This window comes from Occultella glacieicola (assembly GCF_004353825.1).
Classification (GTDB): domain Bacteria; phylum Actinomycetota; class Actinomycetes; order Actinomycetales; family Beutenbergiaceae; genus Occultella; species Occultella glacieicola.
This window is the reverse complement of the sequence record NZ_SMNA01000001.1, coordinates 513,338-568,377: the sequence shown is the minus strand read 5'-3', so window position 1 is coordinate 568,377 and position 55,040 is coordinate 513,338. Positions and strand designations below refer to the sequence as shown.

Annotated in this window: 57 protein-coding genes; 17 read left to right on the top strand and 40 right to left on the bottom strand. The window is 71.6% G+C overall.

All coding sequences use genetic code 11. The features are described from left to right. Positions 1-44: 44 nt before the first annotated feature. Complete coding sequence (locus EXU48_RS02635; RefSeq protein WP_207947587.1) at positions 45-902, bottom strand: helix-turn-helix transcriptional regulator; 858 nt, start codon at positions 900-902, stop codon at positions 45-47. 123 nt (positions 903-1,025) lie between these two features. Here EXU48_RS02635 and EXU48_RS02630 point away from each other — a divergent pair, with 123 nt between their 5' ends. Then, positions 1,026-1,622, top strand: a complete 597-nt coding sequence (locus EXU48_RS02630; protein WP_235856799.1) for an SDR family NAD(P)-dependent oxidoreductase — start codon at positions 1,026-1,028, stop codon at positions 1,620-1,622. A gap of 2 nt (positions 1,623-1,624) precedes the next feature. After that, on the top strand, positions 1,625-1,822 hold the full coding sequence (locus EXU48_RS24935; RefSeq protein WP_235856798.1) for a Rossmann-fold NAD(P)-binding domain-containing protein: 198 nt from the start codon (positions 1,625-1,627) through the stop codon (positions 1,820-1,822). Positions 1,823-1,849: 27 nt separating this feature from the next. Here the strand turns inward: EXU48_RS24935 and EXU48_RS02625 are convergent, their stop codons facing one another. From EXU48_RS02625 to EXU48_RS02610, 4 genes are read right to left on the bottom strand one after another with little or no spacing between them, the layout of a single operon-like run. Beyond that, on the bottom strand, positions 1,850-4,441 hold the full coding sequence (locus EXU48_RS02625; RefSeq protein ID WP_133105995.1) for a CHAT domain-containing protein: 2,592 nt from the start codon (positions 4,439-4,441) through the stop codon (positions 1,850-1,852). Positions 4,442-4,467: 26 nt separating this feature from the next. After that, a complete protein-coding gene (locus EXU48_RS02620; protein WP_133105994.1) occupies positions 4,468-4,971 on the bottom strand; it encodes a carboxypeptidase regulatory-like domain-containing protein in 504 nt (167 codons plus the stop codon). Further along, entirely contained in the window at positions 4,968-5,579 is a 612-nt protein-coding gene (locus EXU48_RS02615; RefSeq protein ID WP_133105993.1) for an RNA polymerase sigma factor, read from the bottom strand. Before EXU48_RS02615 ends, EXU48_RS02620 begins: the two co-directional genes overlap by 4 nt. Then, positions 5,576-7,225 carry a S8/S53 family peptidase gene (locus tag EXU48_RS02610; protein ID WP_133105992.1) on the bottom strand — a complete coding sequence of 550 codons (1,650 nt, stop codon included), beginning with the start codon at positions 7,223-7,225 and terminating at the stop codon, positions 5,576-5,578. The genes EXU48_RS02615 and EXU48_RS02610 overlap by 4 nt, the downstream gene beginning before the upstream one ends. Before the next feature lie 255 nt (positions 7,226-7,480). On the opposite strand from EXU48_RS02610, the gene EXU48_RS02605 reads away from it, so the two are divergent. From EXU48_RS02605 to EXU48_RS02590, 4 genes are all read left to right on the top strand, one after another. Continuing rightward, a complete protein-coding gene (locus EXU48_RS02605; protein WP_133105991.1) occupies positions 7,481-8,413 on the top strand; it encodes a T3SS effector HopA1 family protein in 933 nt (310 codons plus the stop codon). Next, positions 8,404-9,618 carry a lanthionine synthetase LanC family protein gene (locus tag EXU48_RS02600; protein ID WP_133105990.1) on the top strand — a complete coding sequence of 405 codons (1,215 nt, stop codon included), beginning with the start codon at positions 8,404-8,406 and terminating at the stop codon, positions 9,616-9,618. Before EXU48_RS02605 ends, EXU48_RS02600 begins: the two co-directional genes overlap by 10 nt. A 151-nt stretch (positions 9,619-9,769) precedes the next feature. Continuing rightward, on the top strand, positions 9,770-9,949 hold the full coding sequence (locus tag EXU48_RS02595) for an antitoxin (protein ID WP_133105989.1): 180 nt from the start codon (positions 9,770-9,772) through the stop codon (positions 9,947-9,949). A 100-nt stretch (positions 9,950-10,049) separates the two neighbouring features. After that, positions 10,050-10,460 (top strand): DUF1801 domain-containing protein, encoded by a 411-nt coding sequence (locus EXU48_RS02590; protein ID WP_133105988.1) that lies wholly within the window; start codon positions 10,050-10,052, stop codon positions 10,458-10,460. 10 nt (positions 10,461-10,470) lie between these two features. Here the strand turns inward: EXU48_RS02590 and EXU48_RS02585 are convergent, their stop codons facing one another. From EXU48_RS02585 to EXU48_RS02575, 3 genes are all read right to left on the bottom strand, one after another. Beyond that, the gene (locus tag EXU48_RS02585; protein ID WP_133105987.1) at positions 10,471-10,881 is read right to left on the bottom strand and encodes a DUF779 domain-containing protein; all 411 of its coding nucleotides are present in this window, start codon (positions 10,879-10,881) and stop codon (positions 10,471-10,473) included. Positions 10,882-10,964: 83 nt separating this feature from the next. Beyond that, a complete protein-coding gene (gene exaC, locus EXU48_RS02580; protein ID WP_133105986.1) occupies positions 10,965-12,491 on the bottom strand; it encodes an acetaldehyde dehydrogenase ExaC in 1,527 nt (508 codons plus the stop codon). 217 nt (positions 12,492-12,708) lie between these two features. Further along, entirely contained in the window at positions 12,709-13,974 is a 1,266-nt protein-coding gene (locus EXU48_RS02575; protein ID WP_235856797.1) for a GAF domain-containing protein, read from the bottom strand. 111 nt (positions 13,975-14,085) lie between these two features. On the opposite strand from EXU48_RS02575, the gene EXU48_RS02570 reads away from it, so the two are divergent. From EXU48_RS02570 to EXU48_RS02560, 3 genes are read left to right on the top strand one after another with little or no spacing between them, the layout of a single operon-like run. Further along, a complete protein-coding gene (locus EXU48_RS02570; RefSeq protein ID WP_165962660.1) occupies positions 14,086-14,862 on the top strand; it encodes an alpha/beta fold hydrolase in 777 nt (258 codons plus the stop codon). Positions 14,863-14,911: 49 nt separating this feature from the next. Further along, positions 14,912-15,484: a GNAT family N-acetyltransferase gene (locus EXU48_RS02565; protein ID WP_133105984.1), complete on the top strand. Its 573-nt coding sequence runs from the start codon at positions 14,912-14,914 to the stop codon at positions 15,482-15,484. Then, complete coding sequence (locus EXU48_RS02560) at positions 15,481-15,963, top strand: HIT family protein (RefSeq protein ID WP_235856796.1); 483 nt, start codon at positions 15,481-15,483, stop codon at positions 15,961-15,963. Before EXU48_RS02565 ends, EXU48_RS02560 begins: the two co-directional genes overlap by 4 nt. Before the next feature lie 159 nt (positions 15,964-16,122). Here the strand turns inward: EXU48_RS02560 and EXU48_RS25275 are convergent, their stop codons facing one another. Continuing rightward, positions 16,123-16,251, bottom strand: a complete 129-nt coding sequence (locus tag EXU48_RS25275; protein WP_268958136.1) for a hypothetical protein — start codon at positions 16,249-16,251, stop codon at positions 16,123-16,125. Between the two features lie 199 nt (positions 16,252-16,450). Here EXU48_RS25275 and EXU48_RS02555 point away from each other — a divergent pair, with 199 nt between their 5' ends. After that, positions 16,451-17,251 carry an LppM family (lipo)protein gene (locus EXU48_RS02555; protein WP_133105982.1) on the top strand — a complete coding sequence of 267 codons (801 nt, stop codon included), beginning with the start codon at positions 16,451-16,453 and terminating at the stop codon, positions 17,249-17,251. 71 nt (positions 17,252-17,322) lie between these two features. Here EXU48_RS02555 and EXU48_RS02550 read toward each other — a convergent pair whose 3' ends face one another. From EXU48_RS02550 to EXU48_RS02525, 6 genes are all read right to left on the bottom strand, one after another. Next, positions 17,323-18,888, bottom strand: a complete 1,566-nt coding sequence (locus EXU48_RS02550; RefSeq protein WP_133105981.1) for a flotillin family protein — start codon at positions 18,886-18,888, stop codon at positions 17,323-17,325. A gap of 96 nt (positions 18,889-18,984) precedes the next feature. Beyond that, positions 18,985-19,509: an NfeD family protein gene (locus EXU48_RS02545; protein WP_133105980.1), complete on the bottom strand. Its 525-nt coding sequence runs from the start codon at positions 19,507-19,509 to the stop codon at positions 18,985-18,987. 121 nt (positions 19,510-19,630) lie between these two features. Then, positions 19,631-21,082, bottom strand: a complete 1,452-nt coding sequence (locus EXU48_RS02540; protein WP_133105979.1) for an amidase — start codon at positions 21,080-21,082, stop codon at positions 19,631-19,633. A gap of 22 nt (positions 21,083-21,104) precedes the next feature. Next, positions 21,105-21,476, bottom strand: coding sequence for a hypothetical protein (locus EXU48_RS02535; protein ID WP_133105978.1), 372 nt, complete (start codon positions 21,474-21,476; stop codon positions 21,105-21,107). 95 nt (positions 21,477-21,571) lie between these two features. After that, a complete protein-coding gene (locus EXU48_RS02530; RefSeq protein WP_133105977.1) occupies positions 21,572-22,288 on the bottom strand; it encodes a hypothetical protein in 717 nt (238 codons plus the stop codon). Next, positions 22,285-22,959, bottom strand: coding sequence for a hypothetical protein (locus tag EXU48_RS02525; protein ID WP_133105976.1), 675 nt, complete (start codon positions 22,957-22,959; stop codon positions 22,285-22,287). The genes EXU48_RS02530 and EXU48_RS02525 overlap by 4 nt, the downstream gene beginning before the upstream one ends. 78 nt (positions 22,960-23,037) lie before the next feature. Between EXU48_RS02525 and tdh the strand changes: the two genes are divergently transcribed. Then, positions 23,038-24,090, top strand: a complete 1,053-nt coding sequence (gene tdh / locus EXU48_RS02520) for an L-threonine 3-dehydrogenase (protein ID WP_133105975.1) — start codon at positions 23,038-23,040, stop codon at positions 24,088-24,090. A 47-nt stretch (positions 24,091-24,137) separates the two neighbouring features. Further along, positions 24,138-25,352, top strand: coding sequence for a glycine C-acetyltransferase (locus EXU48_RS02515; protein ID WP_133105974.1), 1,215 nt, complete (start codon positions 24,138-24,140; stop codon positions 25,350-25,352). A 40-nt stretch (positions 25,353-25,392) separates the two neighbouring features. Here EXU48_RS02515 and EXU48_RS02510 read toward each other — a convergent pair whose 3' ends face one another. The 6 genes from EXU48_RS02510 to EXU48_RS02485 all read right to left on the bottom strand — a co-directional run bounded on the left by EXU48_RS02510 (position 25,393) and on the right by EXU48_RS02485 (position 29,430). After that, positions 25,393-26,697 (bottom strand): RNA polymerase sigma factor, encoded by a 1,305-nt coding sequence (locus EXU48_RS02510; protein WP_235856795.1) that lies wholly within the window; start codon positions 26,695-26,697, stop codon positions 25,393-25,395. Next, the gene (locus EXU48_RS02505) at positions 26,684-27,076 is read right to left on the bottom strand and encodes a YciI family protein (protein WP_133105973.1); all 393 of its coding nucleotides are present in this window, start codon (positions 27,074-27,076) and stop codon (positions 26,684-26,686) included. The genes EXU48_RS02510 and EXU48_RS02505 overlap by 14 nt, the downstream gene beginning before the upstream one ends. Before the next feature lie 70 nt (positions 27,077-27,146). Beyond that, a complete protein-coding gene (gene thpD, locus EXU48_RS02500; protein ID WP_133105972.1) occupies positions 27,147-28,055 on the bottom strand; it encodes an ectoine hydroxylase in 909 nt (302 codons plus the stop codon). A 157-nt stretch (positions 28,056-28,212) separates the two neighbouring features. Continuing rightward, a complete protein-coding gene (locus EXU48_RS02495; RefSeq protein ID WP_133105971.1) occupies positions 28,213-28,632 on the bottom strand; it encodes a VOC family protein in 420 nt (139 codons plus the stop codon). A gap of 93 nt (positions 28,633-28,725) precedes the next feature. Further along, the gene (locus EXU48_RS02490; protein WP_133105970.1) at positions 28,726-28,935 is read right to left on the bottom strand and encodes a dodecin family protein; all 210 of its coding nucleotides are present in this window, start codon (positions 28,933-28,935) and stop codon (positions 28,726-28,728) included. A gap of 87 nt (positions 28,936-29,022) precedes the next feature. Then, positions 29,023-29,430 carry a VOC family protein gene (locus tag EXU48_RS02485; RefSeq protein ID WP_133105969.1) on the bottom strand — a complete coding sequence of 136 codons (408 nt, stop codon included), beginning with the start codon at positions 29,428-29,430 and terminating at the stop codon, positions 29,023-29,025. A 73-nt stretch (positions 29,431-29,503) separates the two neighbouring features. On the opposite strand from EXU48_RS02485, the gene EXU48_RS02480 reads away from it, so the two are divergent. Continuing rightward, the gene (locus tag EXU48_RS02480; protein ID WP_235856794.1) at positions 29,504-31,549 is read left to right on the top strand and encodes a prolyl oligopeptidase family serine peptidase; all 2,046 of its coding nucleotides are present in this window, start codon (positions 29,504-29,506) and stop codon (positions 31,547-31,549) included. Between the two features lie 3 nt (positions 31,550-31,552). Beyond that, positions 31,553-32,458: an aminoglycoside phosphotransferase family protein gene (locus EXU48_RS02475; RefSeq protein ID WP_235856793.1), complete on the top strand. Its 906-nt coding sequence runs from the start codon at positions 31,553-31,555 to the stop codon at positions 32,456-32,458. Between the two features lie 7 nt (positions 32,459-32,465). On the opposite strand, the gene EXU48_RS02470 is transcribed toward EXU48_RS02475, so the two are convergent. Next, positions 32,466-33,377, bottom strand: a complete 912-nt coding sequence (locus tag EXU48_RS02470) for a sigma-70 family RNA polymerase sigma factor (RefSeq protein ID WP_133105968.1) — start codon at positions 33,375-33,377, stop codon at positions 32,466-32,468. Between the two features lie 110 nt (positions 33,378-33,487). Between EXU48_RS02470 and EXU48_RS02465 the strand changes: the two genes are divergently transcribed. Next, positions 33,488-34,807 carry an FAD-binding oxidoreductase gene (locus EXU48_RS02465; protein WP_133105967.1) on the top strand — a complete coding sequence of 440 codons (1,320 nt, stop codon included), beginning with the start codon at positions 33,488-33,490 and terminating at the stop codon, positions 34,805-34,807. Between the two features lie 52 nt (positions 34,808-34,859). On the opposite strand, the gene EXU48_RS02460 is transcribed toward EXU48_RS02465, so the two are convergent. Both EXU48_RS02460 and EXU48_RS02455 read right to left on the bottom strand, forming a co-directional pair. Then, a complete protein-coding gene (locus EXU48_RS02460; protein WP_133105966.1) occupies positions 34,860-35,420 on the bottom strand; it encodes a hypothetical protein in 561 nt (186 codons plus the stop codon). A gap of 30 nt (positions 35,421-35,450) precedes the next feature. Next, positions 35,451-35,873 carry an MmcQ/YjbR family DNA-binding protein gene (locus EXU48_RS02455; RefSeq protein WP_133105965.1) on the bottom strand — a complete coding sequence of 141 codons (423 nt, stop codon included), beginning with the start codon at positions 35,871-35,873 and terminating at the stop codon, positions 35,451-35,453. A 122-nt stretch (positions 35,874-35,995) separates the two neighbouring features. On the opposite strand from EXU48_RS02455, the gene EXU48_RS02450 reads away from it, so the two are divergent. Then, positions 35,996-36,580 (top strand): TIGR03086 family metal-binding protein, encoded by a 585-nt coding sequence (locus tag EXU48_RS02450; RefSeq protein WP_207947586.1) that lies wholly within the window; start codon positions 35,996-35,998, stop codon positions 36,578-36,580. A 29-nt stretch (positions 36,581-36,609) separates the two neighbouring features. Here the strand turns inward: EXU48_RS02450 and EXU48_RS02445 are convergent, their stop codons facing one another. The 4 genes from EXU48_RS02445 to EXU48_RS02430 form a co-directional block, all read right to left on the bottom strand. Then, a complete protein-coding gene (locus tag EXU48_RS02445; RefSeq protein ID WP_133105964.1) occupies positions 36,610-37,278 on the bottom strand; it encodes a pyridoxine/pyridoxamine 5'-phosphate oxidase in 669 nt (222 codons plus the stop codon). After that, on the bottom strand, positions 37,275-37,844 hold the full coding sequence (locus tag EXU48_RS02440; RefSeq protein ID WP_165962658.1) for a TetR/AcrR family transcriptional regulator: 570 nt from the start codon (positions 37,842-37,844) through the stop codon (positions 37,275-37,277). Before EXU48_RS02440 ends, EXU48_RS02445 begins: the two co-directional genes overlap by 4 nt. A 38-nt stretch (positions 37,845-37,882) precedes the next feature. Continuing rightward, on the bottom strand, positions 37,883-38,413 hold the full coding sequence (locus EXU48_RS02435; RefSeq protein ID WP_133105962.1) for a DUF1269 domain-containing protein: 531 nt from the start codon (positions 38,411-38,413) through the stop codon (positions 37,883-37,885). 111 nt (positions 38,414-38,524) lie between these two features. Further along, positions 38,525-39,289 carry an NAD(P)H-dependent oxidoreductase gene (locus EXU48_RS02430; protein ID WP_133105961.1) on the bottom strand — a complete coding sequence of 255 codons (765 nt, stop codon included), beginning with the start codon at positions 39,287-39,289 and terminating at the stop codon, positions 38,525-38,527. 94 nt (positions 39,290-39,383) lie between these two features. Between EXU48_RS02430 and EXU48_RS02425 the strand changes: the two genes are divergently transcribed. Further along, complete coding sequence (locus EXU48_RS02425; protein WP_133105960.1) at positions 39,384-40,376, top strand: GlxA family transcriptional regulator; 993 nt, start codon at positions 39,384-39,386, stop codon at positions 40,374-40,376. Between the two features lie 113 nt (positions 40,377-40,489). Here the strand turns inward: EXU48_RS02425 and EXU48_RS02420 are convergent, their stop codons facing one another. The 12 genes from EXU48_RS02420 to dnaK form a co-directional block, all read right to left on the bottom strand. Further along, the gene (locus EXU48_RS02420; RefSeq protein WP_133105959.1) at positions 40,490-42,076 is read right to left on the bottom strand and encodes a glucoamylase family protein; all 1,587 of its coding nucleotides are present in this window, start codon (positions 42,074-42,076) and stop codon (positions 40,490-40,492) included. Next, a complete protein-coding gene (locus EXU48_RS02415; RefSeq protein ID WP_133105958.1) occupies positions 42,073-43,293 on the bottom strand; it encodes a glycoside hydrolase family 1 protein in 1,221 nt (406 codons plus the stop codon). The genes EXU48_RS02420 and EXU48_RS02415 overlap by 4 nt, the downstream gene beginning before the upstream one ends. A 36-nt stretch (positions 43,294-43,329) precedes the next feature. Continuing rightward, complete coding sequence (locus EXU48_RS02410; protein ID WP_133105957.1) at positions 43,330-45,030, bottom strand: ABC transporter ATP-binding protein; 1,701 nt, start codon at positions 45,028-45,030, stop codon at positions 43,330-43,332. Then, positions 45,027-46,010 carry an ABC transporter permease gene (locus EXU48_RS02405; protein ID WP_133105956.1) on the bottom strand — a complete coding sequence of 328 codons (984 nt, stop codon included), beginning with the start codon at positions 46,008-46,010 and terminating at the stop codon, positions 45,027-45,029. Before EXU48_RS02405 ends, EXU48_RS02410 begins: the two co-directional genes overlap by 4 nt. After that, positions 46,007-46,987: an ABC transporter permease gene (locus tag EXU48_RS02400; RefSeq protein ID WP_133105955.1), complete on the bottom strand. Its 981-nt coding sequence runs from the start codon at positions 46,985-46,987 to the stop codon at positions 46,007-46,009. Before EXU48_RS02400 ends, EXU48_RS02405 begins: the two co-directional genes overlap by 4 nt. 4 nt (positions 46,988-46,991) lie before the next feature. Then, positions 46,992-48,668: an ABC transporter substrate-binding protein gene (locus tag EXU48_RS02395; protein WP_235856792.1), complete on the bottom strand. Its 1,677-nt coding sequence runs from the start codon at positions 48,666-48,668 to the stop codon at positions 46,992-46,994. Between the two features lie 173 nt (positions 48,669-48,841). Then, positions 48,842-49,954 (bottom strand): LacI family DNA-binding transcriptional regulator, encoded by a 1,113-nt coding sequence (locus tag EXU48_RS02390; protein WP_133105954.1) that lies wholly within the window; start codon positions 49,952-49,954, stop codon positions 48,842-48,844. Positions 49,955-50,049: 95 nt separating this feature from the next. Beyond that, on the bottom strand, positions 50,050-50,700 hold the full coding sequence (locus EXU48_RS02385; RefSeq protein WP_133105953.1) for a DUF4282 domain-containing protein: 651 nt from the start codon (positions 50,698-50,700) through the stop codon (positions 50,050-50,052). 143 nt (positions 50,701-50,843) lie between these two features. Beyond that, a complete protein-coding gene (locus EXU48_RS02380) occupies positions 50,844-51,260 on the bottom strand; it encodes a heat shock protein transcriptional repressor HspR (protein ID WP_133105952.1) in 417 nt (138 codons plus the stop codon). Positions 51,261-51,266: 6 nt separating this feature from the next. Beyond that, a complete protein-coding gene (locus EXU48_RS02375) occupies positions 51,267-52,280 on the bottom strand; it encodes a DnaJ C-terminal domain-containing protein (protein ID WP_133105951.1) in 1,014 nt (337 codons plus the stop codon). Between the two features lie 25 nt (positions 52,281-52,305). Then, positions 52,306-52,974 (bottom strand): nucleotide exchange factor GrpE, encoded by a 669-nt coding sequence (locus EXU48_RS02370; protein WP_235856791.1) that lies wholly within the window; start codon positions 52,972-52,974, stop codon positions 52,306-52,308. Further along, complete coding sequence (dnaK, locus tag EXU48_RS02365; RefSeq protein WP_133105950.1) at positions 52,971-54,839, bottom strand: molecular chaperone DnaK; 1,869 nt, start codon at positions 54,837-54,839, stop codon at positions 52,971-52,973. Before dnaK ends, EXU48_RS02370 begins: the two co-directional genes overlap by 4 nt. Positions 54,840-55,040 lie beyond the last annotated feature (201 nt).

Below are 55,040 nucleotides of genomic sequence, written 5' to 3'. Positions count from 1 at the left end.
AAGGTTGAGTCTATTCCACTCAACTCTGATCGGGATCGATGGGTTCAGTACGACGCCCCGGTCGGGGCGAGGTCCTGCGACTCGGTCACCCGGAGCAGCGCGAGCGCCTGGGCGGCGGGCGTGCCGGGGGTCGCCGAGTAGATGATCATGCTCTGATCCGCGCAGGGCATCGAGACGGTGTCGCAGTCGAGCACGAGCCTGCCGAGGTCGGGGTGGTCCACCGTGGTCGTGAGCGAGCGCCAGTCGCAGGTGTGCCCCTCGCCCCACAGTCGTTCGAACTCCGCACTACCGCGGCGCAGGCCGGAGATGAGGCGCAGCAACGCGAGGTCCTCGGGGTAGCGCGCCATCGCCGTGCGCAGGGTCGCCACGGACGTCAGTTTCACCGCCTCCCGTTCCTCCGGAGCCATCGCGACCCGCCCGGGCCCGGTGCCCAGGAACCGCTGCCAGATGATGTTGCGCTCCCGGTCGGGCCACCGGGACAGGTCCCCGAGCAGCGCCGCGGCCATCGGGTTCCAGGCCAGCACGTCGCTCTTCGCGGAGAGCACCAGGGCGGGCAGGTCCGTGAGCCGATCGAGCAGCCGGAGCAGGCCGGGCCGCACGGTCATCTGGATCTGTCCCGGTCGCGGTGGCGCCGCATCCGCGAGCACGTACAACTGGTCACGCTCGGGATCGGGCAGCCGCAGGGCACGGGATAGCGCCTGCAGCACCTGCGTGGAGGGGTGCGGCCCGCGGCCCTGCTCCAGCCGGACGATGTACTCCACGCTCAGCCCGGCGAGCTGGGCGACCTCCTCCCGGCGCAGGCCCGGCACCCGACGCCGGGACCCGGCCGGCAGGCCGACGTCCTCGGGGCGCACCCGCTCCCGGGCTCGGCGCAGCAGGGCGGCCAGCTCGTTGCGGTTCACGCCCACCAGCATGCCCCCCGGCGGGCTGCCACCGCGAGGGTCGACGGTCGCGGATCCTGGTACCGCGGCTCCCAGGATCCGCGCTACCTGGACCCACCCGGACCCCGGAGCAACGGTGGGGCCATGGCAACCACCGATTCGACCACCGCAGGCCGACCGACCCACCTGACCTCCGCCGTCGACCATCGACCCGACGCCCGCGAGCCCGCCGGCGAGGCGACCACGGTGCTGATCACCGGCGCCAACCGTGGCCTCGGGCTCACCACCGCTCGCCGCCTCGGCGAGCTCGGCTGGCGGGTCCTGCTCGGCGCCCGCGATCCCGGGCGCGGCGACGCCGCGGCGGCGGACCTGGTCGCCGCGGGCCTGGACGTGAGGGCCGTCGCGCTCGACGTGACGTCGCAGGACTCCGTGACGGCCGCCGTCGAACAGGTCCGCGCGAACCACGACCACCTCGACGTCCTGGTCAACAACGCCGGCGTGCTCGGCGCGACCGGCGACCCGGCGCGGACCACCGCGGCGGACTTCCTCGGCCCCTATGGGGTGAACGTGCTCGGTCCGGTCCGGGTGACGCAGGCCTTCCTGCCGTTGCTGCGCGCCGCCCGGCGCCCCCGGGTGGTCATGGTCTCCAGCGGCCTCGGTTCGATCGCCGTCACGTCCGACCCCAGGCGCATGGAGCACGCGATCCAGGCCTCGTCTACACCTCGTCCAAGGCCGCCCTGAACATGATGACCACCCAGTACGCGCGTGCCATCGAGCAGGTGCAGTTCAACCTCGTGGACCCCGGGTACACGGCGACCGACATGAGCCCGGAGGGCACCCAGACCCTCATGGAGGGTACGGACGCCATCGTCGCGGCCGCGCAGGCGGGACCGGGGGTCACCGGGACGTTCACGGACCGCTTCGGCGTGGTCCCGTGGTGAGGCGGCCGACGTGACCCGATCCGCCCGCTACCAGGCGCTGCCGTAGCAGACGAAGGGGGCGGGCGGGCCGTCGTGGTCGGCCAGGGCCGCAGCGAGCGCCGTCGCGGAGTCCGTACCGGCCGCCAGGCGTGTGTGCACGTCCGTCATCACGTCCGCCGCGGCCCGGTCGTTCACGTTCGCCACCCCGGCCACCACGGCGCGCGTGCCCAGCTGCAGCAGCACGCTCGCGAGCCCGAGCGGCTGGTCGCCGGGCCGGACGCTGACCAGCCCGGCCTCGCACGCCGAGATGAGCACGCAGCCGCCGCGCAGGTTCTGGTCCTCGAGCTCGTGCGCGAACAACGGGCCGTCCGCCAGCCGCAGCGAGGAGAACAGCGGGCTCTGGGACTGGTGCACCCCGTGCGCGGCCACATGGATCACGTCGTGGTCGGCCAGCGCCGTGCGCACCCGGGCGGCGGTGGCGCCGACCCCACCGAGGACCTCGGCGCCGGGCCAGGCCGCGCCAACCCGGGCGGCCTCGTCCTCGGCTCGATCCAGGCCGGGACCGGCGACAGCCAGCACCGACGGCCGGTCCGGACGCACGCCGGCCCGCCAGGCGCGCCACCACATCGTTGCGCTCGGGGCGACGACGGTAGGCAGTCCGCGCCGGGACGGCAGCAGGGTCCAGGGCACCGCCGCGAGATTCCCACCGGTCGCGAGCACGAGGGGCCCGCCCGCCCCGGAGCCGGCGAGCAGGATCTCGTCCAACTGGGCCAGCTCGTCCGCGAGCGCGGTCCGGACGGTGCTCGCGATCGGCTCGGGCAGCAGCGGCAGCGCCAACGCGTCGAGATCGGCCCGCACCCGCCGCATCAGCTCGGCCACCTGCGTGGTGGATCCGAGCTCGCGGACCCGGGCCCGGCCGGCGGTGACCTCCACGGCGTACCACCGGCCGCCGTACGCACCGAAGTTCACGAGCGTGGCGCCGGGATCGGTCCGCAGCACCTCGCGGACCCGCCCGAGGGTGACGACCTCCGTGTCGACCGGAGCCGCGCCGTCGCGCTCCCAGGCCCGGGACCGGATCTGACGCTGCAGGTCGGCCACCCGCTCCCGCAGCCGCGCCCGCTCGGCGGCGTGCTCGGGCTCACCGATCAGGTCGCGGGACTCCTCCTCCGCACGCCGCAGCGCGCCGAGCAACTCGGCTCCCTCCGGGTCCGCCGGCCCACTCACGCCCGGCACCCGGACCAGGACCGACCGGGCCCACTCGAGGCTGTCGAACAGCCGCGCCGCACCGCCGTCGGCGAGAGCCAGCGCCGTGCCGAGGCCGGCCAGGCGCGACCCGTGCACGGCCGCGGCGGTGCGCAGGTCGAGGGAGTCGAACCTGGCCCGGTGATCGGTCAGCTCGGCGAGGCCGACCCGCACCTCACGCCGGGCCCGCGCGGGATCGTGCCGGGCGAGGGCGAGCTGGGCCCGCACCTCACGCCGTTCGATGCGCGTCCGGAACGTGTCGTCCGGGCGCAGCCGGAGCACGGCGTCGAGCGACGCTGTCTTCGCGGCACCCTCGGCACCCTCGGCCCCCTCGGCGCCGGCACGGACCGGGTCCTCGCCCGCGGCGAGCAGGGTGCCGGCCAGCAGCAGGCCACCGGCGTCGGCGAGGTCCCGGCGCCCCTCCGCCGCGACCGTCTCGACGAAGTCGGTGATCCGGGTCGCCAGGCGGGACAGCCGAGCCGGAGACTCCGCGGCGAGCGCCCGCTCGCAGCGCAGGGCCACGAACTCGCTGCGTCGCTGCCACATCACGTTGCCGCGGCGACGGAACCGCCTCGCGGCGCCCAGGGCGAGCGTGCGCCCACGGTCCGGGGCGCCCTCGACGAGCGCACACTCGGCGCGCAGCAGTTCCACCTCGGCCAGCTCCTGGCCGCGCCGGTCCGCCCGGAACTCCTCCGCCGCGGAGGCGAGGGCGACGTCGGCGTCCCGGACCAGACCGGCCTCCCGGAGCACCCGGGCACGGTCCAGGTAGAACACCGGGGTGCGCCCGCCCGGGGCGATGTCCGCGGCAGCGGACATCTCCGCCAGCGCCCGCGGCAGGTTCCCGGCCAGGAAGTCGGTGTAGCCGAGGTTGTGCCGGGCCATCGACTCGACGAGCACATCGCCCTCGGCGGCGGCGATCCGCACGCCGGCGCGCAGGTCCACGCGCGCCTGGTCCAGCCGGCCGAACTCCAGGGCGAGCGTGCCCCGGTTCACCAGGATCCGGACCTGGTCCCGCGGCAGGGCGACATCGATCAGCTCCATGGCGCGCCCGAACGCGTCCGCGGCGTCGGCCAGCCGCCCGGACCGCATCAGCAGCAGCGCCTGCTGTCCACGGATCGCCGCCCGCACGGCGTCCGCACCGGCCGCCTCGGCATGGTCGGCGGCCCGGCGCAGGAGCGTCTGGGCCGCGGTCAGGTCGGCATCGGTGTCGAACGTGGAGGTGGCCAGGCCGACGTAGGCCCGGGCGAGCACGAGCTCGGCGGCCGGTCTCCGGTCCGCGGCGGTCTCGACCGTGCGGACCAGGTCGCGGAGCATCCGCGCGGCCGCCGCGGAGTGGCCCTCGGCGTTGCGCCCGAGCCCCTCCGTGAGTCGTTGCTCTGCCAGGTCCAGGTCGAGCACCTGCGGGCCTCCGGAGGGTTCGGCTCCTACAGTTCGAAGAGCGGTGTCACCACCGTAGTGGTGCCGATCTCGAAGACCAGTTGCACGAAGCCCTCGGGGACGTTGTCGAAGACGAACCGTCCGGTCGGTTCGCTGCGGGTGCTCAGCTCGCGACCGTCCATCCGCAGGCGCACCGCGAGCTCGCGCGGCGGGGCGATCCACCCATCGAGGCGGGCGCTGGTGCCGCTGTGCCCCACGGTGACCATCGCCGTCAGGGACTCGGCCGAGAACGTCAGGGTGTGGGTGCGGGTCACCGCGACCTCGGAGCGGACCCCGGCTGCGACGGTGGGCACCCGGGTGAGCTCGGCCACCTCCGTCATCAGCTCGGACAGGGCGACGGCGAACTTGAGCCGGTCCACGAGCCCGTCCGGGACCGGGTCCTGCTCCTCGTAGAACCGGCGCAGTCCGGCGAGCATCGCCGCGTCCCGGTCGTCGAGGGGTTCGGCGGCCGAGGCCACCTCCGCGGCGGTCCAGCGTTCCTTGTCCGTCATGACACCCACCCCGGGTCGGTCGAGAGCTTCGCACGCAGCCGGGCCAGGCACCGGCCACGTGTCGGTCCGATACTGCCGACCGGCATGCCCAGCGCCTCGGCGATCGCGGCGTAGTCGGGCCGGTCGGCGAAGGCGATCACGCGCAGGAGCTCACGGCATCGGTCGGAGAGCTCCCGGACGTGGTGCCACAGCCGCAGGTCGCGTTCGTTGCGGACGGCGACATGCTCGGGCAGGTCCTCGGCCGGCACCGCGACCCGGTCGAGCTCGTCCGTCTCGGCGTCCGCCCGTGGCGTCGAGGTGTGCGCCAGCTCGTTGCCGCGCGCTCGGGAGACCCGCCACGACTCCCGCTTGGTGGTCACCAACAGCCACTTCACGACCGTGCGCGGATCCCGCACCGACGCCGCGCTGCGGACCAGGCTCAGCCAGACCGTCTGCAGCACGTCCTCTGCCTCGGTGCGGTCCAGGCCCTGCCCACGCGAGGTGTGCCACAGCAACGGGGTGAGCATGCCGACCAGGTCGTCGAACGCGGCGCGGTCACCGCCACGGAACCGCTCGAACGCCGCGCTGGCTCGGACCACGAGGGTCTCGCCCGGGCTGGCCTCGATCATCGCGAAGCACCGCCGTCCGTGGCGCTCGCGCCGGGCAGGTTCGCGAGCGCCTTACGACCCCGCTCGACGGCGTCGGCCGCCTTCGCCGAGTCGGCGCCGCCCGCGTACAGCTCGGCCAGGGCGGCCGCGACCTCACCGGCGAACACCGGGGCGGCGAAGGACGTGCCGCTCCAGGTGGCGAACCCGGACGCGAAGTCGTCGGGGTCGATGGTGGCCCGGGTCCTGCCCTCGTGGGCCAGCGACGCGACCGGGTTCAGCGACGTGTTGATCGTGGTCGGGAACGTGCTGACCAGGCCGGCACCGACCCGGCGGTGCCGCACCCACGGTCCCTCGTTCGAGAAGAGGGCCACCGTGGTGCGGTTCGGGTTCAGGGCGCCGACGGCCTGCAGCGCCAACGCGTCCGGCGCGGTCCGCGCGGGGCCCCCCGGGTAGTCGGCGAACGCCGCGGGGAACATCTCCCGCGTGGTGGCGTCGTTGCCCGAAGCCGCCACGACGGTCACGCCGAGGGCTCCGAGCGCCTTCAGCGGCAACCACAGGAGTGGGTCGAAGGCGAGGTCCGCCGGCTGCTCGTGGTAGTACCCGAGCGACAGGGACACCACGTCGACGGGCGGCATGTCCGGGTCGCCGGACGCCATCGCGACCACCTGCCACAGCACCAGCCGGCGCAGCGAGCGCACCAGCTGGGACTCGGCCACCACGCCGTCGCCCCGGAACACCCGGACCGAGAGGATCCGGGCGTCCGCGGACTGCTGGCGGATCAGCCCCGCGATGAACGTGCCGTGACCGGCGTCGGCCTCGAGCCCGCCGACGAGCGGGTTCGCGGTGCCGGTCTCCTCGGTGTCCGGCACGAGCCGCGGGAGGCCGAGGGGCAGGCCGAGGACCTCGGGGTCACGGATGACGACGTCCGAGCCGAGCCAGGGGTGCTCGCCGACCCCGGTGTCGAGCACGGCCACGACGGGCCGGTGCACCGTCGGGTCGTTGCGTGGAGCAGGCTCGGGACCGAGCCAGGCCACCGGCTGGCGACCGCCGGAACCGGGCATGGCGTAGGTCGAGAGCCCGTTGTTGCTGTGCGGGATCGTGTACGGGGTGCCGCCGCCGCTGGAGGAGATGTCGTGCGGCGCACCACCGGCGACGTGCGGGATCGTGTAGGGCGTGCCGCCGATGTCCGTCGCGGAGAACACGAGGTGGTCGAGAGCCACCTCGTCGGCGCGCCCGGTCGCGGCCCGGTAGGCCTGCACCAGGCGCCACGCGTCCACGGGCTCGGCAGGGGCGGCGGGGTCCAGTCGGACCACCCGGGCGCTCTCCACCCAGTTCTCCTCGATCAGGCCGCGCACCTCGGGCCCGAACTCGGGTCGGCCGAGGTACTCACGTTCGGCTCTCGCCTCGTCGTCGGTGACCAGGCCGAGGCCGAGTTCCCGGGCGACGTTGCCGAGGGCCTTCAGGGCGCCCTCGACGGCGGCACCGCGGATCAGGACCGAGTCCACCGAGTAGACGGTCGGGTGCAGGGCCGCCTCACCCGCTCGCTGGACCGCGGTGGAGGGATCCAGGACGCGGGCCCGGTAGCGCTCCCAGGACGCGTTCGGCAGACCGATCGGGGGTTCGGACACCAGGGGGACACCGGCCTCGCCTGGGATGTTCTGACTCACGTCCTTGTTCTCCTGTTGTCTCGACGGGTACTGCGACGGGTATGCGTTCCGGGGACGTGCGCGATTCGAGCCTAGTGCGGCGCTTCGCGCCCGACCAGGGTCGGTGCGGGTCCGGACCTGCTGACGAGGAGGCGCTCCGGTCGGGTCTGATACACGCGGTTCGGAGGCGGATGCCGGCCGCGACGTATCAGGAACCGTCGCGGCCGCTCATCTCCAGGTGCCGGCCCCACTCCGGGGCCGTGATGGGAGCCCCCGATGCGCACCACCATGGTGGAACCGACCACGGCCGTCGACGAGCTCGGGGCTGCCATCACGATGGTCCGGCGCATGCTCATCCTCGGCCGGGTGCATGGCGTCGCGGAGCTCACCGAGCACCTGCTGCGGGACTGGTACGCGCCGGCCGCTCCGGTGCCTGCCGCCGACCCCGCCGAACCCCCGCTGGCCGGGCTGTTGCGCGTCGCCCACGCAGGATTCGACCGGTGGCGTCCCTCGGTCGGGTGGCGCACCGCGGCCGGTGGCTACGCGTGGCAGCCGGCCGACGCCGGTCGTCCCCGGAGCACGGTCGCCGCCAACATCCTCGGCAAATCCGGCGGCCGCGAGGTCGAGACCACCGATGCCGTCGAGGTGCGGGAACTGGCGGCGCGGACCGTCGGCGACCGCTGGCGCACCTGGGGGTCCGGCTGGGGGCCGCGCCTGCAGGGCTCGGGCACGAACCTGCTCCGGATCCACCTGAACGCTCCCGCGGACACCCTGCCCGACCTGGTGCGGGCCGTCACCGCCCGCATCGGGGCCTGGGACGAACCGTGGGCCCTGGAGACCCCGGCCGACCGGGAGGCGTCGGGGCGCCCGGACGCCACCCACCTGACGGTCCCGGTCGGGGCGTTCATGCGCGGCACCCGCCTGATCGGTGACCTCGTGGAGGCCCTGGCGCCACTGCTGCGGCCGGCCACCCCGGCACTGACCCTGCGGCTCGGACCAGGGGTCGGTGTCGGTCAGTCCGCGGCCACGGGGCCCACGTTCGGTGAGCTCCGGTGCCATCTCCTGGCTCGGACGCTGCTGGAGGACCCGTTCCCGGCGACCCCCGAACTCATCCGTCGGACCCGTACCGCGTTCGCCCGGGAGGGCATCGACCTCCGCCGGCCACACCGGGTCCGCGACAGCGCAGATTGGGACGAACCATGGCTGTGACCGCGCTCGACGAACCGGACCTCCTGGCGTACGCGCGGGGTCTCGCCGACGAACTGCACGCCGGTGTGGTGCGCGGCGGCTCCGGACCCACCTGGCACCGGTCCTCGCCACGGGGCCGGACCGTCCGCGGCGCCTCACCCCACGCCGTCGACGACGGCGACGCCGGGACCGCCTGGGCCCTGGCCGAGCTGGGCCGCACGCTCGACCGGTCCGACCTGCTCGACCTCGCGGTGGATGCCTCGACCCGAGCCCTGGAAGGTGCCATCCGGGACGGCGCCCCGGGCCTGCTCACCGGGCTGGCCGGTGTTGCCTGCGCCGCCCACCGGGTCGGCACGGCTGCCGACTCCCCCGAGCTGCGGCAGCGGGCCCGCCGTGCCGCGGGCGCCGTGCGGACCGCGCCGGGGCGGCACGATCTCGCCTCCGGCACGGCCGGTCACCTGCTCGGGTTGCTCGTCTGTGACGCTCCCGCCACCGCCGTCTCGGCCGCCACCCGGCGCCTGCGCGCCGGCGCCCGGCGCCTGCCATCCGGGACCGTGTGTTGGCCCGGCACCGACGGTCGCGCCCGGACCGGGCTCGTCCACGGAACCTCGGGCGTCATCCTCGCCCTGGCCGAGGCGGCCGCCCGCTATCCGGTGCTCGCGACGGACCTGGTCCCCCTCATCGACGGCGGACTGCGTTGGGAGTCGGCCTGGTTCGTGCCCGAAACCGACACCTGGGCCACCCCCGGGGCGGGACCCGGCATCGCCTCGGCGCCACTCGATGGCCGACCCTCCGACGACCCGTGGACCGGCCCCATCGGCATCGGGCTCACCAGGCTGCGCCTGCTCGCCCTGCGCGATCAGGGTCTGGCCCTGGCGACCCCCAGGAACAACCTGCTCGCCGACGTGCATGCCGCCGTACGCTCGGCCACCGGGGCCGCACGCGCCACCACCGACCTGAGCCTCGGCCACGGTGCCGCGGGAACCTGGGACCTGCTCGCCTCGACCGCCACCCAACTGGACTCCGCCGACCACCGCAGCGCCGCCGTCGGCCTGGCGCATGAGGCCCTCGCGGCCCGCTGTGCCAGCCCAGCCGCCGCGCCCGACCAGGGCGACCACGACGGCCCCGGGCTGCTCTCGGGCATCGCCGGGACCGCCCTCGCCCTGACCGCCGTGGCGGACCCGGGTTCCGGCTCGGCCAGCCGGCTGGTACTCGCGGGGAGGTGAGTGCCGTGGCCTCTGGACACCGACGTCGTCCCGTCCGCCGGACCCGGCGACCACGAGCCTGAGCCTCGATCCGGGGTGCGGATCGAGCCGCCCTGGTCGAGACTCAGCCCTGACCGGGCACTCGCCCGGCTCGGGTTCGGGAGGGATGCAGATGGGTTTCGACGAGTTGAAGAAGAAGGCCGGCGAGTTGCTCGGCAACGAGGAACGGACGGACAGTGCCCTCGACCGGGCCGCGGACTTCGCCAACGACAAGACCGGTGGCAAGTACGCGGACAAGGTGCAGCAGGGGCGCGACTTCGCGGACGGCAAGGTCGGCGACGAGAACGCCTGACCGCGGTTCCTCAGGACGGTCGGCCCCGCCACGGGCCCGGCCGCCCTGCTTGTCCACCAAGCCCGCGCGGATGTCGGCGCCCGGTGGCAGGATCTGCGGCATGGCCGAGTTGAAGACCCGCCCTGGTGCGGGGGACGTGCACGCCTTCATCGCCTCGATCCCCGATCAGGTCCGGCGTGCCGACGCCGAGCGACTCGTCGGGCTCATGCGCTCGGCGAGCGGCGCCGAGCCGGTGCTCTGGGGACCGAGCATCGTCGGTTTCGGGGACCGGCACCTGGTCTACGAGAGCGGGCGGGAGATCGACTGGTTCGAGATCGGATTCTCCCCGCGCAAGGCGGCCAGCACCCTCTACCTGGACGGGGCCGTGAACTCGACGGACCTGCTCGCCGAGCTCGGCCCGCACAGCACCGGGAAGGGCTGCCTGTACGTCAAGCGGCTGGCGGACGTGGACGTCGAGGTCCTGCGCACGCTCGTGGAGCGGGCCGTCGCGGAAGCGCGCGGCCAGGAGTAGGCAACCACGCTCAGTTCGTCGTGGCGGCCTCGAGCCGCTCCAGCTCGTCATCGCTGAGCAGCCGGGACCGGATCAGGAACCGCACGCCCTCGGGCGCCTCGAGGGAGAACCCGGCGCCGCGCCCGGGGACCACGTCGATGGTCAGGTGGGTGTGCTGCCAGTAGTCGAACTGGAACCGGCTCATCCACACCGGCACCGTGAAGTCGCCGTCCGCCGCGCTCACGGCCAGGTCACCCAGGTGCACGTCGGCGTCGGAGGTGATGAACTCGCCGTCGGCGAAGCACATCGGGGAGGACCCGTCGCAGCAACCTCCGGACTGGTGGAACATCAGTTCGCCGTGGCGGCGGCGCAGGGAGGTGAGCAACTCGGCGGCTGCCGGGGTCAGCGCCACCCGTTCGGCGGGCTCGATCGTCCGGGACATCGACCTCTCCTCTCGACGTGCGTGCCGCCCGGGCACCGAGGGACGGGACCCCGGTGCCCGGACGTGGGGCGCAGCGGGTCGACTCAGAAGAATCCGAGCTTGTTCTCGCTGTAGGACACCAGCAGGTTCTTCGTCTGCTGGTAGTGGTCGAGCATCATCTGGTGGTTCTCCCGCCCGATGCCCGAGTTCTTGTAGCCACCGAACGCGGCCCCCGCGGGGTAGGCGTGGTAGTTGTTCGTCCAGACCCGGCCGGCCTGGATATCCCGGCCGGCCCGGTAGGCGACGTTGCCGTTGCGGCTCCAGACGCCGGCGCCGAGGCCGTACAGGGTGTCGTTCGCTGTCGCGATCGCGTCGTCGTAGTCGGCGAACGAGGTCACCGACACCACCGGGCCGAAGATCTCCTCCTGGAAGATCCGCATCGAGTTCTTGCCCTCGAAGATCGTCGGCTGCACGTAGAAGCCACCGCTGAGGTCGCCGCCGAGGTCAGCGCGGCCGCCGCCGGTGAGCAGCTTCGCGCCCTCCGCCTTGCCGATGTCGATGTAGGAGAGGATCTTCTCGAGCTGGTCGTTGGAGGCCTGCGCCCCGATCATCGTGGTGGTGTCCAGGGGGTTGCCGGCGACGATCGCCTCGGTGCGTGCGATGGCGTCGCCGAGGAAGGAGTCGTAGATGGAGTCCTGGATCAGCGCTCGGGACGGGCAGGTGCAGACCTCGCCCTGGTTCAGCGCGAACAGCGTGAAGCCCTCGAGCGCCTTGTCGTAGTAGGGGTCGTCGGTCCGGGCGGCCACGTCCTCGAAGAACACGTTCGGGCTCTTGCCGCCGAGCTCGAGGGTGACCGGGATCAGGTTCTGGCTGGCGTACTGCATGATCAGCCGGCCGGTGGTGGTCTCGCCGGTGAACGCGATCTTCGCGATCCGCGGGTTGGACGCGAGCGGCTTGCCGGCCTCCGCGCCGAACCCGTTCACGACGTTGACGACGCCCTTCGGCAGGATGTCGCCGAGCAGTTCGATCAGGTACAGGATCGAGGTCGGGGTCTGCTCGGCCGGCTTGAGCACCACGGCGTTCCCGGCCGCGAGCGCCGGGGCGAGCTTCCACACGGCCATCAGGATCGGGAAGTTCCACGGGATGATCTGGCCGACCACGCCCAGGGGCTCCTTGAAGTGGTACGCGACCGTGTCGTTGTCGATCTGGGTGGCGTGCTCCTCCTGCGCCCGGATGGCCGCCGCGAAGTAGCGGAAGTGGTCGATCGCGAGCGGGATGTCCGCGGCCAGGGTCTCCCGGACCGGCTTGCCGTTCTCCCAGCTCTCGGCGACGGCGATCTTCTCGAGGTTCTCCTCCATCCGGTCCGCGATCGCGTTCAGCACCCCGGCGCGCTCGGCGGCGGTCGTCCTGTTCCAGGTCCTGGCCGCCGCGTGGGCGGCGTCGAGGGCCCTCTCGATGTCCTCGGCGCTGCCGCGGGCCACCTGCGTGAACGGTTGCCCGGTCACCGGTGTGACGTTCTCGAAGTATTCGCCCCCGGTGGGCGGCACGTACTCGCCACCGATCCAGTGGTCGTAGCGGTCGCGGTAGCTCATCAGGCTGCCCTCTCGACCGGGTGCGCTGTAGATGGTCACCCCTGCGCCTCCTTGCGTTCTGGTCGCCACCCGCCATCGGGTGGTCGTGTGAGCCACGTTACGAATCCGGGGGTTGCATCCACGTTGCAACCCGGCTGCCCTCGTGCTGCGCCGCTCATCGTCAATGGTGCGATTCCGACGCACCGGGTACCTCGGAACCACACCGCAACGGGTGATGCTGGGTGGGAGGGGCGCCGGCCGCACCCGCCCGGGTGGGTCAGGGACCGTACTCGAGGTCGAGAGTTGCCAGGCGCAGGTCCGCACGCAGGCGGGTGGCGCTGCCGGTCGGCGCGAGGTCCCGCAGACGCGCCCAGGCTTCCCAGTCGTCGCGCCCGAACGGGTCCGAGGTCCAGTGGTCCAGGGCAGCCAGGTCCGCGCTCGCGAGGACCGCGGCGCGGATCTCGTTCGTGAGGTCCGCGCGCAGGTCCTCCACGGCCGGGGCCACCGACGCGGGCAGCACGGGTCCGCCGTAGGCGGCCAGCGCCGCGGTCAGGTCCCCGGCGCGGACCGCGTCACGGACCTGTGCCACGTCGGAACGCACCGACGTGCGCAGTCGGTACGGGCCGCCGTCGCCCAGGAGTCCGGGCATCCCCCGGCGGAGCCGCGAGATCTCGGCGCGCACGGTGACCTCGGCGGTGTCCTCGAGGTACACGGCGGCAGCGAGCTCCGCGGCCCCGAGCGGCTCCGGGGTCTCGCTGAGCACGAGCAGGATCTCGCCGTGCCGGGCGGACAGGTCCGTCCACTCGTGCCCGCGGCGCAGGCCGGCCCGGCGTCGCCCGAGCACCCGCAGATCCGCCTCGCGGGCCTGCGCCGCCGGCAGCGGTGCCGCCCACAGTTCTGCCTCGATCGCGGCGACCGTGGCGCGGATCAGCGCCAACATGTGCGGCGCTGCCACGGAGGGGCCGCCGGTGATGTCCAGCAGGCCGAGAGTGCGCCCGGTGAGCGGGTCATGCACCGGCGCGGCGGTACAGCTCCACGGCTGGATCGGTGCGGCGAAGTGCTCGGCCCCGAACACCTGCACCTCGTGGTCCAGGGCCAGGGCGATCCCCGGTGCGCTCGTCCCAGTCGCGTTCTCAGCCCAGTTCGAGCCCTCGGCGAAGCCGATCCCCTCCAGGGCCGCCCTCGCCACCCGGTCGCCCTCGATCCAGAGCAACCGTCCCCGGGTGTCCCCGAGGGCGACGACCATCCCGTCGGAGCCGAGTCCGTCCAGCAATAGCCGGCGGATCACCGGTATCGCAAGGGAGAGCCGGTGCTCACGCCGATAACCGGCCAGGTCCGCCGCCGCGATGTCCGAGCGCGGGACCGACCGTTCCGGGTCGACGCCGGACTCCAGGGACCGACGCCAGGACTCCAGAACGAGCCGACGCACGCCCGGGGTCGGGGCTCCCGTGGTCAGGAACACCTCCCGAGCCAGGTGCAGATCCCGCTCGAGCGTGCGCGGGTCGGAGCCGCTCGGCCATGCGGCCCACGCGCTTCGATCCACGAGTCCACTTCCCTGCCCGGGCACCCTCACCCGATCGGCCCAGCGTAACCGGCGGCCCGTAGGATGACGGTCCCTGTGCCCGCACCGCCTCCCGTCTCGAGAAAGCCCGCGATGTCCGTTGCCACCCTCCCCGTGAAGGTCGATCGGGGCTCCGGACCGGCGCTCGTGCTGCTGCACGGACTCGGCAACAACCATGAGAGCTGGACGTACGTGCTCCGCGAGCTCGACGAAGCCTGCAACCGGATCCTCGCGCTGGACCTCCTCGGGTTCGGCGACGCCCCGAAACCCCGGGTCGACTACACGGTCGAGCAGCACGCGGACGCTGTCATCGCGACCCTGGACGGGCTGGGCGTGCGCGAGTCCGTGGTGGCCGGCCACTCGATGGGCTGCATCGTGGCCGGGGAGGTGGCCCGCAAGCGACCGGATCTGGTCACCCGACTGGTGCTGCTCGGGGCACCGACGTTCCGCCGCATCCGGCGCAACCGGCCGCGGTGGTTCGGCGCGCGGGCGGCCGAGGACCGCTACTCGGCGATCTTCAACCTGATCGCCGACAGCCCGGACCTGACCATCGCCGCCGCCAAGGGACTCGACGTCTTCGCGCCGCTGGTCAAGGGTATGGAGATCACCGAGGAGACCTGGCCCGCGTTCCGCTCCAGCCTGGAACACACGGTCATGCAGACCCGCACCTACCGCGACCTGACCAGACTGCGGGTGCCGACCCTGCTCGTCTACGGGCGCCTCGACGTCTTCGTGATCAAGCGGAACCTGAAGTCGATCGCGCGCCGAAACCGGCGCCACATCCGCTACCAGACCCTGCTCGGCCCGCACGAGATCACCCCGGTCCAGGGCCGGGCGATCGCCGAGCTGCTCCAGGAGCCCACCGGTTAGCAGCAGGTGGGGACACCTGGGGACGGGCGTGCTGCGGCAGTATGGGGGCATGGGTTCCACGTTCGATCGCCTCACCTGGCCGGTCCGGACCGACCGGCTGAGCATCCGGCCGGCCACTGCCACGGATGCCCCGAGCGCCTGGGCGTACCGTCGCCTCGGTGACGTGGCCCGCTGGATGACCACCCAGCACGCCGACAAGGAGGCCTTCACCGCGTCCTTCGTCGATCCGGGCCGTCTCGCCAGGACGCTGATGATCGAGCGTGACGGGCAGGTCATCGGCGACCTGATGCTCGCTCCCGAGGACGCCTGGGCCCAGACCGAGGTGGCCGCCGGAGCCAAGGAGACCCAGGCGGAGCTCGGCTGGAGCATGGACCCGGCCCACCAGGGCCACGGGTACGCCACCGAGGCCGTGACCGCGCTGATCCGGATCTGCTTCGACGGGCTCGGCCTGCGGCGGGTCACCGCGCTCTGCTTCGCGGACAACACGCCGTCCTGGCGGCTGATGGAACGGGTCGGCATGCGCCGCGAGAGTCACAGCGTGCGCGACTCGTTGCACCGCACCGGCGGCTGGATGGACGGCTACGGCTACGCCCTGCTGGCCGAGGAGTGGCACGCCCGGTGAGCGTCACGGGGACCGGGGCGGATCGACCCGTCGGCGCGCTGCCCGACCGCGACTGCCTGTTCTGCCGGATCGTGGCCGGCGCGGAGGCCGCGCACGTGGTCGCCCGCACCGAGGAGACGGTCGCCTTCCTCGACATCCGTCCCCTCTTCAAGGGGCACACCCTCGTGGTCCCGACCCGGCACGTGGTCACGTTGACAAACCTCCCGACGGCGTTGGCTGGGCCGTTCCTGACGGCCGTGCAGCGGGTCGCGGCCGCGGTGCCGGTCGCCCTCGGTGCGCAGGGCACCTTCGTGGCCGTGAACAACGTGGTCAGCCAGTCCGTCCCGCACCTGCACGCGCACGTGGTGCCGCGTACGAAGGGGGACGGGCTGCGGGGATTCTTCTGGCCGCGGACGACCTACGCCGACGACGGCGAGGCCGCGGCGTATGCGCGGACGTTGCGCGAGGCGGTGGCCGGCTCGGGCAGCACTGGGTCCTGAATGGCCCTGACCGGTGTGCGGGCGGGTGCGAACACGCACACGCCCGCACCGGGGCTCACTCAGGCGTCCTCCCGTGGGCCCGGCACGCGGGCGACCGGGTGGGTCGGGCTCACGAGCGCAGCGCCACCACCCCGATGGCGATCGTCGTGGCCGCGTCGATCACGCCGTCGCGGACACCATCGGGTGTGCCTCACTGCCGTCGGCGGAGGTCATGGCCCGGTAGATCGCCGCCACGAACCTGTCCGGGTACGGGCCGGAGGCCTGGAAGACTCCGATGTCGTGGTTCACCAGTTGCAGCGGTTCGGAGGTCAGCCGATGTCGAGCACGCAGGCGAGCGTCAAGGGCCCGATCAGAACGTGACCCGAGTCGCCGAGCCGAGTGCGACTCTCCTTGTTTTCGGCCACACGGCACGAGGGCCGATGGCACCTCCGGTACGGCGTGGCTTGCCGTGACTCGCTCACTCGCCCATGGGTGCCAGACTCGTACGGTGAAGAAGAACCTCCTGCGCCTGCTCGTGGCCCTCGGCGGCCTGGCCCTGCTGACGGGTTGCCTGAAGATCGACGGTGACATCCGCATCAACACCGACGACACCATCTCCGGCGAGGTCCTCGTGGCGTTCAGCACCGCGTGGGCGATCTCCCAGGGTGAGGATCCGGAGGGTCTGGTCGACACGATCGAGGACGAACTCACGGCGGCGCCGGACTCCGGGGTCACGGGCGAACGCTACGACGACGGTGAGTTCTCCGGGATGCAGCTGACGCTGACCGAGGTCCCGATCGACCGGGTCCGGTCCGCCACGTCCGACGTCCTGCGGATCGAGCGGGTCGGCGGCAACTATGAGGTGACCGGCGACTTCTCCGAGCTCGACCCGACGATCGGAGGCGAACTGCCCAGTGAGGTGCCGTGGTCGGTCCACCTCTCGGTGACGTTCCCGAACGGCGTGACCGAGCATGACGGCACCCTCTCCGGGGACACCGTCACCTGGGAACTGGGCCCGGGAAACACCTCGATGCACGCGGTGGGACCTGGCCCGCAGACCCCGTTCCTGCAGCGGGGCGGGTTCCTCGTGCTCGCGATCATCGTGATCGTGGTGGCAGCGGGGCTGTTGCTCTGGCGGTGGAGCCGGCGCCGACACCGCGCGGATGAGGCTGCCGGCCGGGAGCCGGGGTTCCGGGCCCGGCGTGCGGCCGCCCGGGAACCCGCCAGCACCGACGTGGAGAACATGTTCGGCGGTTCGGAGGAGTCCCGGACCGAGCCGGGGGCGGCGAAGCCCGACGACCGCACATAGACAGGGAAGGGGCGGGCACCGTGGTGGTGCCCGCCCCTCCGGTCAGCCCGTGATCGGCCCGTTCCGGCCGATCAGGCGGATCCGACGCCGTCCGTCTCCGGCTGAACCTGCCGAACGATGCCCCGCGAGGGCGCCTCGTCCGCCGGCTCCACGCCCTCCGGCGTGATCTTCACGGCGAACGACTCGAGGATCGCCTCGATGTCGATGCCGGTCGTGTTCTTCAGTAGTTCCATGGTCTGCACCATGTTGTCGGTGACCTGCTTCGGCAGCGCGCCGGCGCCGTCGGTCGAGACCACGGTCAGCTTGTCGATCGCGGCCATCGGGGCGGCGACCTCGTGGGCGATCTGCGGGAGCACCTCGACGAGCATCTGCAGCACGGCGGCGTCGTTGTAACGCGCGAACGCCTCCGCCCGCTTGTCCATCGCCTCGGCCTCGGCCTGACCCTTGGCGAGGATCGCGGCGGCCTCGGCCTCACCCTCGGCGCGGGTCGCCTCGGCCTCGGCCACACGGCGGGCCTTCTCGGCCTCACCGCGCTTGTGCCCCTCGATCGCCTCGGCCTCGGCCAGCGCGGACCGGCGGGACTGCTCACCGACACCGGTCAGGCGGTCCTTCTCGGCCTGGGCCTCGGCGGCGGCGATCGCGGCGGCCTTGTTGGCCTCGGCCTCGAAGATCTCCGCGTTCCGGTTCGCCTCGGCGGCCGTCTCGACGCGGTACCGCTCGGCGTCGGCCGGCTTGCGGACCTCCGTGTCGAGCTGACGCTCCTTCAGCGCGGCCTGCCGGACGGCGACCTTCTCCTGCTCGAGCAGGATGGCCTGGTCCCGGTCGGCCTGGGCGAGAGGGCCGGACGCGGCCGCCTGCGCCTGGGCGGCGTCGGTCTCGGAGCGGATCTCGGCCTGCTTCAGGGCCAGCGTCCGCTGCGCGATCGCGATCTCCTCCTCGGCCTTGATCCGAGCCTGTTCGGCCGCCTGGCGGGCCTCGGCCTCGGCCACGGACGCGATCCGCTGCAGCTTCGCGGACTCGGGCCGCCCGAGGTCGGCGAGGTAGGAGCCGTCGTCGGTGATGTCCTGGATCTGGAAGGTGTCCAGCACGAGCCCCTGACCGGTGAGGGAGGACTCGGACTCGTCGGCGACCCGCTGCGCGAACGCGGCACGGTCGCGGATGATCTGCTCCACCGACAGGGATCCCACGATCGACCGCAGCGAACCGGCGAGGGTCTCCTGCGTGAAGATGTCGATCTCGTCCTGCTGGGAGAGGAACCGCTGGGCGGCCGCCCGGATGGAGTCCTCGTTGCCGCCGACCTTCACGATCGCGACGCCGTCGAGGTTCAGCTTGATGCCCTGGCCGGAGACCGCGCCGCGGATCTGGACCATGATGCGGCGGCTGGACAGGTCAAGGATGTGGATCCGCTGCACGAACGGCCACACGAACACACCGCCACCCATGACGACCTTCTGGCCGGACAGGTCGGTGGAGATCTGGCCCGTCTCGGGGTTCTTGACCGCCTTGCCCTTACGGCCGGTGACGATGAACGCCTGGTCCGGCCCGGCGACCTTGTAGCGCGAGCTGATGAGGCCACCGATGAGCACGATCACCACCACGATGGCGATCACGAGAACGATGGGGGACGCCAAGTCCATACGAATCTTCCTTCTGGTCGTCTGCGGAGGCCCGGCGTATCTGCCCGCCCGGCCGGGTGGATGTCTCTGGTCGGAACTACGTGCGTGCTCGGGGAACTAGGGGTGCTGAGGGTAGGGGTAGGGGTTCGCGGGCAGGTCCGCCTCCACCATCACGGAGGTCGCGGACAGCACCCCGGTGATCGTGACCGAGGCCCCGGACGGGACCGGCCCCGCGGACCGGGCGTTCAGGCGGGTGATGTGCCCCGAGGCGACCATGGTGATCTCGCCGTACCCTCCGTCCGGGATGGCGGTGACCACCGAGGCCTTCGACCCCACGAGGTCGCCGGTGCGCACGTTCGCCTCGTCGCCACCCTCCCGGAGCTTGAGGGTGGCCCAGCCGGTCAGGGCACCGACGACACCGCCGGAGAGCAGGCCGAACAGGATGGCCAGTCCGACCGAGTCGGTCAGGCTGAGCGTGAGCGCGCCGGCGAAGCCGAACACCCCGAGGAACCCGGCCAGCGCGGCACCCGAGAACAGGTCCCCGCCGATCCCCTCGAAGAGCCCGTCCAGGACCTCGCCGAGGAGGAGGGAGACCACGAGCAGGGCGATACCGACCCCGCCGATGATCAGGAATACGAGCATGTGCGCTGCCTTGGGTTCTGGAGGATGCTTTGGACGGAGTTTACCCAGGAATGGGAATCGCCCGAGCGCGTGGGCATGGGCACTCCTGCCCGACGGCGGAGGGCGGGTTCGGCGGTCGGGTTCAGCCGGTCGGTGGTCGCCGGTCCAGCCACGGCTCGGCGCGCTCGATCGTCGCCGCGAGCGCGAGCAGGAGGTCCTCGCGTCCCGTGCGCGCGCCGAGCGTGACGCCGAAGGGCAGCACCGGCCCGCCGGGCAGATCCGGCACAGCCGGCGCCCAGTGCAGCGGCACCGAGATCGCCGGCGCCCCGATGATGTTCCACGTGCTGGTCCACGGGGTGAAGGCCATCTGGGCCTCGAAGTCCGCAGCCGGGTCGTCGTCGATGCGGGAGGTACCGACCACCTCGGCGGGCTGCGCCAGGGACGGCATCAGGATGACGTCGAAGTCCGCCCAGGCGCGGGCCGCGTCCCGGGTGAGCCGTTGGCCGGCGCTGACCGCGTTCGCGTAGGTGATGCCGTCGACGCCGCGGCCGCGCTCGCGCATCCACCGGCTCAGCGGGACGAGCAGGTGCTCGCGGTCCGGCGGGATCGGCGCGCTCGCCGCGAGCACCGACCACAGGTCCCGGAACGGCTCCCAGGCCTCGGCCGGGAACGGCACCGGTGCGGTGTCGGTGTGGTGGCCCAGCCCTTCGAGGACCCGGACGGCATGGTCGACGGCGCGCAGCGCCTCGGCGTGCACGGGGGCGTCCGGCGCGATGATCGGCCGGGTGAGGACACCGACCCGCACCGGTCCCGGGTCGGTGTCGCAGGCCGCGAGGAAGCCGCCCTGAGGCAACGGCAGCGAGTAGGTGTCGCCGGGCCACCCGACGGAGAGGACGTCAAGGGCCGCGGCGGTGTCCCGCACGTCCCGGGTGAGCACCCCGCTGGTGCCGAGCCCCGGGCCGGCCACGCCGTGGGGTCCGGTGCTGATCCGGCCCCGGCTGGGTTTCAGGCCGACCAACCCGCAGGCCGCCGCCGGAATACGGATCGAGCCACCGCCGTCGGAGGCTTGCGCGATCGGCACGATCCGGGAGGCGACCGCCGCGGCCGCACCGCCCGAGGACCCACCCGCGTTGCGGGTCAGGTCCCACGGCGTGCGCGCCGGCGGCGCGATGTCCGACTCGGTGTAGCTGGGCAGGCCGATCTCGGGGGTGTTCGTCTTGCCGACCATGACGGTGCCGGCCTCGCGCAGGCGGATGACGACGCCGTCGTCGACGTCCGGGACGTACCCGGCGAGAGCGGCGCTGCCGAAACTGGTCGGTACCCCGGCCACCAGGTTCAGGTCCTTGATCGGGCACGGCACCCCGAGCAGCGGCGGGAGCGACGCGGGATCGTCGCCGTGCTCGGCCAGGAGCGACTGCGCCGCCCGCGCCTGCTCGCCGGCGAGGTCCGGCGTGCGGGTGATGAACGCCCCGACCCTCTCGTCGAGGGCCGAGATCCGGTCGAGGGTGTGGTCGAGGACGTCGATGGGGGACGTCTGGCCGGACCGGATGGCGGCGGCCAGCTCGAGCGCGGTCAGGTCATGCAGGTCGGCCATGGCCCGAGCGTATCGGGGACCCCTACAGCGGCGGGTACCCGTGGGGCGGCGGGCCCGGGTTCGGCGCCCGGTCGCCGTACACGCTGCGGGCCTGGGCCCGGATCGCCCACATGATGCCGCCGCCGATGCTCATGCCGAGCCCGGTGAGCCCGAGCATGAGCGCGGCCGGGATCACAAAGGCGGCGCCGGAGATCCCGAGCCACCAGTAGAACTCGGTCTCGCCGACGGTGGGGAGGTTCGCGAACGCGAACACCAGCAGCGCCACGATCACGATCGTGAGGACCAGGCAGCCGATCCCGATGAAGGTGACCAGCTTCGGGCCCGTGGTCGAGGTGTTCGGCGGGGGCGGGAGGTAGGGCTCCGGGGAGTAGGGGCCCGGCCAGGGCTGGGACATGGGCCGAACCTACCCGTGCCGTCGGTCCGACGCACGGATCGCCGTGGTGAGGTCTGCCCGTCTCCGGGTCGCGCCCGTTCCGGCGTGCGGCCGGGTCAGCGACCGGGCGGCGGGTACTGGCCGTTGGGCGGGTACTGGCCGGGCTGCGGGTACTGGCCCGGGTACCCGCCGGGTCCGCCACCGGCGCCGAAGGAGCGCCGGGCCCGCGAGTGGATGTGCCACCACACCGCCCCTCCGACGATCATGGCCACCCCGGCGACGCCGAGGCCGAGCGCGAGGAAGACCCCGAAGATGGTGCCGAAGATGCCGCCGATGAAGCCTGGTAGTTCATCGCCCTCGGCGACGACCACGGTGGCCCAGGCTGTGGCCGCGGGATTGTCGAGCGGGGGCACGACGATCGCGTAGGCGCCGGCGGCAGCGGTCGTGAAGACGTCGATGGAACGCGCGCTGACCCCGTTGTTGTCGACGGTCGTGGACGGCCCGATCGTCGATGTGGCGGGTCGACCGTCCGGTCCGGTCACGGTGATCGCGTCACCGAGCGCAACAGCCTGCGCGTTGCTCGGGTGGGCGAGCAGGATCGTGTAGGTGGTGTCCGCCTCGAGCTCGAGGGTCAGGGTGCCGGGGACGTCGGTGCCGCCGACCGCTTCCGGCCCGGGAACACCGTCGGCGCCGACGAGTCCCACCGGCAGCACCGACAGGAACAGCCGCACCACGAGGACGGCCACCACGATCGCCGCAACCAGCACGAGCGCGCCGGCCGCCGTCAGGATGACGGGACCGCGCAGGGACGTCCTGGTCGGTGGGGTGCTCATGATCTCAAGCGCAGGTGGCTGGCCCGCCGGCCGGCGGCGGCCCGTTGGCTCCACCAGATCCCGCCTCCGACGCCCATGGCGAACCCGATCGCACCCAGACCGATCGCGGCCGGGACCGCGATCGCGGCGAAGACGACCTGGCCGAGGCCGTCGTAGTCGCCGGGGACGGCCCGTACCAGGACCGTGGCCGCCGAGCCGTCGAGGGTCGCCGGGACCTCGATGCGGTACTCGCCGGTGGTGCTCGGGTGGAAGACCCCCAGGAACTCGGCGCTGACGCCACCCTCGCTGGTCTCGCCAACGGCGAGGGACTCGAGCTCGAGGACCTCTCCGCTCGGCGCATGGACGAGGACCCGGCCGGCCAGTTCGGGCACCGGATCGCCGGTGGGATGGGTGAGGTAGACGGCATGGTCGGCGCTCGAGGAGACCTCCACGACGCCCTCGCCGGGAACGTCGACGACGACCGCGACGGTGGGCCCGGGCGAACCGTCGGGGCTCAGCACCGACTGGTCCCAGTTGAAGGCGAAGACCACGATGGCGACGAGCGCGGTCGCCGCCACGACGAGGCCGATCCCTACGAACGTGAGGATCCTGGGTCCCTTGGTCGACGTCTTCACGACCGGCGGCGGGTGGGCCCCCGGAACACCCGGCCCGCCGGCTCCCTGATACGTCACGACTCGAATCTATCGGACCCGGCGCCCCTGTTACCGTTCCACCATCCGAGACGACCGATGCGAAGGGATCAGCCGCTGATGAAGGCGCTGCTCAAGGCCGGACCGCACGCAGGACTGGACCTGGTGGACGCGCCCGAGCCCGAGCCGGGCTCCCGGGACGTGAAGATCCGGGTGCTGACGACCGGGATCTGCGGCACCGACCTGCACATCCTGAACTGGGACGCCTGGGCCGCGGCCACCGTCGCCGCGCCGATCGTCCCCGGGCACGAGTTCTACGGTGAGGTGGTCGAGGTCGGCGCTGACGTGCGCGAGGTCCGCCCCGGGGACCGGGTCTCCGGCGAGGGGCACGTGGTGTGCGGGATCTGCCGGAACTGCCGGGCCGGTCGGCGCCAGTTGTGCATCCACACGGCCGGCGTCGGGGTGCAGCGCGACGGCGCGTTCGCCCAGTACGTGGTGATCCCCGAGGAGAACGTCTGGGTGCACCCGGGACCGGAGGTGATCGGGCCCGACCTCGGCGCGATCTTCGACCCGTTCGGCAACGCGGTGCACACGGCCCTGAAGTTCTCGGTGGTCGGCGAGGACGTGCTGATCACCGGGGCCGGCCCGATCGGGCTGATGGCCGCGGCGGTGGTGCGGCACGTGGGGGCTCGGTACATCGCGATCACCGACGTGTCCGAGCCCCGCCTCGAGCTGGCCCGGCACATGGGCGTGGACCTGGCCGTCAACGTCGCGACCACACCGATCGCCGACGCCCAGCGCCAGCTGCGCCTGAAGGAGGGCTTCGACGTGGGGCTGGAGATGTCCGGTCACGCGCAGGCGCTGCCGGAGATGATCCGGAACATGAACCACGGTGGCCGGATCGCGATGCTCGGGCTGCCGAGCACCCCGATCGACATCGACTGGTCCATCGTGGTCACCCACATGCTCACCCTGCAGGGCATCTATGGCCGGGAGATGTTCGAGACCTGGAACATGATGGCCGCGATGCTGTCCTCGAGCCCGTGGTTGCACAACGCCATCTCGAGCGTGATCACCGATCGGCTCCCGGCCACCGAGTGGGAGCGCGGCTTCGAGACCGCCGCCGCCGGCACGTCCGGCAAGGTCGTGCTCGACTGGACCGTGTTCGACTAGGCGACCGGGCGCACCGGCACGCAGACGCAGGAGCAACAGGAGGATAGATGTTCACGTTCGCCGATGACCTGGCCGGTGAGCTCGCCGAGCTGCGCGAGGGAGGCCTGTACAAGCAGGAACGGGAGATCTCCAGCCCGCAGGCGGCGCACATCAGCGCCGCCGCCGGCGGGCCGCCGCGCGAGGTCCTGAACTTCTGCGCGAACAACTACCTCGGCCTGGCCGACCACCCGGCGATCATCGCGGCCGCGAAGCAGGCGCTGGACGATCGAGGCTTCGGGATGGCCTCGGTGCGGTTCATCTGCGGCACCCAGGACACCCACCTCACCCTGGAGCGCCGGGTCTCGGAGTTCCTCGGCACCGAGGCCACGATCCTGTTCTCCTCCTGCTTCGACGCCAACGGCGGCGTGTTCGAGTCGCTGTTCGGGCCCGAGGACGCGATCATCTCGGACGAGTTGAACCACGCCTCGATCATCGACGGGATCCGCCTGTCCAAGGCCGTGCGCTACCGCTACCGCAACCGCGACCTGGCCGACCTCGAGGCCCAGCTGCGGGCGGCCGGGGCCCAGGGCGGGCCGGGCCGGGCGGGTGCCCGCCGGACCGTCATCGTGACCGACGGGGTGTTCTCCATGGACGGCTACCTGGCCCCGCTGGCGGCGATCTGCGACCTCGCCGACGCCTACGGCGCGCTGGTCATGGTCGACGACTCCCACGCCGTCGGGTTCATGGGCGACACCGGCGCCGGCACCCCCGAGCACGCGGGCGTGGGAGGGCGGATCGACATCTACACGGGCACGTTCGGCAAGGCCCTCGGCGGCGCGTCCGGCGGGTACGTCTCCGGCCGCGCCGAGATCGTCGACCTGCTCCGCCAGCGCGCCCGTCCGTACCTGTTCTCGAACTCGCTGGCGCCGTCGATCGTGGCGGCGACGCTGCGGGCCCTGGACCTGGTCGCCGGCAGCGCCGACCTGCGGACGCAGTTGTTCGCCAATGCCGAGGCGTTCCGACGCCGGATGACCGAGGAGGGCTTCGACCTCCTCGACGGCGAGCACCCGATCGTGCCGGTCATGTTCGGCGACGCCGCGCTGGCCGGCCGGGTCGCCGCCGAGATGCTGGAGCACGGCGTCTACGTCACCGCGTTCAGCTTCCCGGTGGTGCCGCGCGGGCGGGCCCGGATCCGGGTGCAGCTCTCGGCGGCGCACACCCCCGAGGACGTCGAGGCGTGCGTGGCCGCGTTCGTCGCCGCCCGCGCCGCCGTGACGGACTGAACCCGCCGCCACTCGCCGGCCCGCGCCCCGCCCGGCTGGATCAGGCCAAACGTTCCGCGCGCGCGTTCAGGTACCGCTGCTCCGGGACGCTCGTGCTCAACCGGGCGGCGGTGAGGTACTCCTCCCGTGCGGCCGGGTCCCCGACCATCTCCAGCAGGTGCGCCCGCACGGCGTGGATCCGGTGGCCGCGGGCCAGGGCCGGCTCCTCGCGCAGCGGCTCGAGCACCTCCAGGCCGGCGGCAGGCCCGTGGGCCATCCCGACGGCGACGGCCAGGTTCAGCCGGACCGTCGGGCTCGGGGCGATCCCGTCGAGCATCCGGTAGAGGACGGTGATCTGCAGCCAGTCCGTGTCCGCCCAGGTCGGTGCCTCGGCGTGCACTGCCGCGATGGCGGCCTGCAGTTGGTAGGGGCCGACCCTCGCGTGCGGCAGCAGGACCTCCAGGATCGACGTCGCCTCGGCGATCATGGCGCGGTCCCAGAGCGCACGGTCCTGGTGCTCGAGCGGCACCAGGTCCCCGGCGGCGTCCGCGCGCGCGGCTGCCCGCGCCTGGGTGAGCAGCATCAGCGCGAGCAGCCCGGACGTCTCGGCGTGGTCCGGCACCATCGTCCGTAGCTCCCGGGTCAGCCGGATCGCCTCGCGCGCGAGGGGCACATCCATGAGCCGCTCACCCCCGCTGGCGGTGTAGCCCTCGTTGAAGATCAGGTAGAGCACCTGCCCGACGGCGGTGAGCCGGTCCGGCAGGTCGCTCGCCGAGGGCGGTGCGAACCTGGCGCCGGCCGGTGAGAGCCCCGAGAGGGTCGCCTTCGCGCGGGTGATCCGCTGGCCCATGGTGGCCGAGGGCACCAGGAAGGCGGACGCGATCTGGGTGGTGGTGAGCCCACCGACCGCCCGCAGGGTGAGGGCGACCTGCGCGGCGGGGGTCAGGGCCGGGTGCGCGCACAGCAGGAGCAGGTTCAGGGTGTCGTCGGCAGACTCGGCACTGTCGTCGGCCTCGATGGCTCCGGCCGGTCCGGCCGGTCCGGCCGGTCCGGCCGGTCCGACACTGTCGGCGGCCGGGGCGTGGTCGGTGTCGACGCGGTCCCGCACGGCCACGCGCAGTTCACGGGCCGTGCGGGCGTGCTCTGACCGGCGGGCGTCGATCAGCCGGCGGGAGGCCACCCGCAGCAGCCAGCCACGCGGGTTGTCCGGGCCGGTGCCGGGCGGCCACTGCTGCGACGCCGCCAGGAGGGCCTCCTGGACGGCGTCCTCACCGGCCCCGAAGTCTCCGTAGCGGCGGACCAGCGCCCCGAGGACGTGCGGCACCTCCCGGCGCCACACGTCCTCGAACGGGTCACTGATCGTCACCGCCGGGCCACATCGCGGGCCGGAGCTCGACGGTCTCGCCGGGCCCGGAGAACTTCGCGGTGATCTCCTCGGCCCGGGCCTGGTCCGCGACGTCGATCAGGAAGAACCCCGCGAGGTGCTCCTTGAACTCCGAGTACGGGCCGTCCGTGACCACCGCTTCGCCCGCCTTCCACCGGAACAGTCGCGACGTGTTCGGGTCCGCGAGCGCCTCACCGTGGACGAGTTCCCCGGACTCCTGCATCTGCGTGAGCACGGCCTCGAACTCGGCGTTCATCTGCTCACGCTGCTCGGGTGACTGCGTCTGCTGCTCGGCGATGAAGTCGCTGGTCGGGTGGCCCCACGGCTGCGGGTTGGAGTGGATCAGGATGACGTACTTCATGGCATCTCCTTCGTCTGCAGGCCCCGGTTCGGGTCCGTCACAGGAGACGTCGGAGCCACGAGGAGTATTTCTACACCCGTCCAGCCGGAGTGAAGTCGGTCGATCCGGCGAACTCCGGGCGCGGCTTCGACGCGGAGAACGGCTCCTCGAGGGTGTTCTCCACCGAGTTGTAGACGATGAACACGTTCGATCGCGGCATCGGCGTCACGTTGCCGTTGGACGCGTGCATGCAGTTGCTGTCGAACATCACCGCCCCACCGGCGGCACCCTCGAGCACGTCGATGCCGTAGCGGTCGTAGAAGTCCCGCAGGACCTCCTTGCTCGGGGTGCCCGCGCCCTGCATGACCAGCGACTTGCGGTAGTTGTCCTCCGGGGTCGCGCCGTCGCACGAGATGTACTCCTGGTGCGACCCGGGCATGATCATCAGCGGGCCGTTGTAGGAGTAGTTGTCCGTCATCGCGATCGAGATGCTCACGGCACGCAGCCGCGGCATGCCGTCCTCGGCGTGCCAGGTCTCGAAGTCCGAGTGCCACATGAACTCCTTGCCCTCGAAGCCGGGCTTGAAGTTCACCCGCGACTGGTGGATGTAGACCTCCGAGCCCAGCAGCTGCCGGGCCCGGTCCACCACGCGGGGGTCGTTCGCGATCTTCTTGAACACCGGGCTGATCCGGTGCACGTCGAAGACCGAGCGGACCTCCTGGCTGCTCGACTCGATGACGCACCGCTCGTCCGCCCGGACCTCCGGGTCGCTGGAGAGGCGCTCGAGCTCGCGGTGGAACTCGGCGACCTCCTCGTCCGAGACCAGCCGGTCGATCGACAGGTACCCCTTGGCGTCGTAGCCGTCGAGGGTGGCCTGGTCCATCGGACCCTCTGCGGCCGTCCCCCAGACCACCGGGTCCTTACGGGGCATGACCTTGACCTCACCGTTGTTCCGGGTGGGGTAGGCGTCGATTCTGTTCTGCACGTCTGTGGCAGTCATCGGTCTTCTCCTATCCGTTGAGTTGTGATTCGCGGTTCTCACCGCCTGGATGCCAGGCGCACCGCCCCCAGCACCCACCCCACTCCTACCCCGGCAGTCACGTCCGCCGCAAGCGATCGCGATCGGCGGTCGGATCCGCTCCGGTTTCCCGCCGAGACTACGGACGGTCGCCGAGCACGCAGAACTCGTTGCCCTCGGGATCGGCGAGCACCACCCACGGGACGTCCTTCTGACCGATGTCCACCCGGGTCGCGCCGAGCCCGATCAGGCGCTCCACCTCCGCGTCCCGCGAGCCCGGTGCCATGCCCGACACGATGCCCGGCGCCATGCCCGGCGCCAGGTCCAGATGCAGACGGTTCTTGACCGTCTTCTCGTCGGTACTCCGACCGAACAGGAGCCCGGGACCGGCGACCGGGTGGTGCGGCATCGTCGGCGAGCGGTCGAGAGCGTGCGGCACCAGGAACACCTCGTCCTCGGACTCGTGGACGATCGTCCAGTCGAGCACCTCGGCCCACCACCGCGACAGCGACGCCGGGTCGAAACAGTCCACCACCACGCTGTGCCAGCGAACAGCCATCGAGTACCCACCCCTCCCACAGGCCGCGCGTCCGGCGACGAGCAGGTCACCTGTCCGGCATGGCCCGGCCCCGCGCCGCCGTCGGGCAGCTGATCAGTCCTCGAGGACGAAGGTGACCTCGAGCACGACCTGCCATGAGGTCACCACACCGTCGGTGAGTTCGACCTTCTGGTCCTTGACCCAGGCGCCGGAGACGTTGCGCAGGGTCTTCGCGGAACGCTCCACGCCCGCCTTCACGGCGTCCTCGAAACTGGTGTCCGAGCGTGCGGTGATCGTGGTGACCCGAGCGACAGATGCGGCCATGTTCGTCCTCCTCGTTGAAGTCGATCCGCTGCCGATGCAGCCCTGCCATGGTGGCCCCGGCCATGGGCCGCCGCAACAGCGCCGGGCTCAGCGGACCAGGTGCGCCCACGGGTCGGGGCGTTCGAGGTCGCCGCGGAGCACGCAGAACTCGTTGCCCTCCGGGTCGGCGAGCGTGACCCAGCCCTTGCCGTCGGCGACCCGACGGTCGGCCACCACCGTGGCGCCGAGGTCGAGCAGCCTGGCGACCTCCTCATCACGGGTGAGATCGGCCGGGGCGAGGTCGAAGTGCAGGCGGTTCTTCACGCTCTTGCCCTCGGGCACCTCGATGAACAGGATCCTGGTTCGACCGTCGGGCGAGACGATCAGGCACTCCTCGTCGCCGACCTGGTCCGGGTCCTGCGGATCCCCGGCGTAGCCGAGGACCTGGGCCCACCACGCGGCCTGGGCGTAGGCATTGCGGGCGTCGACGCTGGTGTGGGACAGGCGAGAGGTCATGGCGACCACGATGCTGGACCCGCTCCCCGCCGTCGAGGGTTTTGCCGGGTTAGGGTTCTTGACACCACCGACGATGGAAGGAACGCGCGTGAGCCACGAGGACCCGTACGCCTGGCTGGAGGACGTCGAGGGCGAGCAGCAGCTGGACTGGGTTCGCGCCCGCAACTCCGAACAGGCCGCCACCCTGGCCGGCACGCCCGAGTTCGCCGCCATGAAGGCCCGCACGCTCGGGATCCTCGACTCCGAGGAGAAGATCCCGGACGTGTCCAAGATCGGGGACTTCTACTACAACTTCTGGAAGGACGCCGACCACGAGCGCGGCCTGTGGCGCCGCACCACGCTCGAGTCCTACCGCACCGTCGAGCCGGCCTGGGAGACGGTCCTGGACCTGGATGCCCTCAACGAGGCCGAGGGTGAGAACTGGGTCTGGCACGGCGCGAGCGTGCTGCGCGGCGACGAGGAGTACCGGCTCGCGATCGTCGACCTGTCCCGCGGCGGCGCGGACGCCGACGTCTCCCGCGAGTTCGACCTGCACACCAAGTCGTTCGTCGACGGCGGGTTCTTCCGCCCCGAGTCCAAGGGCGGGACGTCCTGGATCGACGCGGACACCCTGTTCGTGTTCACCGACTTCGGCGAGGGCACGATGACGCCGTCGGGTTACCCGCGGATCGCCAAGCGCTGGCACCGCGGCACCCCGCTCGAGGCGGCCGAGACCGTGTACGAGGGCACGGAACAGGACATGTACATCGCCGCGTACCACGACTCCACGCCCGGGTACGAGCGGGACTTCGTGAGTCGTTCCATCGCGTTCTACAACCACGAGCTCTACCTGCTCGGCGCCGACGACGAGCTCACGAAGCTCGACGTGCCGAACTCCGCGGAGCCGGACGTCAAGCGGGAGTGGCTCACCGTCGAACTGCGCGAGGAGTGGGCCCCGGCGGACGTCACCTACCCGGCCGGCGCCCTGCTGGCGATCCGGCTCGAGGAGTTCCTCGCCGGTTCACGTGACCTGCAGGTGCTCTACACCCCGACCGAGACGAGTTCGCTCGCCTCGGCCACGTGGACCCGTTCGCACCTGGTCCTGAACATCCTCGAGGACGTCAAGAACCGCCTCGAGGTGCTGACCCCGACGGCGGAGGGCACGTTCGCGCGGTCGGCGTTCGTGGGTGCACCGAAGGTGGGCACGGTCGCCGTCGGTGCCGTCGACGCCCGGCTCTCGGACGCCGTCTGGCTGTACGCGACGGACTTCCTGTCCCCCACCACCCTCTCGATCGCGGAGATCGGTTCGGCGCCGGAGCCGCTGAAGTCGATGCCGGTCTTCTTCAACGCCGCCGGCCTCGTCGCCGAACAGCACTTCGTCATCTCCGACGACGGCACCCGGGTGCCGTACTTCCTCGTCCACCGCGAGGACCTCGCCTTCGACGGCACCGCACCCACCCTGCTGTACGGGTACGGCGGGTTCGAGATCTCGCTGACCCCCACCTACTCGGGGGTCCTCGGCAGCGCGTGGCTGGAGCAGGGTGGGGTGTACGCCCTCGCGAACATCCGCGGCGGCGGTGAGTACGGCCCGCGCTGGCACCAGTTGGCGCTGAAGGAGAACCGGCACCGCGCCTACGAGGATATGGCGGCGGTGGCCAAGGACGTCGTGGAGCGGGGCATCACCTCCAGTGCGCACCTGGGCGTGCAGGGGGGTTCGAACGGTGGCCTGCTCACCGGGAACATGCTCACCCAGTACCCGGACCTGTTCGGGGCGGTGGTGATCCAGGTGCCGCTGCTGGACATGAAGCGCTACTCGCACCTGCTCGCAGGTGCGTCCTGGATGGCCGAGTACGGCGACCCGGACGACCCGGAGCAGTGGGAGTACATCCAGGCCTTCTCCCCCTATCACCTCTTCGACGCCGGCGCCGACTACCCGCCGGTGCTGTTCACGACGTCCACCCGCGACGACCGGGTGCACCCCGGGCACGCGCGGAAGATGGCGGCCCAGATGATCGCGGCCGGCAAGGACGTGACCTACTACGAGAACATCGAGGGCGGCCACGGCGGTGCGGCCACCAACGATCAGGCCGCCCACATGACCTCGCTCGCGTACCGGTTCCTCGCCGAGCGCCTCACCTGAGCCGTGCCGGACCCCGACGGCGTCGCCGCAGCTGCGGAGTCCCTGCGGTCGATGCCGCGGTTCTGGCACGCCGAGGCACCGCTGGTGCAGTGGCTCGACGAGTTGCCGGAACAGGTCGCCCGGGCGTGCCGGGCGTGGGGTCTGGAGCCGGACGGCGGTGCTCGCCACGGGTCGAACGCGCTCGCCGTGCCGGTGCGCCGGGAGGGCGAACGACTGATCCTGCGGCTCGGCCCGCCGGGTGACGACGTGGCCGCCGAGGTCAGGGCGCTGACGTTCTGGGACGGGCGCGGCATGGTCCGCCTGTTCGACGCGGACGTGCCGCGCCGGGTCACTCTGCTGGAGCGGCTCACCGGCGACTCGCTGGAGACCGTGCCGCTGGACGAGGCGGCCACCGTGATGGGCGACCTCATGCGCCGGCTCGCCGTCCCGGCGCCGCCGGACGTGCCGGGCACCGACGAGATCGCACGGCGCCGGGCCGGCGAGCTCCCCGGCGAGTGGGACCGACTCGGGCGAGTCGTCGGCGAGGAGTTCCTGCGCGCGGCGCTCGCCGCGGCCGAGGTATGTGGGCAGACCACGGCGAGCACTGCCGTCGACGGTGACCTGCACGGTGCGCAGGTGCACCGGGCCACCCGGGAGCCGTGGCTCGTGTTCGACCCGGTGCTGCTGCGCGGGGACGCCTGCTACGACCTGGCCCGGGTGCTCTGGACGCGCGTGGACGAGATGGACGACGCAGCCGCGATGCACCGGCACGCCGACCGGGTCATCGCCGCGGCCGGGCTGGAGGCCGAACGCGCGCACGCGTGGATCACGTACCGGTCGTTCGACTACCTGCTCTGGGGCCTAGCGCACGGGCTCACCGAGGACCCACCGCGGTGCGTCCGGCTGCTGGAGGCGTTCGCACCGGTGTGAGCCCCGTTCAGACGACCGTCCGAAGGCCTGCCAGCCGTTCGACGTCAGCGAGGACATCCAGGGTGGCGATCCGGTCGTCGGCGAACGTGATCAGGTAGACCGCGTGCACCGTGCCGTCGGCGACATAGGCGGCCGCCGGGATGCCGTCGACGAACACGAGGCGGGTGAGCTCGGCGCGTCCGGCGAAGACCCGCGCCACCGCGTCGACCCCACGGACGTGGCCGGCGAGGAGCGGGGCTCCGTGGTCGGCGCCTGCGGCGGCGAGCTCCACCGCCGCGCCGTCGCTGCGCAGTTCGATCTCCGGGTCGAGGAGCTGTAGGAGCCTGCCGAAGTCACCGTGCCTGGCCGCATCGAGGAACGCACCGATCGCAGCCTCCTGGCGCTCGCGGACGCTGCCGACGTCAACGGCTCGCAGCCGGGCCCGGGCGCGGGACGCGAGTTGGCGGGCGGCAGCGGGGGTGCGTTCGACGATAGGGGCGATGTCGTCGAAGGACAGCGCGAAGACGTCATGCAGGACGAGAGCGAGGCGTTCGAGCGGTCCGAGGCGGTCCAGCACGACCTGCATCGCCAGACCGAGATCATCGATACGAATGAGGCTCTCAGATGGGTCGCCTCCGGCAGGCGTTCGGACCGATCGTTCGGCCTCCGGGGTGGCACCACCGTCCAGATCCTCGCGCCGGCTCGCCTGCTGCCGGATCGTGTCGATGCAGACCCGGGAGATGACCGTGGTCAGCCAGGCTTCGAGGTTCTTGATGGTGGCGATGTCGGTGCGCTGCAGCCGCAGCCACGCCTCCTGGACCGCGTCGTCGGCGCCCCAGGGCGAACCCAGGGCGCGGTGGGCGATCGCGTACAGCTTCGGGCGATGGGTGACGAACTGCTGCGCCACGTCGTCGAGTGTGCCGGACGGTTGGACTGCCATGGGCCCCCTTCGTGCGAGCGTTCGTCACATTTCGGCCGGCTCGTCCGACTCATGGATGAGACGGACGTTCCCGTCGGTCTCCCCCGCCTCACCGATGTGAAGGAGTCCCTGTGACCATTCTCCCGCAGACCACCATCGACGACGTTCGCGCGAACGTCCGCGGGCGCGTCTGGCTGCCCGCCGATGCCGGCTTCGACGCGGTGCACCGCCCCTGGAACCGCGCCATCGAACAGCGCGTGCGCGCCGTCGTGGAGGTCGCCGATGCCGCAGATGTCGCCCACCTCGTGCGATTCGCCCAGGCGAGGAACGTCCCGATCGCCACCCAGCCCAGCGGCCACGGCGCGACCGGACGCGCGAGCGGCGCCATCCTGCTGCGCACCGCCGGCCTGAACGCCATCGCTATCGACCCGCTCCGCATGACGGCGAGGATCGGCGCCGGTGTGCGTTCGGGTGAACTGCAACGCGCTACCGCCACGCACGGCCTCACCGCCCTCCCGGGCAGTTCCCCCGCCGTCACGGTGACCGGCGCCGCGCTCGGCGGTGGCCTGAGCTGGTTCGGACGAGCGTTCGGGTGGATGGCCGACAGCATCCTCGCCGTCGAGATCGTCGCGGCCGACGGCACGACCCACCGCGTCACGCCCGCTACCGACCCCGACCTGTTCTGGGCCCTGCGGGGCGGAGGAGGCGACCTCGCCATCGTCACCGCTCTCGAGTTGCAGCTGCGCCCGGCGCCCAGCGTCTTCGGCGGCCGCCAGCTCTGGCCCGCCACCCACGCGCGCCAGGTCGCGGAGGTCTTCCGGTCGGTGACCGAAACGGCCCCCGACGCGCTCACCCTGTGGCTCGAACTGCTCAGTTTCCCCGGGGCCGAACCGCTGGTCGCGATCGACTCGACCTTCCTCGGCGACGAGGCGACCGCCCGCAGTCTCCTGCACGAGACCAGCCTGCTGCCGACTCCGCTGTCCGACACTCGAGCACCGATCAGCGTCGCCGACCTCGGCACGATCACCGCAGAACCCACCGACCCGGGCCCCGGTGCCTCGCGCGGCGAACTCCTCACCCACCTCGACGACAACGCCCTGGCGGCGCTGCTGGACGAGGAGATCGCACCGTTGATGACGCTGCAGATCCGCCACCTCGGCGGCGCGCTGGCCCAGCCCAGCGACAGCCCGCACGGGGCGCTCACCGAACCGTACGCCGTCTACATGTTCGGGGTTCCGGCAACCACTCGGGTGGCGCAGTCGATCGCAGGAAGGCAGGCAGCGCTCGCCGGCGCCCTGCCGACCAGCGGGCGCAAGCCGATCACGTTCCTGAACCCGGGCGAACGCCTGTCCGACGCGCTGCCGGGTTCGTCCATGCGACGGCTTCGTCAGCTCAAAGCCGAACGCGACCCGAACCGCATCATCCGGGGCAACTTCGGCATCCTGGACTGATCGGCAGGCGAACTCTTCCCCGCCGTCTGGAGGCGTTCGCCCGGGCGACCGGTCAGCGTTCGAGACCGAGCCCCTCCAGGCGGTCCAACCACGCGTCGGCGGTGGCACCGTCGAACGGCGGGGTCTGGGCGCGCACGTGGTGCTCGAGGTCGAGCGCGAGTTCCTCCAGGTGGGTGACGATCTCGGGCGGGTAGCCGTATCGCTGCCGGTGCTCGGCCCACTCGTCACGGTCGTCGACCCAGGTGCCGCGGGGTCCCTCGACCCGGACGACGTCGAGGTCCATGTCGATGCCCGCGGCCAGCAACGGGTCATCCGTCCAGCGCACGTCCCAGCCGAGGTCGATGTAGATACGCACCCCGCGCAGATGGTCGCGGTTGACCGTGAGGGCGTGGTCCCCGGCCGGTTCGCCCGTGGGCAGGAGCGCGACGTTCGGCGTCTCCGCGAAGAACTCGGCGCCGGGACGCACACTGTGCCAACCAGTCGGCTGGCCGATCCAGTCGCCCCACTCGTCGGCACCCAGGTAGACGCACTCGTGGCGCCAGTGCAGCGCGCCGTCCCACTTGCGCCACTGGAGGATCATCGGGGTGCCGGGTTCCGGCCGCTGCTGGCTCACGAACGCCCATTCTGCCCGCCGACTCGGACCTCACCGGCCGGAGGGTTCCGCCGCCGAGCGGTCTCGCGCCCAGTTCAGCGACCGCCGCGTATTGGCCGGCAGCGCGGAGACCACGGTGTCATAGGAGTCCTCGATCAGCCCGGCCACGAGGCCACGATCCGCGTCCGGCCCGAGCGCGACGCTGATCCAGTGCTTCTTGTTCATGTGCCAGGCCGGGAGCACGAAGTCGTGGGTGCCGATCAGCAGCGGTACCTCGACCGGGTCGGCCTTGAGGTTGACGAGCAGGTGCTCGCTGACGTGGGGGACGCCCGTGATAAGCGCGAACATCTTGCCGTGCACGCGCAACACGTCCGAGTCCGGGCCGAAGGGGTGGTCGAGCGTGGCGGACGGCAACTCCAGACACACGCTGTGGCACCACTCGGCGGCCTGCGCCCACGCGCCGGTCCTGGTCATCGAACCATGGTGCCAGCCACGTGCGACAGTCCTCGCCCCGGCTGCGGTCGGTGCCGGACCGATGACTTCCCGTGCCCGGCGTGGTCGGTACCGGTGCGATGACCCCGAGCCAGGAGAGCCCGATGATCGACCTCACCCCGAGCACCACCCGCGTGGCCGCACTGATCCCGGCCGTGCGCGAGGAGCACCTCGACGCGCCCACACCGATGGGCGCGCCCGTGGTGCAACTCCTGAACCACCTCCTCGGCCTGACCGTGGCGTTCCGAGACGCGGCCGCGAAGATCGAAGGACCCACCACGTCGACCCCGCCCGCCCCGGTCCTGGACCCCCTGCCCGACGGTTGGCGCGAGACCCTCACCATCCGGCTCGGCCAGCTCGCCGGAGCCTGGCAGGACCCGGCCGCCTGGGACGGGATGACCATGGCCGGTTCGGTCCGGTTCCCGGCGCAGGCATGCGGGCTGGTCGCGCTCGACGAGGTGCTGCTGCACGGCTGGGACCTCGCCCGCGCCACCGGCCAGGACTACCGGCCCACCGACACCGAGGCGGAGGCGGTGCTGCCGATCGTCACCCCGGACCCGGATCCGGAGGTCGCAGCCGCCGAGCGCGAGGGCATGTTCGGCCCGCCGGTTCCCGTCGCGGCGGACGCCCCACCCTTCGACCGCGTGCTCGGGTTCGCCGGGCGCGATCCGGCGTGGTCCCCGGCCTGACCCCCTCAGCCCGGCGGCGCGCTGCACGGTCACGGCCAGACCAGACCCCTGGTCCAGGTGTCGGTGTCGCGCCGGAACCGCAGCCGGATCTGGCCCGCGTCGGGCGTTGCCGTCCAGAACTCGACGGTGTGCGGACGGAGGGCATACGCCCTCCACTCGGGTGCCACCAGGTCCGGGTTCGCCTCTACCCGCGCGAGCGACGCCGCGTAGGCGTCCCAGTACTCCTGCCGCGAGTCGAGTGGTTCGCTCTGTCGACCGACCAGTGCGGCGGCCCTGGAGCCAGGCGGACGGGCCCGGAAGTCCGCGGCACCGGTGGGCTCACCGAGATCACTCACCGTGCCGGCGAGTCGGACCTGTCTCCCGAGGGCCGGCCAGAACGACGTCATCGCGGCATTCGGGTTCTGGGCGAGTGCGACGGCCTTGGGGCTGTGCGAGCCGGTGGCGAAGTGCCAGCCGCGCTCGTCCAGGTCCTTGAGGATGAGCGTCCGAGCGGTCACGACTCCGGCGGCGTCCGCGGTGGCGAGGTTCATCGCGTGCGGCGCCGGGGACCCTGCCTCGACGGCGTCGCGGAGCCAGGCCAGGAACAGGTCGGCCGGGTCCGCCGGGGCGTCCTCGGGGTCGAACGGCGGCAGTTGGTCGCGTTCGAAGCTGGGCAGGCCGCGCAGCCAGGTGCGCAACTCGGTCGGGTCGGCGCTCACGCGGTCTCCTCGGGGGCCGGCGCGAGCATGGACACGAAGCCGCGCACGGCCCGCTGCATCGCGGTCGGGTCGGCGAGCGCCCGCGCGAGCACGTACCCGCCCTGCACGATGGCCAGGGCGGCGTACGCGCGATCGGACGCTGCGCCGTCGGGCACTCCTGCCTCGACGAAGACTTCGGTGAGGCACTCGACCAGGCCGGAGAAATAGGACCCGACCTGGGCGGCCAGTTCGGCGTCGGACATCACGGTCTGGTCGCTGGTGAGCCGGCCGATGCGGCACCCGTTGGCCGTGTCCCGGGGCCGTTCGAGGTAGGCGCGCAGCCGGTCCAGCGCCGGCCGGTCGCCGCCGAGCTCGCCGGTCGCGGCAGCCAGCGAGTCGGCGACCGTGGCCGAGACCGCGGCCAGGGCGAGGTCGTGCTTGGCCGGGAAGTGGTGATAGAGGCTGCCCTGGCCGACGCCGCTGGCCGCGAGGACCTGGCGGGGACTGGTCGCGCCGACGCCCTGGCTCGCATAGAGGTCGCGGGCGGCGGCCACGAGCCGTTCGCGACTCTCGTTCGTGGTGGACACGACGTCACCATACCTACCTCTAGGTATGGTGACAAGACTCAGCCCTTGGCGTCGTTGGCGTCCTTCTCGATGGCCGCCTGTTCGGCCTTCAGCTCCTTCTTCTCGATCTTCTCGGCCCGCTTGAGCGCCCGCTCGACCTTGCCCTCCAGGTCCGACACGGCGACGACGACGAGCCCGGCCTGACCCTCGTCGAGGGCCTCCCCCAGCTCCTTGAGATCGCTACGGCTCATCCCGGCCGCGGCGTGCCCGGCCACGGCTCCGAGCACCGCCCCGCCGCCGGCCGTGGCGGCGAGCAGGCCGCCGCCGACGGCCGCGAACGGGAACAGGGCCACGACCAGGCCGGTCGCGAGGCCCACACCGGCGCCGAAGACTCCGCCGACACGGGTGGGCGTCTCGTGCTTCTTCGCGATCTTGACCTTGCCGGAGGACGTGCGCTCGATGACCGCGGCGTCGTAGGCGTCGATGAGCCCCACCTCGGTGTGGAGTTCCTTGATGGCGGCGTAGTCCGACTCCGCATCGTCGACGCTGCCGTACACCCCGACGTAGGCGAAGAATGTGTCCAACGACATGGCGTGCCCTCCCTTGATTGACGTGTATTCGACAGTACGCACGGACGCCTCGCCCGCCAACGGGCCCGGGCACCATTCACCCGATTCGGATGAAACCGCTCGAACGACCCGTCAGTGACGGTGCACGCTCAGCCCGGTCCGGCCGGGGGCGAGTTCCGGCCGGAGCGCGAGGTCGCGGTCGTAGTCCTCGGGCCCCTGGAGCCGGAACGGGATCGGCTCGGCCGTCGCCAGCTCGCCGAGCCGGGTCCGCAGGAGCTCGACCGCGGCGGCATGGTCCGCCTCGCCGTACGCCGACGTGCCGTGGATCGCGACGGGCGGCAGCGCGGAGATCCCCGCGTACCAGAGGGTGCCGTGCAGCAGTGGGAAGAGCACCTCGTCGAGGTCGCCGTGGATGCCGCGCGGCCCGAACGGCCCGGCCCCCGCACCCGTGGTCACGACCACGAGCGCCCGCTTGCCGGCCAGGTTGCCGCGGCCGTAGCGCATCGTGTGCCCGGGCCGGTCCGGGTCGGGCATGTCGTAGGCGTAGCCGCGCACGAAGACCCGGTCGAACCAGCCCTTCAGGATCGCGGGCATGCCGAACCACCAGAGCGGGAACTGCAGCACGATCGCGTCCGCCCGTGCGATCTTCTCGTGCTCGGCGAGGATGTCCGGGCTGAGCCCACCACGCGCGTAGGCCTCCCCGGACGCCTCCAGCACCGACCCCCGCGCCACCTCCGGGTAGTCGTCGGCGTCGAGGACCGCCTTCCACTTCATCGCGTACAGATCGTCGACCTCCACGGCATGGCCGGCGGCCCGCAGGGTGGCGAAGCCGTCGGCGTGCAGCGCACCCGCGAGCGAGCGTTGTTCGGGATGGGCGAGTACCCACAGCACGTTCATCTGGTCGGTCCCTTTCGTCGTGGACCATCCACGGTGCCGGTTCGCCGGCGGACCCACCAGTGACCTTTTGGACGAGGTGCGCAAGAATCGGGCCATGCCTGCTCCTGCTCTCCACCGGGTCGCCGTGCTCGTCCGGGACGGCGTGCTCCCGATGGAGCTCGGCCTCGTGCACCAGGTGTTCGCCGAAGCCAAGACCCCCGACGGCGAGCCGCTCTACGACGTCCGCACGGTGGCGCCGGTGCCCGGCGAGGTCCGCACCGACGCCGACTTCCCGATCACGGTGGCCCACGGCCCGGCCGCACTCGCCTGGGCCGACACGGTGATCGTGCCGGCCTCCCACGCGTCTGACGAGACGGACAGCACCGGCCGTCTCGGGCCGGAGCTGGCGTCCGCGATGGCCCGGATCCGTCCCGGTACCCGGATCGCCTCGATCTGCACGGGCTCGTTCGTGCTCGCCGCGGCCGGCCTGCTGGACGGGCGCAAGGCCACCACGCACTGGAAGTCCGCGGCGCAGTTCCGGGCCTGGTTCCCGGCCGTGGACCTGGACCCGAACGTGCTCTACGTGGACAGCGGGGACGTGCTCACGTCCGCGGGTGAGGCGTCCGGACTGGACCTGTGCCTGCACCTGGTCCGCCGCGACCACGGCGTCGCGGTCGCGAACGCCGCCGCCCGGCACCTCGTGGTCCCACCACACCGCGACGGCGGCCAGGCCCAGTTCATCGAGCGGCCGGTCCCGGTCGGGCCCCGTTCCGTCACGAGCGGCGCGCGGGACTGGGCATTGGCCCACCTGGCCCAGCCGCTTCCGCTGCCCGAGCTCGCCGAGCGCTCGGCCGTGAGTGTGCGCACCCTGACCCGGGCGTTCCGGGCCGAGTTCGGCCTTTCCCCCGGCCAATGGGTGACCCGGCAGCGCCTCGAGCACGCCCGGCACCTGCTCGAACACAGCGACCTGCCGGTCGACCGGATCGCCGGCGCCGCCGGGTTCGGCACCGCCACGTCGCTGCGCGCCCACCTGCAGGCGAGCCTCGGGGTCTCCCCGAGCGCCTACCGACGCACGTTCCGCGGAAGCGAGCCCGGCCTGCCGGCCTGACCTCCGCCGTCGGGCTCGCGCCCGACCCAGCCACAGCAGCCGCGCTGTCGCGAGCGCGACATCGTTGGCCTCAACGTCGCGCGAGGGACCAACAATGTCGCACCCGACGAAGCTCAGAACACGCCGGAGGAGAACTCCTCCATCTCGATCAGGGGCTGCAGCACCTGCCGTACCTCGCCGCGGGCGAAGTGTCGGTGCAGCGAGTCGTGACCGAGCACGTTGCCGAGCGCGCCCAGGATCATGCCCTGGTCGAGCGAGAGGTACCGCTCGGCGGCCGTCCCGCTCACGGCCACGGAGTCGAAGAACCCCCCGGGCCCGTAGGCACCGAGCTCATCCTCGATGCCGGCGAGGTTGTCGACCGCCTCCCGCGGTGCGTACGGGATCGCGAGGAAGGCCGCGTGCGGAGTGACCACACCGTCGCCGAACTCCGGCTCGGGGTTGGTGGCCTCCCGGCAGTCACCGAAGCCGAGGTCCACGTCGGTGCCCTCGACGTCGGAGAAGTACCCGTCCGACTGCATGCCGATGGCGTCCACGCCGTAGGCGTTGTACCCGCCGAACGGGTTCGACGCGGGTGAGAAGCCCCAGTACCCGTAGTCGGCCTCGTCCAGCCCGTGCCGGATGTGGGCCTGCACGGCGAGCGGGTGGTTCGCGCCCCAGCTGTCCGGGGCCCACCGCGACTCGGGGACGAACAGATCCGGCATCAGCTCCTCGAACATCGACCCGCCCCAGGTGGGCACCATGTGCAGGTCCTCGTAGGCGAATGTGCCCTCGTAGACGTCGATGCCGAGGTAGGTGCGGGTGGTCCCGATCGGTTGCTGCTCCGGCCAGGACCAGTCACAGGAGTCCGGGAACGTGCGCCACAGCGAGTAGTAGGCCTCGGCCGGGATCTGCCCGAGGGCGATGCCCACGTACACGGCGATCCGGGTCTCGGAGTTCAGCAGGTCGTAATGGTGACAGGTGTAGTACAGCGGCTCCCCCTGCGGGTCGCCGTAGTTGCCCGCGACGTTGCACTGCTCCGGCGGTGGCTGCTCCACCCAGAACCCGCCCCGGTTCCAGCCGGGCAGCTCCCCGCCGCGCGCGTCCGGGTTGTGGAAGAACCCGAAGTCCATGCCGTCGAGGAGGTCCTGCGCCTGGTGCCGCAGCCGCGGCTCGGCGTTACGGACCACCATCAGGGCGGCGGCGAACCACCCGTTGTCCACCGTGGACACGAACGGGTTGATCACCTCACCGCTGCCGGGGAACTCGATGAGCTTGGCGCCGGTGGCCTCGTCGTACCAGTTGTAGAACATGCCGCTGGGCTCGTGGCGCTCCATCCCGGCGAGCGTCCCCAGGGTCAGGGCCATCCGCTGCCGCGCCTCGGTCCGGGAGATCAGGCCCATGTCCCGGGCGGCCACGGTACTCCACAGGTAGGCGCCGATGTTCGTCGGCGAGGTGTACCCGGATCGGGTCGCCGGGTCGAGGTCGCCCTCGATGTTGTCCGCCGGCAGGCCGGTGGTCTCGTCGGTCATGGCCACGAACGACGTCCACGTGTCCGCGGCCCAGCGGCGCAGTTCCTCGCGGTCCGCGCGGGTCAGGTCACGGTCGAGGCCCGACGGCGCGGTCCCGGCCGGTCCCTCCGGTCCGGTCGGCAGGGGTGCTGCGGCCGCCGGCGCGGCCGCGAGGAGCACGCCGGTGACGGCGGCGACAAGTCGCTTTCTCATGCGTTCTCTCCCATCTGGTTACCGAGCTTGAGGATGTTGGTGCGGGCCACCTCCCCCAGCCAGGCGGCGCTCGGCTTCGGGGTGCGCTCGAAGGTCTCGCGGTCCACCCCGATCAGTCCGAACGTGGGCCGATAGCCGCTGGCCCACTCGAAGTTGTCGAGGGCGCTCCAGTGCAGGTAGCCCCAGACGTCCACGCCATCGGCGATGGCGGCGTGCAGCCCGGCGAGGGCGCCGGCGGTGTAGTCGATGCGACGGGCGTCGTCCGCGGTCGCGATCCCGTTCTCGGTGACGAACACCGGAACGCCGCCGGTGAGCTCCCAGGCGGAGCGAACCCCGATCTCCAGCGCGGGCGGGTAGTACTCCCACCCGGTCAGGGTGGTCTCGACGCCGTCGGGCACCTGCCGGGGCCCGTCCGGCCCGATGATGGTGCGGGTGTAGGCCTGCACGCCCACCCAGTCGTCTCCGCGGACGGCCTCCAGGTACCAGTCGTCGCGCTGGTGGCCGTAGGCGCGGGCGACCTCCTCGCAGCCCGGCTCGGGCTGGAACGCCTGGGTGGCCACGGTCCATCCGGACGCGACCGAGGTGTGCTCGGCGAGGACCTCACGCGAGGCCCGGTGGCAGGCGAGCAGCGTGTCCGCGACCGCGAGGTCCGGTGCCGGCAGCCCGTAGGCGACCAGGTTCGCCGGGTCCTCGCCGCCGGCGATCATGGCCGCGATGTTCGGCTCGTTGATCGTGCACACCCACGGGACGCCGTCGGCCACGATCGGCAGCGCGAGTTCGGTGAACCGGCGGAACCGGTCCACGGCCCGATCGGCCCGCCAGCCGCCCTCGTCCGCGAACCAGCGCGGCACCGTGAAGTGCATCAGGGTGACCATCGGGGTCAGCCCGGCCTCGTGGCAGGCCTCGACCATCCGTCGGTAGTGGGCGATCTCGGCGCGGGAGACGAACCCCGGCTCGGGTTCGATCCGGCTCCACTCGATCGAGAAGCGGTAGGTGTCCAGGCCGAGTTCGGCGAGTAGCGCGATGTCCTCGCGGTAGCGGTGGTAGGAGTCGCAGGCGTCGCCACTCGGTTCGGTGATCGAGGTGCCCGGGGCGTGTTCACGCGGCCACCAGTCGTTGTTGAGGTTGTTGCCCTCGATCTGGTGGGCGGCCGTGGCCGCGCCCCAGCGGAACCCGTCCGGAAACGTCAGCGCCTGGGTGCCGGTTGCTGCGGTCATGTTCTGGTCCTCCAGGATCGGGGATTTCGGAGCGGGTCAGTCGGCGGCGCGACCGGGCTGGGGCACCGCGTCGAGGAGTTCGACGGTGTAGTCGTCCTCGGGGAACCGCAGCACCTGGGCGGTCTCGCCACGCTCGACGACGCGGCCACGGTTCAGCACCAGGATCTTGTCCGTGACCACCCGCGCGCTGAGCAGGTCGTGGGTGATGAACAGCAGGCTGACGCCCCACTGCTCACGCAGGTCCTCGATGAGGGCGAGGACGCCGGCCCGCAGCGACACGTCCAGCATCGAGACCGGCTCGTCGGCGATGATCACCTGCGGGTCGCAGGCGAGCGCCCGCGCGATCACGACGCGCTGCCGCTGCCCGCCGGAGAGCTGGTGCGGCAGCTTCGCCGCGAACTGTTCCACCGGCGTCAGGCCGACGATCTCGAGCAGCTCCAGCATCCGCCGTCGGGCCTCGCGTCCGCGCAGCCCGCCGAAGTTCACGACCGGCCGCATCAGCGTGTATTCCACGGAGTGCAGCGGGTTCAACGCCGAGTACGGGTCCTGGAAGACCATCTGCACGTCGCGACGCAGCCGTCGCAACCCGGCCCGGCGCAGGGACCCGACGTCGGTGTCGCCGAGCCGGACGGTGCCCGCGGTCGGCCTCTCCACGCCGGTGATCAGCTTCGCGATCGTCGATTTCCCGGACCCGCTCGCCCCGACCAGGGCGAGGGCGTCGCCCGGCTCGATCGTGAACGAGACGTCGTCGACGGCGGTCACCGGGTCCTCGCCGCGGCGCGGCGGCGGGTAGACCTTGCTGACGCCGTCGAGCACCACGGCCGCACGGGTCCGCCCGGTGCGGGTGCCGGCCCGGCCCGACGGCGCCGCGTCCGTCGCAGGCTCGGCCGGCGGTTCGCCGGTGGTGCTGATCTGCGAACCGGCGACGCGCAGCCCGGGCAGTTCGACCACCTCGGCGCGCGGATCCGCGTAGTGGGACAACAGCATCCTGGTGTAGTCGTCCTGCGGATCCGTGAGGATCCGGGCGGACGGGCCGTCCTCGACGATGACCCCGTCGTGCATGACGAGCACCCTGGCCGTCGACTCCAGAACCACGCCGAGGTCGTGACTGACCAGGATCGCGGTGAAGTTCTCCTCCCGCTGCAGCTCGATGATGGTGTCCATCACCGCCCGCTGGACGAGCACGTCCAGGGCGGTGGTGGGCTCGTCGAACACCAGCAGCCGGGGATCGAGCGACATCGCGAGCGCGATCGCGACCCGCTGCCGCATACCGCCGGAGAGCTCACCTGGGTACCGGTCGAGCACGGAGGCGGGCAGTTCCACCTTCTCCACGAGCTCGACCGCGCGTTCGCGGCGCCGGCCCCGCGGCACGTGCTCGTGCGCGGCGAAGATGTCCGCGAAGTGGTTGGCGATGGTGCGCACCGGGTTGAGGGCGTTCATCCCGGACTGCAGCACCATGGCGAAGCCGCCGCGGCGCTGGCGGCGCAGGTCCTCACCGTCGAGGTGGGCGATGTCGGTGCCGTCGAAGGCGATCCGCCCGGAGCTGATCCGGGCCGGCGCCTTCGCGAGACCGGTGAGCGCGAACCCGAGGGTCGACTTCCCCGATCCGGACTCACCGACCAGCCCCACGAACTCGCCCTGCTCGAGGCTGAACGTGGCGCCGCGCACGGCGGTGACCGGCTCCGCGCCGCGGGGTTCGTAGACGATCGAGACGTCGTCGACGTCGAGCAGCGTCATCGGCCCTTGCCCTCCCTCAGGCGCGGGTTGGACAGTCCGTCCACCCCGAAGTTGATCAGCGTCAGCGACGTGGCCAGCAACGCGATGCACAGCCCGGGCGCGAACAGCAGCACCCACTGCCCGGTGAGGATCGCGTTGGAGTTCTGCGCCCAGAACAGCATCGATCCCCAACTGACCATGGCGGTGTTGCCCAGGCCGAGGAAGGACAGGCCGGACTCGGCCAGGATCGCCGCGGTGGCCGCCCCGAAGAAGCTGCCGGTGATCAGCGACGTCATGTTCGGCAGGATCTCCCGGAACACGACCCGGAACGAGGACTCGCCGCTGAACTGCGCGGCCGTGATGAAGTCGCGGCTGCGCAGGGACTGGGTCTGCGAGCGCAGCACCCTGGCACCCCACGCCCAGCCGGTGATCACGACGACGAAGATGATCATCGACAGCCCGCCACCTTGCAGGTACGCGGCGAGCACGATCATCAGCGGCAGTCCCGGGATGACCAGGAACAGGTTCACGAAGAAGTTGATGACGTCGGCGGCGAACCCGCGGGTGTACCCCCAGGACATCCCGAGCAGCACCGCTATCAGGGTGGCCCCGAAGCCGGCCACCAGACCCACCAGCACAGACACCCGGGACCCGTAGATCAGTTGGGAGAGGACGTCCTCGCCGGCGGTCGTGGTGCCGAGCGGGTGGGCGGCGCTGCCGCCCTCGGCCCGGCCGAAGCTGTTGTCGGTCGGCGCGTACGGCGCGAGCAGCGGCGCGAAGATCGCCGTCAGCACGAACACGGCGAGCAGGATCAGCCCGACCCGCGCCTTCGGGACCGACCAGATCGTCCCGGCCGCACGGCCGAGCACGGTGAGCGGACTCGCGGCTGCCGCGACCCGCGCGACGTCCGCACCGCCGTCGGGCACCTCGTCCCGGCCCGACGGCGCCGGCTCGGTCGGTCCCGCGGTCTCGCCACGCGTGGTGGCCTGCTTCTCGGTCATCGCCTCGTCCTCGGGTCCAGGTAGCCGTAGAGCACGTCGACGATGAAGTTCGCGACCAGCACGCTGACGGTGATCATCAGGAACAGTGCCTGCATCAGCGGGAAGTCCTGGTTCGTCACGGCGTTGTAGAGCAGGTACCCGACGCCCGGGTAGGCGAACACCCGCTCCACGAGCAGGGACCCGCCGACCACGCCACCGAGGGCGAGTCCGAAGCCGGTGAGGTTCGGCAGGATCGCGTTCCGGGCCGCGTACTTCAGGGCCACGGCCCGCGGCTTGAGCCCGTTCGCCTCCGCGAAGGTGACGTAGTCGTCGCCGAGGGTGTTGATCATCGTGTTGCGCATGCCGAGGATCCATCCACCCAGGGAGGTGATCAGGATCGTCACGGCCGGCAGCACGGCGTGGTAGGCGGCGTCGGCGATGAACTCCGGGGACAGGTTCGGGGTGGCGCGCGGGGAGTACGCGCCCGATGTCGGGAACCACTGCAGCACGTAGCCGAGGAAGAACAGCAGCAGCAGTGCGGTCCAGAAGTACGGGAACGCCGACGTGAACGTGCCCGTCAGGGTCGGCAGCGAGTCCAGGAACGTGCCCCGCTTCCAGGCGGCGAGGACCCCGAGCAGGGTGCCGAGGACGAACGCCACGATCGTGACCACCCCGACCATCACCAGCGTCCACGGGAGTGCGGTGAGCACCAGTTCGGAGACCGACTGCGGAAAGAAGGTGTACGAGATGCCGAAGTCCAGGGTCAGCACGTTGCCGAGGTAGGCGACGTACTGGTCCCAGATGTTGCCGGTCGGCACCCCGAGCTGGGCCTCGATCGCGGCCCGGGTGGCCGGGCTCACCGGACCGTTCTGCGCGAGCTTGGCGATCGCGGCGTCGGTGGGTGAGCCGGGCATCATCCGGGGCAGGAAGAAGTTCAGCGTCACCGCGGCCCACAGGGTCAGCAGCAGCAGACCGATCTTGCGGAGCAGGTAGCGCATCGGGTCAGTCCGCGACCTCGACGTTCGTCAGCACCAGCAGCGGGTTCGCGTCCCAGGTCGCCGGCGAGGCGTACGGATCGTCCGCGCTCGGCCAGCCGGTGAAGTTCGCCTCGGAGAACAGGCCCCACAGGCCGCCGTAGAACATCGGGATGACCGGAGCCTGTTCGAAGACGACGGTCTGCAGCTCGTGCGCGATCTCCATCTGCCGGCCCTCGTCCAGGGTGACCCGGAGTTCGGCGAGCAGGGCGTCGGTCTCCGGGTCGGAGTACCGCTGGAAGTTCGCCGTGGTCGTGGTGCCGACGGGCTGGAGGAACTCGCTCGAGAGGAGCCGGTTGAAGTCCTCGTAGATCGACCCGGTCCCGCCGAAGGACCCCATCGAGAGCTGGAAGTTCCCGTTCTGGAGTTCCTGTTGGTACGCGGCGGGCTGGGGTTGGTTGAGGGTGACGGTGATGCCGACCTCGGCGAGCTGGCTCTGGACCTCGGTGGCACCGCGCAACCAGTCGGTCCAGCCGTTCGGGGTGGTCAGGGTCAGGGCCACGGCCGTTCCTGCGGAGTCCACGAGCTGGTCGCCGGACATCGTGTAGCCGGCCGCCTCGAAGTGGGTGAGGGCGGCATCCACGTCCTGGCTGACGGCTCCGCCGTCGGGCAGGTCCGGGTTGAGCCAGGCCTCCTGGTTCGGCAGCAGCAGGCCGGACATCCCGGCCGCCTCCACGTAGCCCTCCTCGGCGACGTCGGCGATACGGTCCCGGTCCAGGGCGGCCGAGAGGCCGAGCCGGAACTCCGGGTTGTCGAACGGGGCCATGGTCAGGTTCGGGAACATGGCGATGGTGCCGCCCGGCGGGAACCAGAAGGTGTTGCCCTCGGCCGCGCTGACCCAGGTGTTCTCGACGTCGGACATGAACGAGTACGCCCAGTCGTAGCCGTTGTTCACGATGTCCAGCTGGGTGTTCGAGGCGGGCAGGATCAGTTCCTCCGCGGCCACGTTCTCCACCTGCCAGTAGTCCTCGTTGCGGTCGAGGGTGTACTCGTTCGGGGTGAACTCACCGAGCATGTACGGTCCGGTGCCGACCGGGTCCTCGTTCGTGTAAGTGGTGGGGTCCTCGACGTCGGCCCACAGGTGCTCGGGCACGATGATCGTCTTCTGGATGATCGCGGCGGCGGGCACGTTGTCCCCGGTGAGGTGGACGATCACGTCCTGTCCGTCCACCTCGATGGAGTCGATCAGCGCCCAGACTCCGTTCGTGTCCAGGGCCGGGAACTCCTTGAGCAGGTCGAACGTGAAGGTCACGTCCTCGGGGGTGAACTCCTCGCCGTCGGTCCAGACCACGTCCTCACGGATCGTGAAGACCACCGTGGCCGGGTCCGGCTGCTCCTTCGCGCTGGCCAGGAACGGCGTCTCGGTGCCGTCGAGGGTGTTGGTGACGAACAGCGGCTCGTAGATCAGCGTGCTGGTCTGCCGTTTGCCCGGCGAGTACGGGTTGAAGTTGCGGTCGAACGTCGGCGAGCCGTTGTCCGCGGCGAGCAGCATCGACGTGCCATCTCCGCCGCCGCCGTCGTTGTTGCCGTCGTCGGTCGGCACGTCCACGGTGCAGGCGCTCGTGGCCAGCAGTGCGGCCACCCCGAGGGCCGATCCGAACAGTCCCCAGCGGGACCCGCGTCGGCGTTGCATGGTGGTCTCCATTCGTGTCTTCATCGTCACGTGGCGGGAGGGCACCCAGCCGCCAGTTTCGACTGTATGCGCATACATTTCGGTGCGCAACCCGAGGCGCCCGCTCGACCCGCCCACCGCCGTCGAGAGTGCTGAAGTGGTCGCCACTACAGCACTCTCGAGGGCTGGGCGGAGGTGCTGTCCGGTCAGGGCGTTGAGGTGGCGTGCGCGCCGCAGCTGTCCCGGAGCAGCACCTCGACGCCGAGCACGCGCGTGCTCGGCTCGGTCATCGGTTCGGCGAGCCGCCGCAGCAACTGGGCCACCGCGAGGCGGCCCAGCTCGACCATGGGCTGGCGCACAGTGCTCAGCCGGGGTGTCGAGACGTTGCTTGCCTCGATCCCGTCGAACCCGGTCACGGCCAGGTCCTGCGGCACCCGCACTCCGGCGGCCGTGAGTTCGTCGAGGATGCCGAGCGCACTCTGGTCATTCGCGCAGACGAGCCCGTCGATGCCCTCGAGACGTCGCTCGGCCAGGAGCAGCCGACCCGTCTCGCGGCCACCGACCCGGGTGAAGTCGCTGCGGGCGATCGGGCGTTCGGGGACGCCGAGGCCGGCCAGCAGCATGGCCTCGGTGAAGCCCTCGAACCGGACCTGGGCGTCCGGCGAGTCCTCGGGTCCGCCCACGAACTCGAGCCGGGTCAGCCGGTGTTCGGTGATCAGGTGGTCGGTGAGCGCGACCATGCCGCCGTGGTTGTTCGCGGTCACGTGGTCGTAGACGTCGCCGTCGCGCGGTCCGGCGACCATGACCACCGGGATCCGGCGGGAGATGTGGGCGAGCTGGTCCGGGTCGATCGCGCGGGCGAGCGTGACCAGGCCGTCCACCCGACCGGCGAGGCCCTCGACGACGTTGTGCGCGGCGGCACCCCGGGGGACCGCGATCATCACGGCGAACCCGTGCCGCCAGGCCTCGATCTCGGTGCCGCGGACCACCTCGGCTATGTACAGGTCACTCCCGGTGTCCTGGTGGGCGTCGGTATCCACCCGTACCCGGACCGGCGGCCCGGCTCCGAGGCGGCGCGCGTCGATGCGGTCGACGTCGTCGAAGCTGGGAAAGCACACCCCGACGGTGCCGGTGCGCCGGGCCGCGAGGCCGCGGGCACTGCCCGAGGGCACGTAGCCCAGGTCCCGGACCACCTGCCCGACGCGTTCCCTGGTGGACTCGCGCACCGCGTCGGGGTTACGGAAGTAGCGCGAGACGGTCGCGATGGACACGCCCGCCATCTCGGCAACGTCGTAGACCGTCGGGGTCTTCTCGACCATCGGGCACCATCACCCCCTTGAGCCAGGACACGGGCACCGCAGCCATTCGACGATAGCGCGGTGCCCGTGTCCGCCGTGCCCGACGGCACGTCGACTCAGGCGCGCTCAGCCAGTTTCGAGGTGTTCTGGGCGGTCTTGATCGTCGCGACCGCGAACTCCAGGCCCACCCGCACCAGGAGCAGGGTGATGAACCCGGGGATCCAGCCGAACAGCAGCGTGAGCACGCCGAGCATCGCTCCGGCACCGCCGTCGTCGTCGTAGAAACCGCCGTAGGGGTCGAAGTTGAAGGCTGACACCACGGCGCCGAGCCAGCCGAGCGCGACGAAGACGATCGCGACGATGAACAGGACCTTCGCGAACCGGAGCGTGACGTAGTGGGAGAAGGTCAGGTCGAACAGCGACCCGAAGAATCCGGGGTCGCGCTGCTGCGGTGCGCCCCATTGGGCCGCGGCCCCGGCCGGGGCATTGCCGTAGACCTGGCCCTGGCCGTAGGCCTGCCCCTGGCCCTGGTACTGCCCATAAGAAGTCGGCTGCCCGCTCGGAGCACCCTGCGGTGCGAACTGCTGACCGCTCTGGCCCGGCTGGGCGGGCGGCTGCTGCGCGGGCGGCTGCTGGGCAGGCTGCCCATAAGGCGGCTGGATCGGCTGGTTGTGCTGGGGCGGTGAGCCGGACGGCGACTGCTGCTGTTCGGCCTGACCCGGCTGTTCGTCGGGCTGATCGAATCCGCTCGGTGGCTGCTGCGACATCTCAGTTCCCCTTCGGCTCGCCCGACCCTGGCGGATCGGAGGCATCAGGCCCCACGCTAGCGACGTGCCGGCCGGGCCGCCGCTCGGAGGGGATTCCCACGCCCGGCCACCCGGGCGTGAACCGAGGTCGAGGCCCGCCTCGCTCAGCGGCGCGGCGGCTGCCAGACCACGAGGGCACCCGCAGAGGAGCGCACCCGGCGCAGCCGGGTCCCGAGCGGCACGGCGACCACGTCGCCGCCGGGGCTGGCGTGGAACACCCGCCGGCCGCCTCCGAGGAGTTGGCTGAGACGGTCGACCTCACCCTCGAGCCGCTCGTTCTCGGCGGCCAGCTCGAGGATCCGCTTGATGCCGGCGAGGTTGATGCCCTCCTCCTGGGACAGGCGCTGCACCTCGCGGAGCACGTCGACGTCACGCTGGGAGTACCGGCGGCCCCGCCCGCTCGTGCGGCGCGGGACCACCAGGCCCAGTCGGTCGTACTGACGCAACGTCTGCGGGTGCATCCCTGCGGCCTCGGCCGCTATCGAGATCGCCAGCACCGGTGCGTCGTACGTCGCGGCCATGACCGATCAACTCCTGGCTGCTGCGGCGAGCCCGGCCCTCGGGTCGGTACCGTCGCTGGCCGCCTCGAACTGCTCGAGCGCGGCGCGGGCGTCCTTGTTGAGGTTGCGCGGGACGGCGACCTCGAGGGTGACGATCAGGTCCCCGGTGCCGCTCTTCGTGGCCACACCCTTGCCCTTGGCGCGCAGTCGCGCGCCGGACTGGGTGCCCGCCGGGACCTTCAGCTTCACGGTGGACCCGTCCAGCGTGGGCACCGAGATGGTGGCCCCGTTGACGGCCTCCGGGAACGTGATCGGCACCGTGATGGTCAGGTTGCGGCCGTTGATGCCGAACACCGGGTGTGGTTCGACGCGCACGGTCACGACCAGGTCGCCGGGGCTGCCACCGTTGATGGAGGCCTGCCCCTTGCCGGGCAGCCGGATCTTCTGACCGTCGGTCACGCCGGCCGGGATCCGCACGTTCATCGACCGACCACCCTCGATGGTCAGGGACACCGTGGCGCCCTGCACCGCCGTGCGGAACGGCAGCGAAGCGGACGTGGTGATGTCCCCGCCCTTCTGCGGCGCCCGGAAGCCAGCACCCCCGCCGCCCGGCATTCCGCCGCCGAACAGGCCTCCGAGGATGTCTTCGAAGCCGCCGCCGGGCATGCCGCCGTCCGTTGTCGAGTACCGCACCCGAGTGCCGCCGCCGGCACCGGCGCCGCCGCCGCTGAACATCCCGCCGAAGAGGTCCTCGAAGCCACCGGTGCCCGGGCCCCCGGCGCCGGAGGCGAACCGGGGTCCGCCTCCGGCCATGGCCCGCAGCGCGTCGTACTGCTTGCGCTGCTCGGCGTCGGAGAGCACACCGTACGCCTCGCCGATCTCCTTGAACTTCGCCTCAGCCTTGGCGTCACCCGGATTCTGGTCCGGGTGCCAGGTGCGGGCGAGCTTGCGGTAGGCCTTCTTGATCTCGGCGGCGTCGGCGTCCTTGGACACGCCGAGCATCGTGTAGAAGTCCTTCTCGAGCCAGTCCTGTCCGGTCATGCCTCACCTCCTCGATCGTGTGCTGTCATTCTGGGCCGGTGACCCCTACCCGCGCGGGGCGGATGATGACGTCACCGGCACGGTAGCCCGGCTGGAGCACGGTGGTGATGGTGTCCACCGTGACGTCCGGGCTCTGGCTGTGCATGAGGGCCTCGTGCACGTTGGGGTCGAACTCCTCCCCCTCTGCGCCGAACCGCTCCACCCCGAACCGGGCGGTCAGGGTGGTCTCGAGCTTGTCCGCGATGGACGCGAACGGACCCTCGAGCGCCTCGTGCTGACGGGCCGCGGCGATGTCGTCGAGCACCGGGATCAGTGCCTCGATCACGGAGTGTGCGCCGCGGACCTTCTCGGTCTCGGCCTCGGCGCGGGACCGCTTGACGAAGTTGTTGAACCGCTGGTCCAGGTTGTACAGGTCCGCCTTGCCGCGGGCCACCTGGTCGGCAAGATCCAACGCCTCCGCCTTCGCCCTGGCGAGCTCGTCGTCGGGCGACGGCGCATCATCGCCCTCGGCGACCTGCTCGCCATCGGCGGCGCCTCCCGAGGCGACCGGCTCCTGGGGCGAGCCGCCCGCCCGGGCGGGGCCGCCGTCGGGCTCGACGGCGGCACCCCCCTCGGGACGCAACTCGCCCGTGTTCGGGTCGAGTCGCCGCTTGTCGCGGATGATCGGCTCGGACTCGTTGTCGGTCGGCGTCACTTCTTCTCGTCCTCCTCGTCCACGATCTCGGCGTCCACGATGTCGTCCTCGTCGGCGGCGGGGGCCGCCTCCTCGGCAGCCGGCGCGTCCGCGCCCGGAGCCGCGGCGGCGTCCGGCTGGGCGTAGAGCGCCTCGCCGATCTTCTGGCTCACCGCGGCCAGTTCGGACTGGGCCGTCTTGACCGCCTCGATGTCATCGCCCGCGAGCGCGGTCTTGAGCTTGTCGACGGCGGCCCGCACCTCGGTGGAGACGTCCTCGGGCAGCTTCTCGGCGTTGTCCGTGAGGAGCTTCTCGGTGGAGTAGGCGAGCTGCTCCGCGGAGTTGCGGGTCTCGGCCTCCTCGCGCCGGGCGGCGTCCTCGGCGGCGTGCGCCTCGGCCTCCTTGATCATCCGGTCGATCTCGTCCTTCGGGAGGGCGGACCCGCCGGTGATCGTCATCGACTGCTCCTGGTTCGTACCGCGGTCCTTGGCGGACACGTGCACGATCCCGTTCGCGTCGATGTCGAAGGTGACCTCGATCTGCGGGACGCCACGGGGAGCCGGTGCGATGCCGGTCAGCTCGAAGGTGCCCAGCGGCTTGTTGTCCTTGACGAAGTCACGCTCGCCCTGGAACACCTGGATGAGCACGCTCGGCTGGTTGTCCTCGGCGGTCGAGAACACCGCGGAGCCCTTGGTCGGGATGGCCGTGTTGCGCTCGATCATGTTGGTCATCACACCGCCCTTGGTCTCGATGCCGAGGGACAGCGGGGTGACGTCGATCAGCAGCACGTCGGTGCGCTCACCCTGGAGCACGCCGGCCTGCAGTGCGGCGCCGACGGCCACGACCTCGTCCGGGTTGACGCCCTTGTTGGGCTCCTTGCCACCGGTCAGCTCCTTGACCACATCGGTCACGGCGGGCATCCGGGTGGACCCACCGACGAGCACCACGTGGTCGATCTCGGACAGGCTGATGCCGGCGTCCTTGATGACGTTGTGGAACGGCTCCTTGGTGCGGTCGAGCAGATCCGACGTCATCTGCTGGAACTGGGCCCGGGTGAGCTTCTCGTCCAGGTGGATCGGTCCGTTCTCGGACATCGACAGGTACTGCAGGGAGATGTTCGTGCTGGTGGCCGAGGAGAGCTCCTTCTTGGCCTGCTCGGCGGCCTCCCGCAGTCGCTGGAGAGCGATCTTGTCCTTGGACAGGTCCACGCCCGTGCCGTTCTTGACCTGCGTAACCAGCCACTCGACGATCCGCTGGTCCCAGTCGTCACCACCGAGGCGGTTGTCACCGTTGGTGGCGCGCACCTGGATGGTGGAGAACCCGTCGTCGTCCTTGCCCACCTCGAGCAGGGACACGTCGAACGTGCCGCCACCGAGGTCGAAGACCAGGATGAGCTCGTCCTCCTTGCCCTTCTCCAGGCCGTAGGCGAGCGCGGCCGCGGTGGGCTCGTTGATGATGCGCTGCACGTTCAGCCCGGCGATCTGTCCGGCGTCCTTCGTGGCCTGGCGCTCGGCGTCGTTGAAGTACGCCGGCACCGTGATCACGGCGTCGGTGACCGGCTCACCGAGGTAGGCCTCGGCGTCCTTCTTCAACTTGCCCAGCACCCGCGCCGAGATCTCCTGTGCGGTGTAGGTCTTGTCGTCGATGGCCACGGACCAGTCCGTGCCCATGTGACGCTTCACGGAACTGACCGTGCGGTCCACGTTGGTGACCGCCTGGCGCTTGGCCACCTCACCGACGAGCACCTCGCCGGTCTTGCTGAACGCCACGACGGACGGCGTGGTGCGCGCACCCTCCGCGTTGGCGATGACGGTGGGCTCGCCACCCTCCAGGACGGCGACCACGGAGTTGGTGGTGCCCAGGTCGATTCCGACCGATCGAGCCATGTTCGTGTGCTCCTTCCGGGCCGCCCCGGTGGGTACGACCGCATCTGCTTGAGTCTTCCGCACTCAAGTTTCCTCGCTGACCTGACGATGTCAAACCAAGACATCAGAACTTGAGTCTGCTTGGCTCAACTATGGTGGTCGGTGGAGTATTCCCGTCCGGGAGACGTGACCGCCGCTGCCGACGAGACGGCGCCCCCGACC

What these genes read in the sequence shown, in the direction of transcription:
- EXU48_RS02630 (WP_235856799.1), top strand. Translation starts at nt 1,026, where the DNA reads ATGGCAACCACCGATTCGACCACCGCAGGCCGACCGACCCACCTGACC.
- EXU48_RS24935 (WP_235856798.1), top strand. Translation starts at nt 1,625, where the DNA reads ATGATGACCACCCAGTACGCGCGTGCCATCGAGCAGGTGCAGTTCAAC.
- EXU48_RS02620 (WP_133105994.1), bottom strand. Translation starts at nt 4,971, where the DNA reads ATGACGGACAAGGAACGCTGGACCGCCGCGGAGGTGGCCTCGGCCGCC.
- EXU48_RS02615 (WP_133105993.1), bottom strand. Translation starts at nt 5,579, where the DNA reads ATGATCGAGGCCAGCCCGGGCGAGACCCTCGTGGTCCGAGCCAGCGCG.
- EXU48_RS02605 (WP_133105991.1), top strand. Translation starts at nt 7,481, where the DNA reads ATGCGCACCACCATGGTGGAACCGACCACGGCCGTCGACGAGCTCGGG.
- EXU48_RS02600 (WP_133105990.1), top strand. Translation starts at nt 8,404, where the DNA reads ATGGCTGTGACCGCGCTCGACGAACCGGACCTCCTGGCGTACGCGCGG.
- EXU48_RS02595 (WP_133105989.1), top strand. Translation starts at nt 9,770, where the DNA reads ATGGGTTTCGACGAGTTGAAGAAGAAGGCCGGCGAGTTGCTCGGCAAC.
- EXU48_RS02590 (WP_133105988.1), top strand. Translation starts at nt 10,050, where the DNA reads ATGGCCGAGTTGAAGACCCGCCCTGGTGCGGGGGACGTGCACGCCTTC.
- EXU48_RS02585 (WP_133105987.1), bottom strand. Translation starts at nt 10,881, where the DNA reads ATGTCCCGGACGATCGAGCCCGCCGAACGGGTGGCGCTGACCCCGGCA.
- EXU48_RS02570 (WP_165962660.1), top strand. Translation starts at nt 14,086, where the DNA reads ATGTCCGTTGCCACCCTCCCCGTGAAGGTCGATCGGGGCTCCGGACCG.
- EXU48_RS02565 (WP_133105984.1), top strand. Translation starts at nt 14,912, where the DNA reads ATGGGTTCCACGTTCGATCGCCTCACCTGGCCGGTCCGGACCGACCGG.
- EXU48_RS02550 (WP_133105981.1), bottom strand. Translation starts at nt 18,888, where the DNA reads ATGGACTTGGCGTCCCCCATCGTTCTCGTGATCGCCATCGTGGTGGTG.
- EXU48_RS02545 (WP_133105980.1), bottom strand. Translation starts at nt 19,509, where the DNA reads ATGCTCGTATTCCTGATCATCGGCGGGGTCGGTATCGCCCTGCTCGTG.
- EXU48_RS02540 (WP_133105979.1), bottom strand. Translation starts at nt 21,082, where the DNA reads ATGGCCGACCTGCATGACCTGACCGCGCTCGAGCTGGCCGCCGCCATC.
- EXU48_RS02535 (WP_133105978.1), bottom strand. Translation starts at nt 21,476, where the DNA reads ATGTCCCAGCCCTGGCCGGGCCCCTACTCCCCGGAGCCCTACCTCCCG.
- EXU48_RS02530 (WP_133105977.1), bottom strand. Translation starts at nt 22,288, where the DNA reads ATGAGCACCCCACCGACCAGGACGTCCCTGCGCGGTCCCGTCATCCTG.
- tdh (WP_133105975.1), top strand. Translation starts at nt 23,038, where the DNA reads ATGAAGGCGCTGCTCAAGGCCGGACCGCACGCAGGACTGGACCTGGTG.
- EXU48_RS02515 (WP_133105974.1), top strand. Translation starts at nt 24,138, where the DNA reads ATGTTCACGTTCGCCGATGACCTGGCCGGTGAGCTCGCCGAGCTGCGC.
- EXU48_RS02505 (WP_133105973.1), bottom strand. Translation starts at nt 27,076, where the DNA reads ATGAAGTACGTCATCCTGATCCACTCCAACCCGCAGCCGTGGGGCCAC.
- thpD (WP_133105972.1), bottom strand. Translation starts at nt 28,055, where the DNA reads ATGACTGCCACAGACGTGCAGAACAGAATCGACGCCTACCCCACCCGG.
- EXU48_RS02495 (WP_133105971.1), bottom strand. Translation starts at nt 28,632, where the DNA reads ATGGCTGTTCGCTGGCACAGCGTGGTGGTGGACTGTTTCGACCCGGCG.
- EXU48_RS02490 (WP_133105970.1), bottom strand. Translation starts at nt 28,935, where the DNA reads ATGGCCGCATCTGTCGCTCGGGTCACCACGATCACCGCACGCTCGGAC.
- EXU48_RS02485 (WP_133105969.1), bottom strand. Translation starts at nt 29,430, where the DNA reads ATGACCTCTCGCCTGTCCCACACCAGCGTCGACGCCCGCAATGCCTAC.
- EXU48_RS02480 (WP_235856794.1), top strand. Translation starts at nt 29,504, where the DNA reads ATGGAAGGAACGCGCGTGAGCCACGAGGACCCGTACGCCTGGCTGGAG.
- EXU48_RS02470 (WP_133105968.1), bottom strand. Translation starts at nt 33,377, where the DNA reads ATGGCAGTCCAACCGTCCGGCACACTCGACGACGTGGCGCAGCAGTTC.
- EXU48_RS02455 (WP_133105965.1), bottom strand. Translation starts at nt 35,873, where the DNA reads ATGACCAGGACCGGCGCGTGGGCGCAGGCCGCCGAGTGGTGCCACAGC.
- EXU48_RS02450 (WP_207947586.1), top strand. Translation starts at nt 35,996, where the DNA reads ATGATCGACCTCACCCCGAGCACCACCCGCGTGGCCGCACTGATCCCG.
- EXU48_RS02435 (WP_133105962.1), bottom strand. Translation starts at nt 38,413, where the DNA reads ATGTCGTTGGACACATTCTTCGCCTACGTCGGGGTGTACGGCAGCGTC.
- EXU48_RS02430 (WP_133105961.1), bottom strand. Translation starts at nt 39,289, where the DNA reads ATGAACGTGCTGTGGGTACTCGCCCATCCCGAACAACGCTCGCTCGCG.
- EXU48_RS02425 (WP_133105960.1), top strand. Translation starts at nt 39,384, where the DNA reads ATGCCTGCTCCTGCTCTCCACCGGGTCGCCGTGCTCGTCCGGGACGGC.
- EXU48_RS02420 (WP_133105959.1), bottom strand. Translation starts at nt 42,076, where the DNA reads ATGAGAAAGCGACTTGTCGCCGCCGTCACCGGCGTGCTCCTCGCGGCC.
- EXU48_RS02415 (WP_133105958.1), bottom strand. Translation starts at nt 43,293, where the DNA reads ATGACCGCAGCAACCGGCACCCAGGCGCTGACGTTTCCGGACGGGTTC.
- EXU48_RS02410 (WP_133105957.1), bottom strand. Translation starts at nt 45,030, where the DNA reads ATGACGCTGCTCGACGTCGACGACGTCTCGATCGTCTACGAACCCCGC.
- EXU48_RS02405 (WP_133105956.1), bottom strand. Translation starts at nt 46,010, where the DNA reads ATGACCGAGAAGCAGGCCACCACGCGTGGCGAGACCGCGGGACCGACC.
- EXU48_RS02400 (WP_133105955.1), bottom strand. Translation starts at nt 46,987, where the DNA reads ATGCGCTACCTGCTCCGCAAGATCGGTCTGCTGCTGCTGACCCTGTGG.
- EXU48_RS02395 (WP_235856792.1), bottom strand. Translation starts at nt 48,668, where the DNA reads ATGGAGACCACCATGCAACGCCGACGCGGGTCCCGCTGGGGACTGTTC.
- EXU48_RS02390 (WP_133105954.1), bottom strand. Translation starts at nt 49,954, where the DNA reads ATGGTCGAGAAGACCCCGACGGTCTACGACGTTGCCGAGATGGCGGGC.
- EXU48_RS02385 (WP_133105953.1), bottom strand. Translation starts at nt 50,700, where the DNA reads ATGTCGCAGCAGCCACCGAGCGGATTCGATCAGCCCGACGAACAGCCG.
- EXU48_RS02380 (WP_133105952.1), bottom strand. Translation starts at nt 51,260, where the DNA reads ATGGCCGCGACGTACGACGCACCGGTGCTGGCGATCTCGATAGCGGCC.
- EXU48_RS02375 (WP_133105951.1), bottom strand. Translation starts at nt 52,280, where the DNA reads ATGACCGGACAGGACTGGCTCGAGAAGGACTTCTACACGATGCTCGGC.
- dnaK (WP_133105950.1), bottom strand. Translation starts at nt 54,839, where the DNA reads ATGGCTCGATCGGTCGGAATCGACCTGGGCACCACCAACTCCGTGGTC.